The sequence below is a fragment of the Micromonospora sp. NPDC047730 genome, from assembly GCF_043204765.1.
GTDB lineage: Bacteria > Actinomycetota > Actinomycetes > Mycobacteriales > Micromonosporaceae > Micromonospora.
This window is the reverse complement of record NZ_JBIDCU010000002.1, coordinates 113,218-168,087: the sequence shown is the minus strand read 5'-3', so window position 1 is coordinate 168,087 and position 54,870 is coordinate 113,218. Positions and strand designations below refer to the sequence as shown.

The window sequence follows — 54,870 nt, the reverse complement described above, 5'->3', positions numbered from 1 at the left end:
TGCCTGGCCGTGTTCCGCCGCGAAGTTGCGGCTGCTCGCCGAGTACCGGACGGACCGGGCGGCCCTGCTGGTTCACCTGGCGACCCTCCAGGCGGAGGCGGGCGAACAGCTCGCGGCGTCGGACCGCGCCCCGGCACCGGGCGACCTGGCCGAGCGCTTCACCGGGTGGGCGCGGGCCCGCGGGTAGCCGGTACGCGGGTGGTCTCATGGACGGGGCAGCTCGACAGCGTTCCACCACCCACCCCAGACAGGGGCATCCGTCGAAGGATGTAGCGGACGTGCGTCCCGCGGGCCGACTCGACCGGTCCCGGGCCGCCCGACATCGCCGGCCTCCTGTTGGCTTGGGCCGCCGCCGCCCGGTGGGAACTGCTCGGCACATGGATCAGGCGGTGATCCGGCGGGGGTGGGCGTAGACGTTCATGGTCCGGTCGCGCAGGAAGCCCACCAGGGTCAGCCCGGCCTCCTCGGCCAGGTCCGCCGCCAGGCTGCTCGGCGCGGAGACCGCCGCGAGCAGCGGCACGCCGGCCATCCACGCCTTCTGGGTCAGCTCGAAGCTCGCCCGCCCGGAGACCAGCAGCACGTGCCCGGCCAGCGGCAGCCGCCGCTCGCGGACCGCCCAACCGATCACCTTGTCGACCGCGTTGTGCCGGCCGACGTCCTCGCGCAGCACGACCAGCTCGCCGTCCGCCGTGAACAGCGCCGCCGCGTGCAGCCCGCCGGTGCGGTCGAAACCGCGCTGCGCCGCCCGCAGCCGGTCCGGCAGCTCGGCCAGGACCGCCGCCGGCACGGTCAGCGGGTCGTCACCCACCGCGAAGACGGACCGGGTACGCACGGCGTCGATGCTCGCCTTGCCGCACACCCCGCAGGAGCTGGTGGTGTAGAAGTTCCGGGCCGGGTCGGTGGCCGGCTCGGGCACGCCGGGCGCGAGCACCACGTCCACCACGTTGTACGTGTTGGGCGTCTCCGCGCCGGCGCAGAGCTGCGCGGTGTGCACGTCGTCGGCGGCACGGATCAGCCCCTCGGTGAGCAGGAAGCCGATTGCCAGGTCCAGATCCTCGCCGGGCGTACGCATGGTCACCGCGAGCGGCCGTCGCCGGCCGGGGCCCGCCGCGCCGACCCGGATCTCCAGCGGCTCCTCCACGGCGAGAGCGTCCTGCTGGCGTAGCGAGGTGCGGCCGGTGTCCGCCGCGTCGAGGTCGATGCGGAGCACGCCGCGTCGGTGAGTCGCCCGTCCCATCCCGCCATCCTGCACCCCGTGCCCGGGCCGCCGTGCGGCTACCGTGGCCGGGTGGACGCGTACGCGGCGGTGGTGCTGGCCGGCGGGGCCGCCCGCCGGATGGGCGGCGTGGACAAGCCCGCCCGGGTGGTCGGCGGCCGGCCCATGCGGGACCGGGTGCTGGCCGCCGTCGCCGACGCCGCCCCGCGCATCGTGGTCGGCCCGCGCGGGCCGGTGCCCGCCGGGGTGCGGGTGACCCGGGAGGAGCCGCCGGGCGGGGGCCCCGTCGCCGCCGCCGCGGCCGGGCTGGCCCTGCTCGACCCCGGTACGCCGGTGGTCGCCCTGCTCGCCGCCGACCTGCCCCTGCTCACCCGTGCCGCCGTCGGCGGGCTGCTCGACCGGCTCGACGCCGATCACGACGGCGCGTGCTACGTCGACCAGGACGGGCGGCGGCAGACGCTCTGCGGGGTGTGGCGGGTGGCCCCGCTGCGCGCCGCCCTGGACCGCCTCGCCGCCGAGCGGGCCGCCACCGAGCCGGCCGCCGCCCCTGAGCCGGCCGCCGCCACCGGGCCGGCCGCCGCCACCGGGCCGGCCACCCGTGCCGGGCGGGGCGGCGCCGCGCCGCTCGCCGGGGCGCCGATCCGGGCGCTGCTGGCCGGGCTGCGGGTCCGCGACGTGCCGTGGACCGGTGCCGGCCCGCCGCCCTGGTTCGACTGCGACACTGACGAGGACGTACGCCGGGCGGAGGAGTGGGCGCGATGACGGTGATGGACGACTGGGTGACGGCGGCCTGTGCCGAGCTGGGTCTCGACCCCGCCCAGGTGCCGGTGCCGGCCGTGCTGGACCTGGCCAAGGACGTGGCGCACCAGGTGCTGCGGCCGGGCGCGCCCGTCACCGCGTACCTCCTCGGGCTGGCGGTCGGCCGGGGCGCGGACCCGGCGGGCGCCTCGGCCCGGCTCACCGCGCTGGCCGCCTCGTGGCCGGTCGAACTGGGCGCCGAACGCCCCGGCGAGGGCCCCGCCTGAGGTCGTTGTCCGATCACTGTCGGGCTGATTCGTCCCCCCGGTTGCGTGGGTAGGGTGACCTGGACGGACGGAGGCGATCATGACGGCAGACCACCCCTCGGCGCCGAACGGTGACCCGCCCGGCACCCTGCCGGCACACCACGAGCCGATCCTGCTCGACGAGCCCACCACGGCCGACCTGCGGGCGAAGGTGACCCAGGCGTGGCGGGAGTTCGCGCGGGCGTTGGCCGAGCGGCTGGCGGCGCTGCCGACGGGCACGCACGTCGAGCTGACGCTCGACCCCACCGCCTCCGGCACCGGCGACGCGGTCTACTCCGTCAGTGTCGACGTCGGCGAGGAGGGCAGGCTGGCGGCCCGCGCGGTCGGCAACGCCACCCTGCCGCAGGGCTACCGGCTGGACCGGGCCGCGGTGGCGGACATGATCGCCCTCGGCTGGTCGCCGCCCGGCGTGGTGGCGGGCTCCGGCGAGCACTTCGGGCTGGACGGCAACACCGCCGACGCCACCCGGCTGGCGGCCCTGATCACCCGGACGCTGCGCGACGTCTACGGCGCCCCGCACCCCGCCTTCCTCGTCTACCTGATCCACGACGCCGAGGGGGAGCCGCTGCCGGTGGAGCCGCTGGGCACCGCGCGCAGCGAGTTCGGCCCGGACCGCGACGTGGAGGCCGACCTGGACGAGGCGCTCGCCGCGGCGACCGCCGCCCAGGCCCCGGAGAGCGACGTGGCCGCGCTCGCCGAGCGGGTCCGCACGGTCGTCTCGACCATGCTCAAGTCGGACTCGGACCGGTTGCAGGTCGACTCCGACGGTGACATCAACATCCGCGCCGGCTCGGCGATGGTCTTCGTCCGGGTCCGCGACAACCCGCCGCTGGTGGACGTCTTCTCCCCGGTGCTCACCGAGGTCGAGCCCACCGAGCGGCTCTACGTGAAGCTCTCCGAGCTGACCAACCGGATGCCCATCGGCCGGCTCTACTGCGCCGACGACACCGTGTGGGCGTCCATCCCGGTCTTCGGCCGCAACTTCCAGGCCACCCACCTGATGCTCGCCGTGCAGGTGATGACAGGGCTCGCGGACGAGCTGGACGACCGGCTGCACGGCGAGTTCGGCGGCAAGCGCTTCTTCGGCGAGGGCGACAAGGCGGTCAGGCGCGACCAGGGTGAGCACCGCACCGGCATGTACCTCTGACAGTGAGCCTCCTCGGCTGAGACGGGTGGGGCCCGGAAACCCCGAGAAACCGGGCCCCACCCGCCGGGGAGGGAGAATCAGGTCACAGGGAGCCAGTCGAGGCTCCGGGCGGTGGTCGGATCGGTGGCCCGCAGGCCCGCGTCGAAGACGGTCCAGAGCACGTCACCCACCAGCAACGACCGGGTCACCGCGCCCGCCCCGCCGGGGTGGGACACCGTGCCGACCTCGCCGATGTCGCTCCCGGAGACCCGCAGCAGGCGTACGTCGTCGCCGACCGGGAGGGCGACCAGGCCGGTCTCCGGGCGGTGCAGGAAGGCGTGCGAGTCGTACTCCAGCGCGGAGTACTGCCCGGGCACGTGCCACTGGTCGAGCCGGGCGGGCCGGGCCGGGTCGCGGACGTCGAACAGGGAGACCTGGAGCCCCTGCGTCCGCCCCCGTCGGTCGGCCTCCTGGCCCACGCCGAGCAGCCGCCCGTCCGGCAGCGGATGCAGGTACGCCGAGTACCCGGTGATCTTCAGCTCGCCGGTGACCCGGGGCGCGGTCGGGTCGGTCAGGTCGACCGCGTAGAGCGGGTCGGTCCGCCGGAACGTGACCACGTACGCGGAGCCGCCGAGGTAGCGCACGGAGAAGATCCGCTCACCCGGGCCGAGGCCGGTGACCGCGCCGACCCGGGTCAGCGCGTCGCCGTCCCGGCGCAGCACGTGCACGCCGGACTCGGAGCCCGGGCGGGCGGCCCAGGGATCGCCGGTGGTGGTGGCGACCCGCAGGTGCCCCTGCCACTCTGAGAGGGCGTACTGGTTGACGAGCGACCCCGGCACGGTGCCGGCGGCGAGGTAGCGGGGACGCCCCGGCGCGCCGGTGTCGAACTGGTAGATCTCGGTGACCTGTGCGCCCGCCGGCCGGTCCCGGCGCGGCCCGGCGGGCCGACCCGTGACCGGGCGTTTGCCCGCGAGGTAGAGGTTCGGGCCGGTGCCGTAGACCGTGGTCGCGTCGGCGGCGACGCTGACCGGGTCGCCGTCGCCGAGCCGGTCGGCGGCCAGGTCGAAGCTCAGCACCGTCAACATCGACGTGCCGGACCAGGTGGGCGGGCTGCTCAGCCGGTCGCAGCCGACCCGCCCGGTGTGCCGCTGGGCGCCGGCCGTCCACTCGTACGCCGGCAGCCACGCCTCCACCCCGGCCTGGTCGATGACCGCCCGGTTCGCCGCCGTCCGCGCCGCGTCGGTGCCGCGCTTCGCGTACGGGAACTCCAGCCGGGGCCGGGTGCGGACGACGACCCGCGCGGTGGACCCGGTCTGCCGGGCGTCGACCAGGCTCCCGTCCATGCGGTAGGTGCCGAGCACCCGCGGCGGGCCCGCGAGGTCGACCAGGATCAGCCGCGGTACGCCGGCGATCCGCGACCCGGCGAACTCCCTGGCCCCGACCGCGCCCACCTGGGCCAGCACCAGCGCCCGGTCGCCGTGCAGCAGCAGGCTCTGCTGCCCCCACTTCAGCTCCGGCAGCGCCCCGGTGAGGTCGACCCGCCCGGTCTCCCGCCGGGCGGCCGGGTCGACCACCCGCAGCAGCCCCCGGCTGACCGTGACGATCCGCCGGCCGTCGGTCTTGACCAGGTCGGGCTCGTCCGCGCCGGCCTCGTGGTTGTTGGTGGTGGAGTGCTCGGGGGCGGCCGCCGCCTCCGCCCGCGCGGCGTCCGGGACCGCGCTGAGGGCGACCCCCGTGCGCCAGCCGCCGCCGAACCCCCACGGGCCGACGGACGCGCGGGCGGCGGCCCGCAGCCCGGCCAGCGCGTCGGCGCAGGAGTCGAAGGAGACCAGCACCGGCGCGGCCGGCAGGTGCCGTGGCGGCGGATCGCCGGGCAGCGGCGGAATCGCGCTCCCGCCGAGCAGGGTGAGGGCGGCCAGCGTGCCGGCCGCCAGGATGTGTGCTCCCCGTCTCATGGCCGGTTCGACGCGGCCGCGCGGCGCGTGGTTCCGACCCGCCCGGACCTTCCGCGCCGCTTTCCGCCGCGCCCCGGGCCCGTCGGTGCGGTCAGCCGCCGGAGGGCCCGACGCCGGGGGACTCGACCAGTCGGGAGAGCACGATCGTGCTGCGGGTGGAGGTCACGAAGGGCTCGGCCCGCAGCCGCTCCAGCGCCGCCTCCAGGTGCGCGATGTCGGCGGCCCGCAGGTGGACGAGCGCGTCGGCCTCGCCGGAGACCGTGTACGCGCCGACCACCTCCGGGTGCCGGCGGGTGGCGACCCCGATCTGGGCCGGCGTGGTCCGGCCCGCGCAGAACAGCTCGACGAAGGCCTCGGTGGTCCAGCCGACGGCGGCCGGGTCGACGACCGCCGTGAAGCCCCGGATCACCCCGGCCGCCCGCAGCCGGTCCACCCGTCTCTTGACCGCCGGGGCGGAGAGTGACACCCGTTGTCCGATGTCCGCGTACGAGGCGCGGGCGTCCGCGACGAGCAACGCAATGATCCGCTGGTCTACGGCATCTATCTGCAACGTTCCGCCTCTGGGAAGCAATGGTTGTGGCTGTTACCAAAGTTCAACGGTACCTACCCTTGGTCACCGTGAACCAGCAGCGAGTCCCGCGAAAGCGGACATATCTCATGTGCTCGCCGGAGCACTTCGCGGTCGAGTACGCGATCAACCCGTGGATGGACGTCAGCACCCCGGTCGACCCGGAGCTGGCGGTCAAGCAGTGGGACCGGCTGCGGGAGACCCTGGTCGGCCTCGGCCACGAGGTGCACCTGCTCACGCCCGAGCGGGGCCTGCCCGACATGGTCTTCGCGGCCAACGGCGCGTTCGTGGTCGACGGCATCGTCTACGGCGCGCAATTCAAGCACGAGCAGCGGGCCGCCGAGGCCGCCGCGCACCGGGCGTTCTACGAGTCGCAGGGCTGGCGGTTCATCGCGCCGAGCGAGACGAACGAGGGCGAGGGCGACTTCGCGTACCTGCCCGAGGCGCACGGCGGGCTGGTCCTCGCCGGGCACGGCTTCCGCACCGAGCTGCCGGCCCACGCCGAGGCGCAGGAGGCGCTCGGCCGCCCGGTGGTGTCGCTGCGCCTGGTCGACCCGCGGTTCTACCACCTGGACGTGGCGCTGGCGTCGATCGACGACGAGAACATCGTCTACTACCCGGGCGCCTTCTCGGCGGCCAGCCAGAAGGTGCTCGCCCAACTCTTCCCCGACGCGGTGGTCGCGGACGACGAGGACGCGCTGGCGTTCGGCCTGAACCTGGTCAGCGACGGGCTCAACGTGGTGCTCAACAGCGCGGCGACCCGGCTGGCCGGGAAGCTGAAGGCGGCCGGCTACCACCCGGTCCCCGTCGAACTGGCCGAGCTGAAGAAGGGCGGCGGCAGCGTGAAGTGCTGCATCGCCGAGCTGCGCCACTGAGCCGAGCCGCGCGAGGCGTACGACGAGGGGGCCGGCCTCCCGGGTGGGGAGGCCGGCCCCCTCGCGTGTGGTGCGGGGCGCTCAGCCGAGCGTGGCCAGCTCCGTGACCAGCACGTTCGACAGCACCTGGCCGTCGAGCTGCACCTCGCGCAGGTACCACTTCTGCTGCGGCGTGCGCGGCTGGTTGAACTGCCACACCCCGCGCGGGCTGTCGATCTGGCCGATCTTGCCGAGCGCCAGGTTGACCTGCTGCGGGTTGGGCGTCACGCCGGCGATCCGGATGGCCTGGTCGAGCACCTGTGCCGCGTCGTACGAGGCCATGGCGTAGGTGGTGGGCGAGGTGCCGTGCTTCTTGCGGTACGCGGAGGCGAACCGCCGGTTGGCGTTGTTGTTCAGGTCGGCCGAGTAGTTGAGGGCGGTCTGGATGCCCGTCGCATCCTCGGCCTTCACGCTCTCCAGGACCGTGCCCTCGGTGAGGAAGCCCGGGGCGTAGACCCTGCCGGTGAAGCCCTCGATGCGGAGCTGCTTGATGAACTCGACCGCCGACGGCCCGGCGTAGAAGCAGAACACGGCGTCGGGCTTGCGGCTCAGCGCCGTGCGGATGTCGGCCCGGTACGCGGACTTCGACGGGTTGGTGAAGACGCCCGTCCAGGTCACCGGGTCCTTGATGCGCGGGTCGGACTCGCCGAACTCCTGCTTGAAGCCCCGCACCACGTCCTGGCCGCCGGCGTTCTCCGGTGCGACGATCGCCAGCCGCGCCGAGGATCCCAACTGCTCCCGCAGGTAGCGCCCCAGTGCCCGGCCCGCCTCGTCCAGCACGTACGACGTCCGCCAGATGTAGACGACGCTCTGGAGGCTGGTCGGCGAGGCGTTGGAGCCGATCAGCGGCACCCGGGCCTGCTCGACGGTGTCCCGGATGCCGAACATGACGTTCGAGTCGACCACGCCGGTGAGGGCGAGCACGCCCTGCTTGAGCAGCCCCTCGACGGCGGCCTTGCCGGTCTTCACGCTCTCGCCCTCGTCGGCGGTGAGCAGGGTGACCGGGTGCCCGCCCAGGCCGTTTCCGTTGAGGTCGAGGAAGAGTTGGAAGCCGTTGGTGATCTCGTCGCCGATCGCCTTGAGACCTCCACTGGTGGGCGCGATGAGGCCGATCTTGATCGGGCTTCCGTCGTTGGCCGCTTCGCCCTCGGCCGTGTCGGTGCCGCAGCCGGCGGCGAGGCCCGCCGTTCCGAGCGCGGCCAGCAGTTGGAGTGCCCGCCTGCGGTTCATCTGCGACACCGGGTTCCTTCCAGGGAGCGTTGCAGGGCGGATCGCGCCCCCTCGGCGTTCTACCGGGTCAGCGACGCTCCGTCAATGCTTAGCGACCTTCCAACAGAGATCGAATAGCAGCCGTGACCTCCGGCCATGCCGTCGACTCCGGATCGATGAGCCCGAAATGTTCGCATTCTGGCAGCTCAACGAGGCCGATGTCGCCACCTGCCGCCCGGTCGGCCGCGACGAACTCGCGGCTCATCGCCACCGGCACCTGCTCGTCCAGCGCACCATGTACGACTACTGTACGTATCGGAATGGGCACCAGCGACCGTGGATCGGCGGCGGCGTACCGGTCGGGGAGGTCGGCCGGGCCGCCGCCCAGCAGGCCGGCCACCGCCCCGGAGTCCAGATCCAGCCGGTACGCCTCGGCGAGGTCCGACACCGGGGCCAGGGCCAGCACGCCCCCGACGGCGGCCGGGGCGGTCGCCGCCACGTACAACGCCAGGTGCCCGCCGGCGGAGTGGCCCACCAGGACCGGCGGCCCGGCGGCGACCCGCCCGGGCAACGCCTCGGCCGCCAGCCGGGGCAGCTCCGTCACGCCGGTCAGCACATCGGTCAGTGTCCCGGGCCAGCCGCCGCCCGGCTGCCCCGTCCTGCGGTACTCCACCTGGGCCACCGGGTGGCCGAGCGCGGCCAGCGCGGCGGCCAGCGGGTCGGTGTGCCGCCGGTCGTACTCGGCCCGCCAGAAGCCGCCGTGCACCACCACGACCAGCGGCCGGGCCGGACCGGACCCGGCGGGTCGGCGCAGGTCGGCGACCTGGTCCGGGTGGTCGCCGTAGGAGACGGCGGCGTCCGGGGCCGGGGCGGGGCGGCTGAGCACGGCGCGCGGGTCGGCGGGCATGGCGCGCGGGTCGGCGGGCATGGCGCGACCGTAGCGCGGATCACCCGCCGATCCGGCGTCGGGGATCGGTCCCCGGGCGCGGTGTGCCGTGCGGCTGGGTAAAGATGGACCCCATGACCGAAGCGCACTCCGCTGGACAGAACGACGAGCCGGGCCAGGACGGCACCGGTCACTCCGGAACGGTGGTGGTGGTCGGCCCGGACGGGCGGCCGGTCGGCACCGTGCAGACCGACGAGGCCGCCGGCGAGGACCCCACCCGACTGGTCGAGCAGCCGGCCAAGGTGATGCGGATCGGCAGCATGATCAAGCAGCTGCTGGAGGAGGTCAAGGCCGCCCCGCTCGACGACGCCAGCCGGCACCGGATGCGGGAGATCCACGAGCGGTCGATCGTCGAGCTCAAGGAGGGGCTCGCCCCCGAGCTGCGGGACGAGCTGGAGCGGATCTCCCTGCCCTTCACCGAGGAGAAGGCGCCCAGTGAGAGCGAGCTGCGCATCGCGCACGCCCAGCTCGTCGGCTGGCTGGAGGGCCTCTTCCACGGCATCCAGGCGGCCCTGGTCGCCCAGCAGATGGCCGCCCGGGTCCAGCTCGAACAGATGCGTTCGGGCCGGCAGGCGCTGCCCAGCGGCCCCGGCGGCGTGATGCCGGGCATGCCGGGCATGGGCCAGCCGCAGGGTGGCGAGGGGCACAGCACCGGCCAGTACCTCTGAGCGTGACGGCCGGCCGGGCCACGGCCGGCCGTCAGCCCACCCCGAAGACCTTCTCCAGGTACGCCGCCACGCCGTCCGCCGAGTTCGCCGAGGTCACCTCGTCGGCGACCGCCAGGACGGCGCGGTGCGCGTTCGCCACCGCCACCCCCCGCCCGGCCCAGGTCAGCATCGGCACGTCGTTGGGCATGTCGCCGAAGGCGAGCACGTCCCGGGCGTCGATCCCGAGCCGGGCGCAGTACCACGCCAGCCCGGCCGCCTTGGTCACGCCCGCGGCGGAGATCTCCACCAGCCCCGAGTACGACGAGTGGGTCGCCTCGGCCAGCCCCTCCAGCGCCCCGGCGACCAGCGCGACGAAGGCGTCCGGGTCCTGGTCGGCGGCCCGGGCCAGCAGCTTCACCGCCGGCGCCGACAGCAGCTCCTCCGGGGTCTCGACCGCCCGGATCGCCTCGTGGTCGGCGTCCCAGCGCAGCGGGTAGTGCGCCTCGTGCCGCATCTGCCGGCTGTCGACGATCTCCACGGCGAAGCTGATGTCGGGCACCTCGGCGCGTAGCCGCCGGGCCACCTCGGCGAGCAGTTCCGGCGCGAGCGGGTCGGCCCGGAGCACCTCGTCGGCGGCCGGGTCGTAGACCACCGCGCCGTTGGCGCAGATCGCCGGCAGCGGCTCGGCGAGCTGGTCGTACACGAGCTTCAGCCAGCGGATCGGACGGCCGGTGACCAGCACGACCGGCGTGCCCCGCGCGGAGATCCGCGCCAGCACGTCGGCGGTGTGCGGGCTGAGGGTGCGGTCGTCCCGTAGCAGGGTGCCGTCGATGTCGGTGGCGATCAGCCGAGGTGCTTCTCCCATCAGCGGGACAGTAGCCGATCGAGGTACACCGCCACCCCGTCGTCGTCGTTGCGCAGCGTCACCTCGTCGGCGGCGGCGCGGACCGTCGGGTGGGCGTTGGAGACCGCCACCCGGGCCCAGCCGGCCCACGCGAACATCGGCAGGTCGTTGGGCATGTCGCCGAAGACCAGCACCTCGGCCGGGTCGACGCCGAGCCGCTGCGCCACGACGGCCAGCCCGGTGGACTTGTCCACCCCCGGCGGGCAGATCTCCACGAAGCCCAGCCCCGCCTGGGTGAGCGTGGCGACCTCCGGCGGGACGACCTCCCGGGCGACGGCGAGCAGCTCGTCGACGTGGTGGTCGGCGGTCCGGACGAACGCCTTGATCACGTCGCAGGAGAGGCACTCGGCGCGGCTGCGCGCCTCGAACGCGTCCTGGTAGGGCCAGCTCGGGTGGTAGTCGCCCCAGAGCGGCGCGTCGTGCTCGTCCGACGCCTCGACCATCACCGTCAGCGGCCCCACCGCCACCTCCAGGTCGGCGAGCAGCGTGGCCAGCACCTCGGCGGGGAGGCGCTCGTCGCGCAGCACCACCGGCCCGGCCGGGTCGCTCTGGTCGACCACGCGACCGCCGCCCGCCATCACCAGGAAGTCGGCGGCGCGGATGTCGTTGCGGGTGAGCTCGGCCAGCCGGGGACCGCGGCCGGTCGCGCCGACCACCGGGATCCCGGCGGCACGCACCCGGTCCAGCACCCCGTGGGTGTACGCGGAGACGGTCTCGTCGCTGCGGACGAGCGTCCCGTCGAGATCGGTGGCGATCAGCTTGGGCAGGCCCGGGCGGGTCATCGTTCCTCCTTTGCCCGCCGCCGCCGCAACCAGCCGTTTCGGTCGTCGATGCCTCGACCCTGAGTGACGGCGGGCAGCAACCGTACCTCGCGCGGCAGGTACCGACCATTGCCTTTGGGCGAAGTCGGTGCCAACGGACGACGGCCCGCGGGTGTCCCCGTCCCGGTCCGGCGGGGCGGCCGTACGGTGGGCGGATGGGAGAGCGGGACTGGCCGGTGGCGGAGACCATCGGCACGGAGCGGCTGCTGCTGGAGCCCCTCCGTGTCGACCACGCCGAGGAACTCGCCCCGCTCCTCGACGACCCGACCCTGCACGAGTACACGGGCGGCAGCCCGGCGAACCCCGAGCAGCTGCGGGAGCGCTACCGCCGGCAGGCGGTCGGGCGGTCCCCGGACGGCGGGGAGGGCTGGCTCAACTGGGTCGTGCGGCACCGGGACACCGGCGACGCGGTCGGGACCGTGCAGGCCACCGTGCGGCTCGACGGCGACCGGCCGGTCGCCGAGCTGGCCTGGGTGGTCGTGGCACCGCGGCAGGGCCGCGGCTACGCCGGCGAGGCCGCGGCCGGCATGGTCGGCTGGCTGGCGGAGCAGGGCATCGCGGCCCTCGTCGCGCACGTGCACCCCGACCACCGGGCCTCCGCCCGGGTGGCCGAGCGGCTCGGCCTGCGCGCCACCGACGAACTGGTCGACGGCGAGGTCCGCTGGGCCGCCCCCTGAGCGGGCCCGGGTGCCGGAGCGCGCCGGGTGCTTGAGCGGGCCGGGTGCCGGAGCGCGCCGGGTGCCGGAGCGCGCCGGGTGCTTGAGCGCGCCGGGTGCGGCTGCGGGCCGGATTGGAGGGCGCGGCGGACGGCCGGGTCAGTCCCGGGGCTCGGGTCGGGCGAAGGGGACGGCCGGCCCGACCGTGAGGTCGGCCGGTGGGGGCAGCGCGTCGTCCGCCAGGTCGCGGGCCCTGAGACTCCGGCGGCGCCGGTCGACCGGCTCCCCCTCGTCGGTGGCCGCTGCCTCGTCGGCGGCCTCCTCGTCCGGCGTGGCCACCCCGACCGGGGCCAGCTTCAGTGCCGCCGCGAAGAGCACGCACGCGACGAACGCCGCCACCAGGCCCCGCCCGTACTCGACCCGGAACCCGTCGTCCGTCGAGTAGAAGAAGACGCGCTGGCCCGCCTCGTCCAGCGAGGCGGCGGTCGCGGCCAGCAGCGCCAGCAGTGCCCCGGCCAGGGTCAGGCCGGCGAGCCGGACATTGCGCCGCACCGCAGCGGTGCCGCGCAGCGCGAGCGTCACCGCGCAGGCCAGCGCCAGCAGCCCGACCAGGTAGCCGACCCCGAAGCCGCCGATGTCGGACACCCCGCCCGGCACCCGCACCGGCGTGTTGCCCTGCGGGCCGGCGTCGGGGATCGTCATCACCTGCCACTCGCCGAGCAGCGAGGCGACGGCGGCCACCGCGCCCAGCGCCGCCAGCAGCGGCGGCAGCCGGTGGTCCCGGCCCAGGCCGGAGAGCGTACGCCCGAGCCGGCCCGCGGGGGCCGCCTCCGCCCCGCCCCACTCCACGACGGCGGTGCCGTCGGACCGGTGGTCCTGGCGGGGAATGGGGAGATCCTGGGACATCGGCCACCCTTCCGCGTTCGCGGGCCTGAGCCGAATCATGACACAGTACGCACCCGGGGACGCGGAGCGTGAACGGTCGCCGGTCGGTGCCCTTTCCGATAGCGTCGGGGGCATGCCTATCCGTACCGCTTCCGCACGTTGGCAGGGCAACCTCACCGAGGGGTCCGGCACGGTCCGCACCGGCAAGGGCGGGCTGGAGGGTAACTACTCCTTCAAGTCGCGTTTCGAGGAGGGTGAGGGCACCAACCCGGAGGAGCTGGTCGGCGCGGCGCACGCCGGCTGCTTCTCCATGGCGTTCTCCAAGGCCCTCGCCGAGGCCGGCTCGCCGCCCTCCTCGGTGGAGACCACCGCCAAGGTCCACCTGGACAAGACCGACGCCGGGTTCACCGTCACCCGGATCGAGCTCGACACGGTCGGCGACGTGCCGGGCATCGACGAGGCGCAGTTCACCAAGCTCGCCGAGACCGCCAAGGAGAACTGCCCGATCTCGCGGCTGCTCTCCCCGGGCGCGCAGATCACCCTGACCGCCCGCCTCGCCTCCTGACCGCCTCCTCCGTCGGCGTACGCCTCCACGGGGAGCCACCCTTCCGGTGGAGGCGCGCCGATCTTGGCCGGGCCGCGCGGGCCGCGCCGTCGGGCAGAATGGGCGGGTGCCGGTGGAGATGAGCCGCGAGCGCTTCGAGGAGCTGGTCGGCGACGCGCTCGACGAGGTGCCCGAGGAACTGCTCGCCCTGATGAGCAACGTCGTGATCCTGGTGGAGGACGACCCGCCCCCCGGCGAGGACCTGCTCGGCCTCTACGAGGGCCACGCCCTCACCGAGCGGGGCTGGGACTACTCCGGCGTGCTGCCGGACCGCATCCTCATCTACCGCAACCCGATCCTGCGCCTCTGCGACGACGACGAGGACGTGGTGGACGAGGTCGCGGTGACGGTGGTGCACGAGATCGCCCACCACTTCGGCATCGACGACGAGCGGCTGCACGAGCTGGGCTGGGGCTAGCGGGCGCGCGACCGATGCCGCCACCGGCGGGCGGGCCGGGGGCCGCGCCGACCGGCGTCCGGGCCGGGCCGGTCGGCCGGTGGTCGGCGGTTGCGGCGTACGCCTACCGTCGGTCCAGGCATCGCGAAATCAGGAGGCACTTCCATGCGCAGCGAGCTCTTCTCCGCGGAGAACCTGGAGAAGGAGTCCGCGCAGCCCGGCATGCGGCTGCAGAACTCCAAGATGTTGAAGATCGAACTCAACGGCGAGGCGATGGCCCGCGTCGGGTCGATGGTCGCCTACCAGGGACAGGTGCAGTTCCAGGCGCTCGGCTCCGGGGGGCTCGGCAAGTTCCTCAAGCAGAAGCTGACCGGCGAGGGCGTCCCGCTGATGAAGGTCACCGGCCGGGGTGACGTCTTCCTCGCCGACTTCGCCAAGGACGTGCACGTCATCGACCTGGAGCCGGGCGACGCTCTCTCCATCAACGGCTCCAGCGTGCTGGCGTTCGACTCCACCCTCCAGTACGACATCCGGATGGTCGGCGGGGCCGGCATGGCCTCCTCGTCGGGCCTGTTCAACTGCGTCTTCACCGGCCACGGTCGGATCGCCATCACCACCAAGGGCACGCCGGTCGTGCTCAACGTCGACGCGCCCACCTACGTCGACCCGCAGGCGGCGGTCTGCTGGTCGGCCAACCTCCAGACCGGCTACCACCGGGCGGAGCAGCTCGGCCTCGGCACGCTGCTCGGCCGGCGCACCGGCGAGGCGTTCACGATGAGCTTCGCCGGCCAGGGCTTCGTCGTCGTGCAGCCCTCCGAGGAGCCGCCGATCATGGGCAGCGGCGCCCAGGAGCAGCAGGGCGGCCTGCTCGGCGGCCTGCTCAGCTGACCCGCGCCCCGCACGCGCACCGCCCCCGCCCGCGTCTCGCCCGGCCCCGCCGGGTCCGCCGCGATCGGGGGCGGTGCCGTCAGGTGAGGTCGCCGGCGCGCAGGCGGGCCAGCCAGGCGGCGGCGTCGGCGTAGTCGGCGTCCGAGAGGCCGGGCGGCGCGGGAACCGGCCGGTCGCCCGCCGCCGCGGTCCAGCGGTGCCGGGGGTACGAGCCCAGGAAACGCACGTCGGCGCAGACCCGGCGCAGCCCCTGCAACGCCTCCCCGAGCCGGACGTCCGCCACGTGCCCGGTGCAGTCGAGGAAGAAGACGTACCGGCCGAGCGCCTCGCCGGTCGGGCGGGACTCGATCCGGCTCATGTTGACGCCCCGGACCGCCAACTCCATCAGCACCGCCAGCAGCGCGCCCACCCGGTCGTGGGCGATGTAGACCGCCAGCGAGGTCACGTCGTCACCGGTCGGCGGCGGGGGCGGGCCGGGGCGGGACACCAGCGCGAAGCGGGTCACCGCGTCCGGGTGGTCGGCGATCTTGTCGGCGAGCACGTCGAGCCGGTGCCGGGCGGCCCCGATCGGGGCGCAGATCGCCGCGTCGTACTCGCCGGCGGCGGCACCGGCCGCGGCCGCGCCGTTGGAGAGCACGTCGACCACGACCGCGTCCGGCAGGTGGGCGCGCAGCCAGCCCCGGCACTGGGTGGACGCCTGCGGATGGGCGGCGACGTTGCGGACCCCCGCGAGCGCCGTGCCGGGCCGGGCGGCGAGCACGAACTCGACCGGCAGGATCACCTCACGGGTGATCACCAGAGGTTCCCCCTCGGCCAACTCGTCCAGGGTCACCCCGACCGCGCCGCCGATCGAGTTCTCCAGCGGCACCAGGGCGGCGTCCGCCTCCCCGGCCCGTACGCCGTCCAGCGCCTCCGGCACGCTGCGGGCCGGTGCGCGGCTGCCCCGTTCGGCGGCGGGGATGGTGTTCAGCGCCTGCTCGGCGAAGGTGCCCTCGGGCCCGAGGTAGACGAAGCGCGTCGGCGGTGTTCCCGGCATGGCGACAGCCTACGCACCCGGCACGCCGGCCGACCCGCCGTCGCAGACCAGGGTTCGGATGCCGGGCGGCCCGGCGGCCCGGACCTCGACCGTGCAGACGTCGGTGCCGGCGGTGACCAGCCGCGGAGCGCTCGCCCGGCCCTCGGTGACCACCTGGAGGTCCTCGTGCCCGGTCACGTCGAGCACCGTGTAGTGCCACCCGCCGGCGCAGAGCGGGCCGGTTCGTACCCGCACCCGGGCGCCGCCCGGGAGCACCCCGCCCCGGCCGCGCACCAGGTCGACGACCCGCTTCCCGGAGGGGCCGTCGGTGCACGGCACCGCGACCAGGCCGGAGTCGGCGGTCGGGGTGGCCGCCCCGGGCAGGCCGGTGGCGGGGGGCGAGGTCGGTGCGAAGGTGGGTGTGCCGGCCGGGCTCGGGGCGGCGCGGCTCGGGGCGGTGGTGGGGGCGGTGTTCCGCAGCTCGGGCGGCGTGCCGCAGCCGGCCAGCGGCACCGCGGCCAGCAGCACGGCGGCCAGGAGCCGGCCGCGCCGGGCGGGGTGGCCGGTCGGGTGGTCGGGGGCGGCGGGGCGCGAGGGGGTGGGCGGCACGGGCCGATCCTCGGGACATCGGGGAGCGTCGCTGCGGCCGGGAGGCCGAGCCCATCCTAGGAGGAACCGGCGGCCGGGTGAAGGTCAGGCGAGGAGGACCCGGTGGCCGGCCCGCTCCAGCGCGGCGGTCGCCTCGCCGAGGCGTACCGAGGGAACCAACAGGTAGTCGGTGTCGTACGTCGAGAAGGCGACCACGCTGACCCGGGCGGCGGCGAGCGGGTCCACCAGTGCGGCGAGGGTGCCGCTCACCGCCAGGTCGAGCGGCCCGGCGACCCACAGGCAGCGCCAGGCCGTCTCCGTGGCGGCCTGCTCCGGCACCCGGTCGGCGGGGCAGATCAGCGAGATCCCGTCGGCGGTCCAGCTCACCGTGACGACGTCGCCGCCGCTCAGCCCGCCCGTCAGCTCGGGCGGCAGGGCGGAGCCGGCGGCCATCCGGCACACGGCGTACTCCCCCGGCAGCAGAGCGATATCGAGCATGAGGGCACCTTACGGCCTCGGAGAGCGCCCGCCCCAGATTCGCCGCGTGCGGCGAACACCACATCCCGCCGCAGGTCAGACCTCGGAGAAGAACGTGAGGGAACCGGCGACCGAACCATCGGTGAGCACCGGGGTGGAGATCGCGTCCACGGTCGAGTCCGGCCGGTCGGCCGACGCGGCCTGGACCCGGAGCAGCCCTCGGGCCAGGCGCCCGGAGGACAGGGCCAGCAGCGGCGGGATCTTGTCGATCTCGGGCTCGGTCAGCTCGCCCCGGTTGGCGGTGAAGTCGAGCAGCCGGAGCCCGCCGTCGAGCAGCGGCAGCCCGATCACGTCCTCCGGGGTGCCCAGGCAGAGCAGCTCGCAGCCCGAGGCGGAGACGGCGATCACTCTCGTCTCGGCGTCGATCAGCAGGCACGGCTCGTCGGCGTGGGAGACGGTCGACGACCACTGCCCGAAGTTGTCGGACCCCAGCCCTGTCGATGTCCCCGCCGCCGGCACGAACACTTCAGAAAGCGAGAGTTCGACGTGGGCCACCGCGCCTCCTATGTACACCGACGGTCTGTCCACGCTAGCCGGTCGCCGCGGATGCCGCCGACCGCGCCGCGGCCACCGGGCGCCGGTGGTGACGGGGTGCCCCAACCGGGCGGCCGGCGACGGCGCGACCGGCGGGTGCCGACCGGCACCCGGGCCGCGTGGCGTCGCCGGTGACGTTACCGCCGGCCGGCCGGCTTGTCAGCGGCCGTTCGGCCGTCCTCGTACCACCGGTAGTCGGCGGCCGGCCGGTAGGAGCCGTTCATCCAGGTGCCTGGGTGCTGGGCGACCCGGGACAGCTTCTCGGCGGTGGCCGGGCTGATCCGGCTGCCCCCGGCGACGAGCAGGCGGTCCAGCTCGCGGTGGGTGGCCATGAGGCAGTCCTTCGGCAGGCCGTAGACGCTGATGACGCCGGAGCCGACGAACGTCAGCACCGGCGTCACCGGGATCGGCAGCCCCACCGCGTCGGAGAGCGCCTTGCTGGCGCGCTTGGCGTCGCGGCGGGCCTCCGCCACGTAGGGCGGTCGCTTGCCGTTGATCTGCACCACGTCGCCGGCGACGAGCACCCGGGCCCGGCCGTGGTCGGCGATGGTGACCGCGAAGAGCCCGCTCGGCCCGATGGCGAGGAAGCCGGCGCGTTCGTCGCGCTCGTGGTCGAGCAACAGGTCGGACACGTCCGTGCGGGGCCACTCGATGACGTGCCAGGCGGGCCCGAGGTGGTCGAGCTGGCCGAGCGCCCGCGCGCCGGCCGCCTCCAGCCGGCGGGCGCCCCGCTCCGCCCGACGGCGGCGGGCCCACTCCAACGGGGACGGACGGACCGGCGCGAGCACCCCCGGCGACTCCACGCGGGGATGTGGCACCGCCGCGGGCGGCAGTGCCCGGGCGGACGGTACGGCTCGACGAGCGGGAAAGACAGTCATCGCGACCTCCGGCAAAAGGTCCCTCGAAGTTATGTCCTCACTACCCTACGTTGCCAGTCCCCCGTGTCGGCAAGTTGGAACGCCGGAGTGAGTGCGGATGAATGCCATATTCATCCACCACTGTTTTATCGGATGCCGCCAAACCCTGCCCTACGCTGCGATGGTGACCCACTACGTGGACAGCGAAGTCGGCCGGCTCGGCACCGTGCTGCTGCACCGGCCCGGCCCGGAACTCGCCCGGCTCACGCCACGCAACAACGACTCGCTGCTTTTCGACGCCATCCCCTGGGTGGGGCGCGCACAGGAGGAACACGACGCCTTCGCCGCCGCCCTGCGCGAGCGCGGGGTCGAGGTGCTCTACCTCGCCACCCTGCTGGCCGAGACGCTCGCCGTGGCCGACGCGCGGGCCGAGCTGACCGAGGAGGCGCTGCGCTCTCCCCGGCTCGGCGACTCGCTGCGCGCCCGGGTCGCCGACCACCTCGCGTACCTCGACCCGGCCGCGCTCGCCGACGTGCTCATCGCCGGGCTGGCCCACGAGGAACTGCGGGTCAGCCGGGAACGGCCGGGCGGCCTGGTCTACACCCTGATGGACCGGCACGACTTCGTCATCGACCCGCTGCCCAACCTGCTCTTCACCCGCGACTCCTCGCTCTGGATCGGCGACCGGGTCGGGGTGACCAGCCTGGCGATGCCGGCCCGGCGGCGGGAGAGCACGCTGACCGATGCGATCTACCGGCACCACCCGCGCTTCGCCGGCACCGAGTTCGTCTACCACCCCGAGCTGGAGCACCTGGAGGGCGGCGACGTGCTGCTGCTCGCGCCCGGGGTGCTGGCCGTCGGCGTGGGCGAGCGGACCACCCCGGCCGGCGCGGAACGCCTCGCCCGGCAGGTCTTCGCCGCCGGGCTGGCGCACACCATCCTCGTCGTGCCGATCGCCCAGGAACGGGCGACCATGCACCTGGACACCGTCTGCACGATGGTGGACGTCGACGCCGTGCTGATGTATCCGAACGTCGCCCACACCCTGTCGGCGTACACGGTGATCGCCGGGGCGGACGGGGAGGACCCGCGGGTGGACGGTCCGGCGCCGTTCCTGCGGGCCGCCGCCGACGCGATGGACCTGGCCCAGCTCCGGGTGATCGACACCGGCCTGGATCCGGTCACCGCGGAACGCGAGCAGTGGGACGACGGCAACAACACCCTCGCCCTCGCGCCCCGGCTCTGCGTGGGCTACGAGCGCAACACGGAGACCAACGCGCAACTGGAGCGGGCCGGCATCGAGGTCATCCCGATCGCCGGCTCCGAACTCGGCTCCGGCCGGGGCGGGCCGCGCTGCATGTCCTGCCCCCTGGTCCGCGAGCCGCTCGCCGGGTAAGGAAGGGCACCTTCCTAACGCTTACGGTAGAGGAAGGGGCCCTTCCTAACACCTCGGGCGCCGCCGGGCCACGGCACTGCCGGGCGCCCCGCAGCGTCGGCGGGGGCGTGGCGGCTCAGCGCAGGGTGAGCTGGCGGCCGAGCAGGCCGTGCCGGGCGCGCCGGCCGGCGGCGTCCAGCGGGGCGGGGTCGGCGAGCGCCTCGGCGTACCGCTTGGCGAACTCGGCGACCGGCTGCTCCCAGTCGGCAGCCGGGACGTCCTCGGGCAGGTCCCAGACCGGCACCAGCCGACCGTGCGCCCGGAACATGCCGGCGAACCGGGTGTTCTCGCCGAGCGTCAGCGTGCCGGCCACGCTCAGCCGGGCCAGCGCGTCCAGCGCGGCGTCCTCGTCGTCGGGCAGCACCCAGCGCACGTGCGCCTTCTCCGGCACCTGGCACCAGTACGCGGCCGGGGCGGCGGTGAGCCGCACGGTCGGGTAGATCGCGGCATTCGCGCGTTCCAGGGACGCCTGCACGTTCGGGTCGTCGCCGGCCCCCGGGTCGAGCCAGAACTCGAACCCGTCGTGCATCGTGATCTCCAGCGGACCGTCGACCAGGACGTCCTGCAGGCGGGGGCCCGGTCCGGGCAGCGGCGGCACGGCCACCGGGCTGCCCGGCTCGGCCCGCAGCGCGCAGAGTAGCGCCTCGGCCAGGTCCCGGGAGACGTCGCCGGACTGCTGGTGGCGCTGGAGCCCGACGAGGACCCGGCCGTCCGGTTTCGTCACGGCCGGCGCGGCCATCGGCAGCACGGTGGCGAGGACGACCTCGCGGTCGCCGAACTCCTCGACCAGGGCGGGGGCGAGCCGCAGCGGCGCGGAGGCGGCCGGCACCAGCTCGCGCAGGGCGATCCACTCCGGCTCGTCGGTCAGCCCCTCGAACGGTCGGGGCACGAAGATGTCGCGCACCTTCTCCCGCTTGGGGGTGGCTTCGGCGGCCCGCTGGCTCTTTCGACGCTTGCTCACGGCGACACAGCCTAGAGGCCGCAGCCGGCCGGCGTGGGCAGGACCCGCCTGTCGGGGGCGGTCAGCCGGCGACGGCCAGGTCCGACCGGGTGACGTCGGCCGGGTCGAACTCGGCCCACACGCTCTGGCCCAGGCCGTCGCGCTCGACGCCCCAGCGGTCGGCCAGCCCCGCGACGATGTGCAGGCCGCGGCCGTCGACGGCGTCCGTGTCGGCCACCCGCATCCGCGGGCCCGCGGCGGCGCCGCCGTCGGTGACCCGGAGCTGCACCTGCTGGCCGGCGGCGGAGCTGCGCAGTCGCCAGGCCACCCGGACCACCCCGCCGGGCAGCGGGTCGGCGTGCCGGACCGCGTTGCCGACCAGCTCGGCCAGGACCGCGACCAGGTCGGCCAGGAGTGGCGGGGGTACGACGCCGGTCAGCTCGTCGGCGAGCCGGTGCCGCGCCTGCCGCGCCCCCGTGGCGTGGTGGGGCACCACCACGCACCATGCCCGTTCGGCAGCTCCCGTCGACACCCTCGCCCCTTCACGCCCCGCCGCCCGTCGCCGGTCCCCCGTGCGGCAGCCGCACCTCTGCGACCGTACCGCCACCGGCCCTCGGCCGGAGGAATACCCATCCATTCTGCTGTTCAACGATCCGGCGGACGAGATAGAGACCGAGACCGGCCCCGGGATAGCGGCGGCGGTCGCCCGACTCGCCCTGCCAGAACCGGTCGAACGCGCGCTCCACGTGCTCGGGCCGGATGCCGATGCCGCGGTCGCTGACCCGGAAGGAGACGGTCGCCCCGTCCGCGTCCGCGCTGATCTCGATGGGGGAGTCGGGCGGGGAGTACTTGCCGGCGTTCGTGCACAGCTCCGTCAGCACGGTGGCCAGGCTGGGCCGGTGGCCGAGCGCCTTCGGCAGGTTGGCCGGGATGCGGAGGACGAGCCGGTGCCGCAGCTCCGCCGGCAGGTCGGTCACCGTCGCGCGCAGCGCGTCGCCGAGGTCGTACGGGGCGGGCGGCTCGTCGCCCGGGCCCGGCTCGGCGGCGGCGGAGAGCAGCCGGTCGACCAGCCGGGCCAGCTCGTTGGCGCGCTGCCCGATGACCCGGGCGGCCTGCCGCCGGTCGGTCTCGGTCAGCGACTCCCAGTGGTCGGTGAGCGTGTCGGCGTAGCCCTTGATCACGGTCACCGGCGTACGCAGCTCGTGGCTGGTCACGGCGACGAAGAGGTCCCGGTCGTGGTCGCGCCGCTGCTGGTCGGTGACGTCGCGGAAGGTCACCACGTGCAGGGTGCCGGGGCCGGGCAGCTCCCCGGAGGTGATCTTGAGCCAGCGGCCGTCCGGTAACCGGTGGTCGAGCACCTGCCCGGACGGCGGCAGTGGGAAGGGCAGCGGCCGGTTGAGCGCCTCGGCCGCGGAACGGCCGGTGACCTGGGCGGCGGCCGGGTTCCAGAGCCGCACGTGCCCGTCCCGGTCGACCACGGCCAGCCCGTCCGCCAGCGCCGCCACCACCGGGCCGTCGCCGTGCACCGGCAGCCCGGTCTGGTCGCCGTACATGTGGGCGATGCAGGAGGCGATGTAGCCCATCGCGTCGTGTCGGCCGGCGTCCCGCGTCCCGTCCTCGCCCGGGTAGAGCGCGTGCAGGCTGCCGACGGTCAGCCCGCCGATCTCCGCGCGGGCGACCACCATCCGGAGCAGGCCGCGTGCGGCCAGCTCGCCGGCGAGCCTGCCGGTGAGCCGGTCCGTCCGGACCTGGCGTACCCGGGTGCCGGAGAGCAGGCAGGCGACGGCCGGGTCGTCGGGCGGGACGGGGCGGCCGATGATCCACTCGACGGCGCCGGTGGCGGCGATCACCCGGCCACCGGTCGGCGCGAACTCGACGAAGGCCATGCCCGCCGCGTCGAGCGCGGGCCGGACCACTCGGAGCAGTTGGGTGAGGACGGGGACGCCGGCGCCGCCGGAGTTGATCGAGTCGATCACCGCGGTGTGGCCGGCGATGAGAGCGGAGAGGTCGGTGCGCTCCGGCATGCCCCGAGTGTGCCCCGGCGGTCGGTTTCCGGACACCCCTGCCCGGCCGGATCCCGCCCATCGGTCCGGGCCGCCCGCGTCGGGCCGGGCGGGCCGGGGACGCGGTCCGGGCGCGCGGTCAGCGGCCCAGGTGGGCCAGCGCGCGCGCCGGCCGGTCGGTGATGATGCCGTCCACCCCGGCGGACAGGACGAGGTCCAGGTCGGCCGGCTCGTTGACGGTCCACACGTAGACCTGGTTGCCCGCCGCCCGCAACGCGGGCACGAGCTGCGGGCGGGCCCGCACCAGCGCCACGCCGGGCCCCGCGATCCGGGCGCCGAAGGGCAGCCGCCCCGCCCGCAGCCAGGGCGGCAGCACCTCCAGCAGCAGCACCGTGGGCAGCGCGGGGGCCAGCTCCCGCGTCCGGCGTACGGCCAGCGCGGAGAACGACATGACGGTGACGCGTACCGGATCGTCCGGTTTCGGCTCGGCCAGGCCGTACCGGCGCAGCAGCGCGACGAGCCGGCGCTCGACGTCGCCGCCGTAGCGGGAGGGGTGCTTGGTCTCCACGAGCAGCCGGACCGGCCGCCCGGCGGCGATCACCGCGTCCAGCAGCCGCTCCAGGGTGAGCAGCCGGGTGTGCGACTCGTCCAGCACCTCGTCCCCGTCGGCGGGCACGCAGCGGGGGTGCCAGGAGCCGAAGTCCAGCGCCTCCAGCTCGGCGAGGGTACGCGTGCTCACCAGGCCCTGGCCGTTGCTGGTGCGGTCGAGCCGGCGGTCGTGTACGCAGACCAGGTGCCCGTCCCGGGTCAGCCGGACGTCGCACTCCAGCCCGTCCGCACCCTCGTCGAGGGCGCGCAGGTAGGCGGCGAGGGTGTGCTCGGGCAGGTCGTACGAGGAGCCGCGGTGCGCGAAGACCAGGGGTTCGCCCATCCCGTCCGCCTAGAGGACGTGGCCCGGCTGCCCGTTCCCGCCGACGACGGGTCTCCCGGCGGCGGCCCACTCGTCCATCCCGCCCGCGACGTTGCGCACCTGGTCCCAGCCGTTGCGCATCAGGTAGGCGACGACCTGGGCGGAGCGCCCGCCGGAGCGGCAGATGACGGCGACGTCGCGGTCGGCGGGGACCTCCGCGATCCGGGCCGGCAGCTCCATCATCGGCAGGTGGTGCGCGCCGGGAGCGTGGCCGGCGGCCCACTCGTCGTCCTCCCGGACGTCGAGCAGGTAGGCGTCGTCGGCGATCTCGGGCACGGTCACGGTGGGAACCTGGGGTCCGAACACGCGCCAAGCCTAGAACCTCGCCCGGCCGACCGTCGGCGGGTGGTCGGTGCGGCCGGGTGCGGCGAGGTGGGGCATCCTGCGCGTCACAGCCGGGTGACCCACCGGGGGTTGGCCCGGGCCCACTCCGGCACCCGGGTGCCGCGGACCGCCTCGAACAGCCCGTTCCCGCCGTTGTCGAGGACCACGTACGACACCTGGTCGATGGTCTGCGGGTGGGAGGGGACCTGCACGCCGCGCAGCGCGTCGGCCGGCAGGTCGCGCAGCGCGCGGACCAGGTCCTCCAGCGGTACGCCGTTGGTGTCCACGGTCAGCGAGCTGCCCACCGCCCGGATCACCTGGTCGAGCTTGACGGGATTGGTCCGCAGCGACGTCTCGCTCGTGCGCTCCAGCAGGGCCCGGAGCAGTTGCTGCTGGTGCGTCTGTCGGTCGTAGTCACCGCCGGGCAGGTCGTAGCGTTGGCGGACGTAGTCCAGCGCCTCGCCGCCGTCCATCTGCTGGCAGCCGGGGTGGAAGACCCGGTCGGTGTGGATCGAGCGGACCTCGGTGTCCACGCACATGCGTACCCCGCCGAGGAGGTCGATGACCTTACGGAAGCCGGAGAAGTCGATCAGGGCCGCGCCGTCGAAGCGGATCCCGGTCAGCCGGGCCAGGGTGGCCGAGAGCAGTCGGGTGCCCGGCTCGCCGCCCCCGCCGTGCTCGTACGCCGCGTTGACCTTGTCCTGCCCGCCGCCGAAGCCGTTGCCGGGCGGGATGGCGACCAGCAGGTCCCGGGGGACGGAGACGAGGTACGCCTCGCGCCCGCCGGCCGGCACGTGCACGATGAGGATGCTGTCCGACCGGCGGTCCGCCGCGCTGCCGCTCTGCCACCGGTCGGTCCCCACGAGCAGGTAGTTCAGCGGCCCGTCGGGGTCGGTCCGCTCCCGGCGGGCGGTGGGGTCGAGCAACTGCTCCCGCACCACGGTGCGCTCGTACCGGTCGCCGAGCACCCGGAGGCCGACCACGGCGAGCCCGGCCAGCAGCACCACGGCCAGGCCGAGGCCGAGCAGGACGCGGGGCCAGCGGGCGCGGCGCGGCCGGGCGGCCCGGGTGTCGGCCCCGGTCCGTGCCCGACCGTCGCGCGCCGATCTGGACGTGACTCCTCCCCGCGGCCGTACGTGAATCTCCCTCACGTCAGGCTACGGGCGGCTCCGTGCTCCCGGGCCGCTTCACCGAATTTGCCCGGCCGCCGCGCGCTCGGGCGGGCCGGGCAGGGCCGGCGCTAGGTGCGGCTGGATATCACTTGAGGGTTGGCGAAGACGAACTCGGCCAGTTTGTCCTGCTTGACCGCGCCGAACATGTCCAGCGTCTCCTGGCTCAGCGTCTCCCGGCTGCCGTCGCCGTGGAAGGTGCCGCCGTTGGTCTTCAGCATGACCAGGTCGTTGCCGGTGACGCCGCGCATGGTGAAGACGAAGTCCGCGACGGGTACCCCGCCGGCGTCGAGGATGAACGCCTTGCCGGCCGCCTTGATCAGCTCGTTGAGCTTGAGCGGGTTGGTCAGCGTGCCGTTCTCCGTGGCCTTCTTCGCCATCGCCTTGATCAGCTGCTGCTGGTTCTGCTGGCGGTCGTAGTCGCCGTTCTTCAGGGTCTTGCGCTGCCGGGAGTAGTCCAGCGCCGCCCAGCCCTCCATCTCCCGGCAGCCCTTCTTGTGCACCACCGGGGTCATCCGCTTGCCGGTCTTCTTGGCGTCCGCGTTCCACATCGGCTTGCCGTCGACGTACGACATGTGGATCGACGTGACCTCCTGGCTCACGCAGATGCGCACCGAGCCGAGGGTGTCGATGATGTTCTTGAAGCCGCCGAAGTTGATGATCGCCATGCCGTCGAAGCTGACCCCGGTCAGCTTCTTGATGGTCTTGGCCATCAACTGCGCGCCGCCCTCCCAGCCGCCCCCGTTCCGGGCGCCGAACTGGAACGCGGCGTTGATCTTGTCGGTCCCGTGGCCCGGGATCTCCGCCTCGGTGTCGCGCGGGATCGAGATCATGTACGCCTGGTCGTGCGTCGCCGGAATGTGCAGCACGATGATGCTGTCCGCCCGGACGTCGTCGGCGGCCCACCGCTCCCGGGCGTCCACGCCGAGGAGCAGCATGTCGATCGGGCCGTCCAGGTTGGCACCGCCCTCGGCGTCCGACTTGCCCGCGTCGCCCAGCAGGTTGCGCTGGGCGATGCTGCCGGTGGCCTTGCTGATCAGGGCCTTGCTGCCGACGATCGCGACGCCGCTGGTCATCATCAGCACGGCGCCGAGGATCAGGGTGAGTCGGGCCCAGAGCGGGTCCTTGCGGCGCGACCGCTTCTTCGCGGGCCCGCCGCCTGTCTTACCGCCCTTCCCGGGCCGGGTCGGGGTGGTCGTGGCGGCCCGCGCCGGGCCGCCGGGGGACTCCACCGCCGGAGGGCGACGGCTGGTCTGAACCGGCATGCGTGCTCCAGCTCGCGTGATCAGGGGGCGGGATCACTGTACGGACGCTTTCCCGTCCTGGGTAGTTCGTCGGGACGTCAATTGGCGTTGTCCCCGCCGTCATCCAGGAAAACTGTCCAAACGTCCAGATCGATACGACCGGTCGGCCGTTGGCTCACAGGAAACGCGAAACCGGCCCCCGACCCGCGACGACGTCCGTCGATCACGGTGGGGGCCGGCGCCGATGCGGAGCGGGTCAGTTCCCGGTGCCGTCGGCCTTCTGGTTGGCCTGCACCCACGCGGTCATGGTGTCGGCGGACATCGCCTTGTACATGGCCAGCGCCTTCTCCTTGTCCGAGACCACCACGGACTCCCCGTTGATGGTCTGGCTGCCGACGTGCGGGCTGGTCACGAAGGTGAGGTTCTCGCCCCGCAGGTTGCGGAACTGCACCGCCATGTCGACCAGCGAGAAGCCCTCGTCGACGGTGACCGCGGCGGTCACCGACTTGAGGAAGTCGTTCAGCTTCTTCGGATTGGTCAGCGTGCCCGTGCTCGCCGCCTTGTCCATCAGCGCGCGGAGGAACTCCTGCTGGTGGCGCATCCGGGCGAAGTCGCCGTCCGGGAACTGCTTGCGCTGCCGGATCCAGTCCAGCGCCTCGGCGCCGTCCATGTGGTTGGTGCCCTTGGTGAAGGTCCGGTACGGCTTGTGGATCGAGGTGATGGTCCGTTCGACCTTCAGGTCGACGCCGCCCAGGGCGTCGGTGACCTGCTTGAAGCCGGCGAAGTCGATCGCCATCACGTGGTCGAGCCGCACGTCGGTGAAGCACTCCACCGTCCGGACGGCCAGCGGCAGCCCGCCGAACGCGAACGCCGCGTTGATCTTCCCGCGCTGGCCGGAGCCGCACTCCGCGTTGGCCCCCTCGGGGATCGGCACGTAGAGGTCGCGGGGGATGGAGACCAGATAGGCCTGCTGGTGGTTGGACGGGATGTGCATCACGATGATCGTGTCGGCCCGCCACTTGCTGGACTGGTCCACCGGGGCGTCCGGGTCCCGCGAGTCGCTGCCGACCAGCAGGATGTTCAGCGCGCCGTCCACCGCCTTGGCCGGCCGGCCGCCGGTGATCTCGGAGAACGGATCGGTGCGGGCCAGGTCGTCGTTCAGGCTCCGGGCGTAGAACCAGGCGCCGGCCCCGCCCAGGAGCGCGAGCACCAGCACGGCCACGCCGGCCACCAGGCCGATCCGGCCCCACCGGGGACGCGCGCCGCGCCGCCCCGGGCGGTCGGGGCCGCCGGGGCCGCCCGGTCCGCCGGGGCCACCCGGATCCGACGGGCCACCCGGGCCGCCGGCCCGCGCCTCGTCGGGCGACGGGTACCAGCGGGCCTCGGCCGGCCGGGCGCGGCCGGCGGTGTCCCGGCCGGAGCCGGGCACCGACGCGCGCCCGGCGCTGCGGTGCAGGTACGGGAGCGGGACACCGGCGGGCGTGGTCGCTGACATGTAACTCAGGGTACGTACGTCCGGCCACAGTCGCCTCCAGGCGGAGCCGGCGTTTGCCGGCGTCGCCCCGGCGGCCGGTTACCCTAGCCGCTCGCGGAAGTACTCGATCGTGCGCCGGAGGCCGTCTTCGGGCGCCACGGTCGGCTCGTAGCCGAGCAGTTCACGGGCGAGGGTCAGGTCGGGGCGGCGCATCTCCGGGTCGTCGGCGCTGCGCGTGATGTAGGTCACCTCGGAGCTGCTGCCGCAGAGTGACACGATCGTCTCGGCGAGTTGCCGCATGCTCATCTCGTGCTCGGTGCCGCAGTTGATCGGCCCCGTCTCGTGGGAGTCGAGCAGCAGCAGGATCCCGCGGACCAGGTCCGCCACGTAGCAGATCGAGCGGGTCTGGTTGCCGGTGCCGTGCACGGTGATCGGCTCCCCGCGCAGCGCCTGGGAGATGAACGTCGGGATGGCGCGGCCGTCGTCCGGCCGCATCCGGGGGCCGTACGTGTTGAAGATCCGGACGATCGCGGCGTCCAGCCCACGGCTGCGGTGGTAGGCCATGGTGGCCGCCTCGGAGAAGCGCTTCGCCTCGTCGTAGACGCTGCGGATGCCGATCGGGTTGACGTTGCCCCAGTACGTCTCGCGCTGCGGGTGCTCCTTCGGGTCCCCGTACGCCTCGGAGGTGGAGGCCATCAGGAACCGGGCGCCGTCGGCGACCGCGCGGTCCAGCAGGTGCAGGGTGCCCACCGAGCCGACCCGGAGGATCTCCACCGGCAGCTTCTCGAAGTCCGTCGGGCTCGCCGGGGAGGCCATGTGCAGGATGGCGTCGAACCGCTCGGCCATGGCCGGGTGGTGGGTCGGCAGCCCGTCGGAGATGTCGGCCTCGACCAGCGTGAACCTCGGCTCGTCCGCCAGGTGGGCGACGTTCTCCTTGGACCCGGTGACGAAGTTGTCCAGGGCGACCACCGTGCAGCCGCGGGCGATCAGCGCGTCGACCAGGTGTGACGGTACGAAACCGGCGCCGCCGGTGACGAGGACGCGGTGACCGGTTCCGAAGCGCGCAGCAACGTTCATGCCGGTCAGCCTACCCATCGCCCCGATCCCGCACCGGGCGTGGCGGGAGGGGCCCCCGGCGCCGGGGGCCCCTCCGTCGGGTGGGGTCAGTGGGCGCCGGCGCCGGTGAGTGCGCGCACCTCCAGCTCGGCGTACTTCTCCTCGTCGTGCTCCTTCGAGATCACGGCCCCGAACCAGCCGCACAGGAAGCCGAACGGGATGGAGAGGATGCCCGGGTTGGACAGCGGGAACCACTGCCAGTCATGGTTCGGGAACATCGAGGTGGGCGCCCCCGAGACCACCGGCGAGAAGAACACCAGCAGGACGGCGGAGAGCAGGCCGCCGTAGATGGCCCAGACCGCGCCCGAGGTGTTGAACCGCTTCCAGAACAGGCTGTAGAGGATCGCCGGCAGGTTGCCCGAGGCAGCCACCGCGAAGGCGAGCGCCACCAGGAAGGCCACGTTCAGGTTCTGCGCGTAGATCGACAGGACGATCGAGATCGCGCCGATCACCAGGGCGGAGACCCGGGCGACCCGCACCTCCTGCCGCTCCGACGCCGCCCCGTTCTTGATCACGTTGGCGTAGAAGTCGTGCGCCAGGCTCGACGAGGAGGCGAGGGTCAGGCCGGCCACCACGGCCAGGATCGTGGCGAAGGCGACCGCCGCGATGATCGCCAGGAGGGTCGCCCCGCCCAGGTCGCCGCCGAGGAAGTCGATGCCGAGCGCCTCGGCGAGCTGCGGCGCGGCCGTGTTGCCCGCCTTGTCCTGTGCCGTGATCGCCTCACCACCCACCAGCGCCGCGGCGCCGAAGCCGAGCGCCAGGGTCAGCAGGTAGAAGGTGCCGATGATGCCGATCGCCCAGAGCACGCTCTTGCGGGCCGCCTTGGCGGTCGGGACGGTGTAGAACCGGATCAGGATGTGCGGCAGGCCGGCCGTGCCGAGCACCAGCGCGATGCCGAGCGAGAGCAGGTCCATCTTGCTGTAGAAGGTCTTCAGCGCGTCGCCGGGCGTGTCGACGCCGTACCGCAGCCCGGGTTCCAGGAAGGCGCTCCCCTTGCCGGAGGCGGCGGCGGCATCGCCGAGCAGCGACGACAGGTTGAACTTGTAGTGCGCCAGCACCAGCACGGTCATCACCAGCGCGCCGCTCATGAGCAGGAACGCCTTGACGATCTGCACGTAGGTGGTGCCCTTCATGCCGCCCACCGTGACGTAGATGATCATCAGGGCGCCGACCATGATGATGGTGGCGACCTTGGCGGTGTCCGCGTCCATGCCGAGGAAGGTGGTGCCCGGCTTGATGCCGAGCAGCAACGCGACCAGCGCGCCCGCGCCCACCATCTGGGCCAGCAGGTAGAAGATCGACACGGTGATGGTGGAGACCGCCGCGGCGGTACGCACCGGGCGCTGGCGCATCCGGAAGGCCAGCACGTCGGCCATCGTGTAGCGGCCGGAGTTCCGCAGCAGCTCCGCGACCAGCAGCAGGGCCACCAGCCAGGCGACCAGGAAGCCGATCGAGTAGAGGAAGCCGTCGTAGCCGTAGAGGGCGATGATGCCGGCGATGCCGAGGAACGAGGCGGCCGACATGTAGTCGCCGCCGATCGCCATGCCGTTCTGGAAGCCGGAGAAGGACCGCCCGCCGGCGTAGAAGTCGGTGGCGGTCTTGGTCTGCCGGCTGGCCCAGATGGTGATGGCCAGGGTCACCGCCACGAAGACCAGGAAGAGCGTGATGGTGAGGTTGCGGGCCGTGGTGCTACCCGCCTCAGCCGCGAGGACCGTGTTCATGCGTCACCTCCCCGATCTCGGCGCGGATCCGGTCGGCGACCGGGTCGATCCTGCGGTCGGCGAACCGGGAGTAGAGCCAGGCGATCACGAAGGTGGAGACGAACTGGAGCAGGCCGAAGACGAGGGCGACGTTGATGTTGCTGCCGAAGAGCTTCGTACCCATGAAGTCCCGCGCGTACGCGGACAGGATCACGTAGAGCGCGTACCACAGGAAGAAGGCGACGGTCATCGGGAAGACGAAGCCGCGCAGCGCGCGACGCAACCCGGCGAACTCGTCCGACCGTTGTACGGCGAGGTACCGGTCCGCCGCTGACGCGGAGGGGGCGGACGCGGGTGTGTCCGTGGACATTTGTGGATCACCACCTTCACAGGCGTCGGGGTTTTCGCGCACGGTAGAAAGCGCGTTCCCCGCCGGGGAAGGCTGAGATCGACGCCGGTCGGCGGCTGCGCCGAACGGCACAATGGCTGCGCCGAGTGACGCAGCTCACTCCGCTGAACGGTCGTCGGTGTCGAACCACCGGCCCGACACCGGTCCCGTCTCCGGACCGGTGGCCGCTGGCCACGACGAGCCACGAACCGGCGGCTGCCGGTTACGACGAGCCCCGGATCGGTGGTCGCTGGCCACGACGAGCCCCGGACCGGTGGTCGCCGGCCACGACGAGCCCCGAACCGGTGGTCGCCGGCCACGACGAGCCCCGAACCGGTGGTCGCCGGCCACGACGAGCCCCGGACCGGTGGCTCGGGACCGGGTCGTCCGCAGCCAGTCGTCCGGGACGTGGCGGTCCTCGTCAGGTCAGCTCGCGGTACCGGCCCCGGTAGTGCAGCAGCGGATCCGTCTCCCCGGTCAGCTCGACGGCCTCGATGGTGGCCTCCACCAGCAGGCCCCAGCCGTACTCGCGGGCGGCGTCGAGCCGGCATCCCGCCCAGCCCCCGGCGTCGGTCGGCACCGGACCGTAGGGCGTGTCGGTCCACGCCCCGGTGGCGAAGAGACCGCCCGGCGACGGGAAGAGGCCGGCGAACCGGTCGGCGAGCTGCCGGTGCGACGGGTTCAGCGGGGCCACCGCGAAGCGGCCGGCGGACTCGACGGCCGCCCACAGGTCCGACTCCGGGTCGACGAGGCCGAGCAGCCGATCCGGCTCGCCCTCCGCCACCAGCGTCGACGACACCGTCAGGCCCGCCGGCCCGGGCGCCGTCCAGAGGGTCACCGGCGAGGCCAGCCGGCCCCGCAACCGGCGTACGGGGGAGCGCTGCCCGGCGGGCACGGCGAACGGGTCGGTGTGGTGGATCTCGGCGCCCGGCTCATGATTCACGTGAAACATTGTGCCGCCCCCTGCCCCCGCCGGTGCCGTTCCACCGCGCCCCCTACTCGCCCAACTCAGCCGGCTCAGCCGGCTTGGCCCGGTGATCAGTTGATGGAAAACCGCTGCCCAGGGCCGTCTACGCCTGGTTTTTCATCAACTGATCATCACCCACTCGGGCAGGTCGGTCGGGCATTCGGGTTGAGGCGTGCTGTTCAGTCGGTGAGGGTGCGGCGGGCGGCGGCCAGCACCTCGGGGTCGGTGCAGCCGGCTGCGTAACCGGCGATCCGGCGGCGGATGTCCCGGCGGAGCAGCCAGACCCCGACCCGGTCGGCGACCGGACTCAGGAATGCCGGACGACAGCGGAAGCTGTACCGCCAGGTGGCGACCGTCCACCCCGGCTCGGACGCGGGCGCGAAGCGCCAGCCGCCGGCGAACATCTCGAAGAACCACGGGCCGCTCACCATCTTCATGCCGACGTGGCTCGGTGGCGCCCAGGAGACGTACTCGCTGACCATGGTCAGCCCGTGTCGGGAGCGGGTGAAGGTGCGAACGCCCTTGCCGGGGCGGGTCGCCCCGTCGACGAGTCGCTGCTCCCGGACGAACGGATCCCAGCGGTAGCGCACCGGCGCGGTGGTCTGCGAGACCGCGAAGGCCAACTCGGGTGGCACCGGCACGGTCGCCACCGCCTCGACGACGGGCATCCGGCCATTGTGCCGCCGCCCGGCAACCCGTACGGCACGGGTTGCCGGGCGGTCCGGCCGAGTGCGGCTCAGTCGGTCACGATCAGGCTGCCGGTCACGAGGCTGTTCCTGTGGGTGCCGTTCGGCTCCGGATAGGTGGCCCCCTCACTCCCACTCCAGAACACCGTCGCCCGGTACTCACCGGCCTTGCCGGCACCCAGCCCGGGGCGTCGGACCGAGACGGACAGGTCGAGCGCCACGGTCTCCGTGACCGCCAGCGCCGCCAAGCGACAGGTGAGGGTGATCGTGTGGTCGCTGGAGACGAACCTGCTGCAACCCCTGGGAAGCGGGGTGACGTCGAACCCTGCCGGAAAATGCACCCTCACCTGCGGTTCCGTAGCCGGCTGCGGTCCTTGGTTGCCGATGATCAGGCTGAGGACGCCCTCCGCCTGATCATCGTCCACCCGGGCGAGTCGCAGCTGGCCGCCGCTGATCGACAGGTCGGTGATCCGCGGGTTGGCCGGGAAGACGGTGGGCCCGCCCGACTGGACGAAACTCGCGCCCGACCAGGAGTAGGCCCGCCATTGGTGCTGCGCGAGGCTGTCCGGGATGCCGTCGCTCGAGAAGTCGACCACCTCCGCCTCCACGGCGGAACCAGCCGGCCGGATCCGGTGGATGCCCGCGATGTCGCCGGTCTCGGCGACCACCAGGCCCGTCGTCACGATGGCGTCGGACTGGTTCCGGTCGAACGCCAGCACCCGTGACTCGCTCATCTCCAGCCCGCCGCAGTTGATCAGCGCGGCGGTCTCCGGTGCCCCGTCGCGATCCAGGTCGGCGTGGACGACCTGGAGAATCTTGACCTGGAGGTCCGCGTCGGGCGAGAGCTGGGCGCGGCCGTCCGAGAACCGTACCCGTCCCGCCGGGCAGTGCTCCCTCAGGTACGCCGGCCAGGCCGGCAGGTCGAGGGTGGCGTTGCCGAGCTCCTTCTCACCGATCCGCCCGTTCGGGGGCGGCGCGGCGGGGCTCGACGTCACCGACGGGCTCTCGCAGCGAATGGCGAACGCGCTGTTGCAGATCGACGGGGTGGGTGCCGTGGTGGCAGGCGAGGTGGGCGTGGGGGTCCCGGCCGGTGGCACCGGAGGTTCCCGGTCGAGCCAGGTGCCGGCGAACGCCGGGGTGGCCACCAGCACCGCCGCCAGCACGCCGGAGGCGACGATCCGGGCCGTACGGCGCCGGCGGGCGACCTGACGTGCGGCCGCGACGCCGGGCGGCACCACCAGCGGGCCGCCGGAGGTGTAGGCGGCGAAGAGGTCGTCCAGGTTCGGTGAAGTGTCGTGCTCAGACATGAGGCTCCTCCGTCCGCGATTCGGAGAGGGCGGCGGCGAGCGCGGTGCGGCCCCGGTGTAGCCAGGACTTCACCGTCCCGGGGGCGACCCCCTCCTGGTCGGCGATGTCGGCGATGCTGAGGTCGGCCACGTGGAAAAGCACGACGGCTCGCCGCTGGGTCTCGGGCAGGGTCGCGAGGGCGCGGGCGAGCGCGACCCGTTCCGGACCGGGGCCCTCGACCACTTCTTCGCGATGGAACCTCGCGTGGACGCGGGCGGCCCGCAGCCGGCGCCACCGGTTGCGCACCACGTTCATGGCGACCGTGCGCACCCAGGCCGCCGGGCGCTCGTACCGGACCAACCGGTCCCACCGGGCCCAGGCGCGGCTGAACGCCTCCTGCACGGCGTCCTGCGCCTGGCCGACGTCGGCCGTGTACGCGTACAGCTGAAGCATCAGCGGTTGGAAGTTCGCCGCGTAGAACTCCTCGAAGCTGTCGCCCACGGCCCCCGTGGCCGTGGGTGACAGCTTCTCCCGGACGTCGCCGGGGTCGTGCTCCCGCACCATCACGATGGCGCCTCCCCTGCTGCTTTCGCCGCGTGGTCGCGGCTCTGCCCAGCACACCCCGGGTGGGCGGTGCAGGTTGCAGCCGGTTGGGTGTCGCCTTCGCGTCAGCGGCGCGGGGTCACCGTGGCGAGCAGTTCGGGCATGCGGCGGTCCAGCACGTCGCCGGCCAGGTACGCGCCGAGCAGCGCGGCGCCCAGCCCGTACGCCGCGCCGACCGGCAGGGCCAGCCAGAGCCAGACGTCGCCGAGCAGCCCGGCGGCCACCACCATCGGCACCGCGGCGACCGCCGAGGCGAGCATGGACAGCAGGGTGAGGAAGCTCTTCGCCACCCCGGCGCCGCTGTTCAGTGCGAACGGGTTGCTCGTCTCCGGCAGCGAGTACGCCCCGAGCACCGAGACGAAGGAGTTGACGGCGAGCCCCACGCCGTAGGTGGCGATCAGGGTGCCCGCCATCAGCCCGATCCAGCCGGGCTCGCCGAGGACCACCGCCACGACCACGGAGATCACCGCCAGCATCGGCAGCAGGTAGATCGAGAACGCGGCCATCCGGGCGCGCAGTTCCACCTGCCCCGGCACGCCCGCCACCACGTTTGCGGCGTACGCGCTGCCGTCGAAGCCGAACTGGTTGGCCAGGGTGATCGCGGCGAGCAGGCCCACGAAGAGCATCGACAGGCTGACCAGCACCGGCGACGCCGTGTCGGGGACGGTGAACCCCTGCTCCGCCCCCACGCTGAAGCCCGAGCCGCCGAGGTTGACCATGACCGGCACGAAGAGACCGACGACCGCGACGGTGATCAGGTTGGCCCGCCGCCGGGCGTCCCGCCACCAGTAGCGGGCCTCCCGGGCGACCAGCGCGCCGAACCGGTCCCGGCGGGCCCAGCCGACCACGCGCGGGAAGAGTTGGGCGACCGCCCCGCCGGCCACGCCGCGTCGGTCCCGGGCCGGGCTGGCGCTGGCCGCGCCCACCATGGCCGACTCGAGCGAGCGGGACCACCAGGCCAGCAGCGCGACAATCGCCGCCGCCGTGATCAGCAGCTTCACCGGGGCGGCCCAGGCGCGGCCCTCGGCCACGTCGATGCCGGCCGTCCAGGGGGCGCCGAACGGCGTCCAGCCGATCACCTCGGCCACGCCGTCGAGCCGGTCCCAGTCCGCGTCCCCGAGGGCGGCGACGCCCGCGAGCTGCAACGGGCCGAGCAGCGCGGCGAGCACGGCGAGCAGCACGGCGGCCAGGTCACGGACCCGGCGGGACCGCAGCGCCGTGGCGAACGCGCTGGTGACCGCCCGGGCCCCGGCGACACAGAGCAGGAGCCCGGCGACCACCCCGACCGACATCACCGCGGCGGCGGACCAGCCGCCCAGCGCCCCGGCGGTGACCACCAGCCCGGAGAGGGCCAGCAGCACCGCGAGCGTGGGGACGCTGACGAAGGCGGCGGCGAAGAGCCCGGTGACCAGCGTGCGGCGGGGCAGCGGCAGCAACGCGAACCGGGCCGGGTCCAGCGTCTCGTCCACCCCGAAGAAGACCAGCGGCAGCAGCAGCCAGCCGAGCACGGCCAAGCCGCCGCCGAGGGAGGCGACCATCAGCGCGTAGCGGCCCCCGTCGGCCAGGCCGGGCGCGGCGAAGAGGAAGAAGCCGGTGCCGCCGAGCCAGAGGCCGGCCAGCACGCCGGCCACGAAGAGGCCGACCCGCCAGCCCTGGCCCCGGAAGTTGTTGCCCATCACCCGCAGCTTGAGGCGGACGAAGTGTCGGGCGGAGACCCGTCGGACCGCCGTCGTCGGGCTGGCCGGGTGCGTCACCGCGACAGCCACGCCAGCTCCTCACCGGTCGCCGTGCGGCCGCCGACCACCTCGACGAAGACCTGCTCCAGCGGCCGGCCACCGCGCACCTCGTCGATGGTGCCGACCCGCTTGATGGTGCCCGCCGCCAGGATCGCCACGTGCGAGCAGAGCCGCTCGACGACCTCCATGACGTGGCTGGAGAAGACGACCGTCCCGCCCCCGGTCACGTACCGGTGCAGGATGTCCCGGATCAGCGCGGCCGACACCGGGTCGACCGCCTCGAAGGGCTCGTCCAGCACGAGCAGCCGGGGCCCGTGCAGCAGCGCGCAGGCCAGGCCGATCTTCTTCTTCATGCCGGCGGAGTAGTCGACCACCAGGGTCCGCCCGGCGTCGCCGAGCGCGAGCACGTCCAGCAGCTCCGCCGCCCGCTGGTCGACCACCGCCGGGTCCATGCCCCGCAGCAGGCCGTGGTACGCGAGCAGCTCCGCGCCGCTGAGCCGGTCGAAGAGGCGTACGCCGTCCGGCATCACGCCGAGCAGCTGCTTCGCGGCCACCGGGTCGGCCCAGACGTCGTGCCCCAGCACCCACGCCCCACCGGCGTCGGGCCGGAGCAGGCCGACCGCCATGGACAGGGTGGTCGTCTTGCCGGCGCCGTTCGGGCCGAGCAGGCCGTAGAAGGAGCCGGCCGGGACATCCAGGTCGACACCGGCCACCGCGACCTTGCCGTCGAACTGTTTGGCCAGGCCACGGAGGGAGAGAGCTGGGTGCTCAGCAGTCATGCGTCCGACCGTATCCGGCATCGGCCGGCCACCGGTCCGGCCGCAGGATGATCCCCGATCATCCCCGAGACGTACCCGGGGCGTGGCGGCGGTCGCTCACAGCCGCAGCGCCTCCGGCGTGTGCAGCCGGAGCATGGTGGCCCCGACGTCGGCCGGAGCCCGGCGGCGGGTCGCCACGGAGACCGCCACCATCACGGTGAAGGCCAGCGGCACCGTCCACGCGGCCGGCTGCGCGGTGAGCGTGGCCGGCCAACCGGAGAGTGGCGGGCCGAGCACGGTGACCAGGACCGCCCCGACGGCGGCGCCGCCGCCGACCAGGATCCCGGCGGCGGCGCCGAGGTCGGTCAGCCCGCGCCACCAGATGCCCAGCACCAGCAGTGGGCAGAAGCTGGACGCGGCGACCGCGAACGCCAGCCCGACCACCTGGGACACGTCCAGCCCGGCGAGGTTGAGCGCGAGCACCGCCGGCACGCCGCCGGCGATCACCGTGGCCAGCCGGAACCCGCGGACCGAGCCCCGGCCGAGCACGTCGGTCGAGATCACCCCGGCGACGCTGGTGAGCAGCCCGGACGAGGTGGACAGGAAGGCCGCGAACGCGCCGGCCGCGACCAGCGCGGCGAGCAGCCGCCCGGTCGCCCCGTCGCCCAGCGCGGCGCCGGGCAGCAGCACCACCACCGCGTCCGTCTGGCCGGTGACGAGCAGTTGCGGGGTGTAGATCCGGCCGAGCACCCCGTAGATGGTGGGCAGCAGGTAGAACGCGCCGACCAGAGCCAGCACCACCAGCGTGGTGCGCCGGGCGGCCGCGCCGTCCGGGTTGGTGTAGAAACGCACCAGCACGTGCGGCAGCCCCATGGTGCCGAGGAAGGTGGCCAGGATCAGCGAGTAGGTCGCGAACAGGCCCCGGTCGTCGTCCCCGGCGGTGCTCGGCAGCAGCCAGTCGGCCGCGTCGGTGGCCACCCCGGAGACCTCCGGCACCGGGTCACCGGCGGCGAACGACAGCTCGTCGCCGGGGCGTACCTCCCGGATCTGGCCGTCGGGAAGGGTGAGGGTCGCGCGGTGCTCGACCACGACGGTGGTCGCGGTCCGGAACGTCGGCCCGTCGGGCGGGGTCACCGCCGGCCGGGCGTCGGCCTGCCACTGCAACGCCAGGAAGATCGCCGGTACGGCGAGCGCGGTCAGCTTCAGCCAGTACTGGAAGGCCTGGACGAAGGTGATCGCGCGCATGCCGCCGAGCGCCACGTTCGCGGTGACCACCACGGCCACCAGCAGGGCCCCCAGGGGGTACGGCGAGCCGGTCACCGTGGCCAGCGTCAGCCCCGCCCCCTGGAGCTGCGGCACCAGGTAGAGCCAGCCGATGAAGATCACGAAGGCGGTGGCGAGGGTGCGTAGCCGGCGCGAGCCGAGCCGCAGCTCGCAGAAGTCCGGCAGGGTGAACGCGCCGGAGCGGCGCAGCGGCGCGGCCACGAAGAGCAGCAGCGCGAGGTAGCCAGCGGCGAAGCCCACCGGGTACCAGAGCACGTCGACGCCGTACTTGAGGATCAGCCCGGCGACGCCGAGGAAGCTCGCCGCCGAGAGGTACTCCCCGCCGATCGCGGCGGCGTTCCAGGTCGGGCTGATCGCCCGCGAGGCGACCAGGAAGTCGGAGGTGGTGCGGGCCAGCCGCAGCCCGTAGAAGCCGATGCCGACGGTGACCAGGGTGACCGCCACGATCGCCGGGACGACGAGATCGTTGCCCACGTCAGCGCTCCGGCCGCTGGACCAGGTCGGTGAAGTCCTGCTCGTTCCGTTCGGCGAGCCGCACGTACGCCCAGCCGACCGCGATCAGGAACGGGAACGAGACCACGCCGAGCAACAGCCAGGGCAGATTGACGCCGAGCACGGTGATCCGGCCGACGTCGGGCGCGATGGCGAACAGCCACGGCAACCCGCCGAGCCCGATCGCCACCACCAGGGAGAGCCGCAGGGCCAGCGCGAGCTGGGCCCGGACCAGCCCCCGGACGAGCGCCTCGCCGACCCGGGTCTGCTGGGCCAGCTCGGCGCGGGTGCGCTGCGCCCGGTCCTCGCGGCGGGACACCTCGGCCAGCACGATCCGGGCCCGGGGCTGGGCGGCGGGAGTCTGCCGCGGCACCACGGGCCGGCCCGTCCGCCCCGGCGTTTCGGGCCGGCCCGACCGGGGCGCCGGGACGGGATCGTCGGCAGCGGCCACCCCGGCAGTCTGGCCCGCTCACCGCGATTGTCAAGGGCAGTCGTCGCACCGGCCACACCTGCCGCGAACGTCCCAAGCCGTGACGCGGTCGCGGCCGTCGCGCCCGCCGCAGCCGTCGCGGGGATGGTCCACACCGGGCTGTGCACAACCTGTGGAGAACGCGTCACCCCTGTGGATAACTCCCGTGGGCACCCTTTCGATCGGCCGGGGAACCTGCCGCCGTGCTCGTGGGTGGGATAGGTGGAGGAGGGAGGTGACGGTGTCCGACGGCGATCTGATCTCGGAGCTCTACGCCGGGTGTTTCCGCCGGCTCGTGGTGCAGCTCTACGCGGTGACCGGTGACCTGAACGAGGCGCAGGAGGCGGTCCAGGAGGCGTTCACCAGGGCGCTGGCCGCGCCCCGGCGCTTCGCCCGGCTGGAGAACCCGGAGTCGTGGCTGCGGCGGGTCGCGGTGAACGTGGCCCGCAGCCGGTACCGGCGACGGCGAGTGCTCGACGGGCTGCTGCGCCGGATCGGCCCGCCGCCCGCCGTCGCCGACCGTGCGCCGGAGCACCTCGCGTTGCTGGCCGCGCTGCGCGGGCTGCCCGACGGGCAGCGGCACGCACTCGCCCTGCACTACCTGGTCGACCTGCCGGTCGACGAGGTGGCGGCGACGCTCGGCGTCTCCGCCGGCACGGTCAAGTCCCGCCTGTCCCGCGGCCGGCAGGCGCTGGCGGCGCTGCTCACCGAAGACCGCGACCACGAGGTTAGGCGCGACCGCGACCAGGAGCCCGCCGACACCGCCGAGACCACGCAGACCGGGAGGGCCGATGTCCGATCGTGAGTTCACCGGGTTCGACGCCGAGACCGTCGCAGTCGCCGTCCGTCAGCCGCCGCTCGGCGACCTCCGGCGCGCGGCCCGGCTCCGGCGGCGCCGCCGGGCGGCCGGCGTCGGGTCGGCGGTCGCACTGGCGCTCGGCGGCACGGCGGTCGCCCCGTTCGCCGGGCACGGGAGCGGGGTGGACTGGGCCGGTCCGGACCCCACCGACCCGCCGGCCGACCCTCGCGTGAGCCATCTGGTCGTGCTCTCGGAGCGGTCGGCGGTGGCGGTGGAGGAGGCCGACAACGGTTGTCGGCTGAGCTTCACGGCCACCACCGACGCCGGGCGTACCTGGTCGGGCTGGCGCACCAACTACCTCGACGGCCCGTGCAGGTCGGACGCGGAGGGACGCCGCACCTCGGACGTCCGGTTCACCGTGCTCGACGAGCAGCGGTACCTGGTCAGCATCGACGGCAGCCAGGTCGTCTCGCTGGACGCCGGCCTCACCTGGCGGAGTCTCGCGTCGGTGGCGACCGAGGTTCGCGCCTTCCCCGAGAAAGCCCGTCCGGCTCGCTGCGCGGAATCCTGCGGGGCGATGCCGCGCCCGCTGGCGGTCGATTCGGGCACCTGGCGGGTGTACCGGCTCACGGACGCGCCCGGGGAGGTCGTGCCGCAGGCGGTGGACCAGGCCGATGACGGCGCCCTCTGGCTCATGTCGCCCGCGCCCGACCACGGTGCGCCCGCCTCGGTCGCCCTCAGCGTCGACCGGGGAGCGACCTGGCGCACGTCGACGGTGCCCGAGGGTGTGTGGGCGAGCTCGTTGGTTGCCGTGAGCGCGCAGGAGGCGTACGTGCTGGGCGGGACCATGTCCGCCGACCCGCACGGGGAGCGACCCGCCGGTCCGGCCCGGCTGCTGCACACCACGGACGGCGGCCGGTCCTGGGCGGATGTCGGCACCGACCTCCCCTCGACGGACCTGGTGCGGGGAATCACCCGGGGCGCGAACGGGGCCCTGCTCGTCTGCGACGTGACGCAGGACGGCGTCACGTCGTTCGTGTGGATCAGCCGGGACGGCGGGCGGCACTTCAGCCGGAGCACGCGGACCGGCAACGAGGGCACGTCGTTCGGCACGTCTCGGGGGCTGGTCTGGCTGGCCGATCGGGAGGACCCCACCGACGCCAACTCGGTCGTCGTCCACATCAGTGCTGATGGTGAGAACTGGAGCCGGCTGACGTTGCCCCGGTGAGTGGAGGCGGGACGGCCGGGATACCCACCCGGCCGTCCCCGCGACCGTCAGCCCAGCCCGATGCGCTCGGGGCGGGCGGTGGCGGAGCCGAGCCAGGTGTGCGGGTTGCCGTACCAGCACCAGCCGAGCTTCGGCGCGCCCTGGCTGATCCAGATCGCCGGCACCCGCCTGTCGCCGCAGCGGGAGCCGACCAGCGAGAAGCACTTGTTCTTCGCCAGTGCCTCCGGGTGCAGCGTGACGAAGGCGAGCCCCTCGTCGATGGAGAGCGGCAGCCGGCCCTGGCCGGTGATCACCTCCATCGCGGCGGCGGGGGCCAGGTTCAGCGTCTCCTCGCCCCGGTCGACGTCGAAGAGCAGGTACGCCGGCCCCGCCGGCACCTCCAGCTCCTTGATCGGGTCGAACTTCGGCAGGTCACCCTCGGCGTAGTGCCGGTCTACAACGCCCGGCTTCCGCTTGCCGGCCAGCGTGGTGAGTGCGACCCGCGCCTCCACCGGCACCAGCTCGCGGGTGATCACCAGGAGGAACGGCACCCGGCCCTCGGTCGGCGCCGGCAGGCCCGCCGCACCGGTGACGGCCGCCGCCCGCAGCGGGGCGACGAGGGCACGGAAGGCGTCCTCGGTCAGGTCGGCCAGGGCCGGGTAGCCCAGCTCCACCAGGCGGTCGAGCTGACGGTCGAATTCGGTCGCGGCATCGAACAAGGCGGCCTCCATTTTCGTACGGAGTACCGTACAGCGTACGACAATGCGAGCTTATTCCCGCCTCAGCGGTTCCAGTCCTGCTTCGCCGCGCGCACCAGCTTGTCCTTCAGCTCGCGGGTGTGCCGGCGGCTGACCGGCAGCTCGGCCGAGTCCACCACCACGACATAGCCGGAGTTGGCCAGCCGCAGCTCGGCGATCAGCTTGAGCTGCACCAGGTACGACCGGTGGATCCGGACGAACCCGGCATCCGCCCAGCGCTCGGCCAGGGTCGCCAGCGACACCCGGACCAGGTGCGAGCCGTCGGCGGTGTGCAGCCGCGCGTAGTCGCCCTGCGCCTCCACCCAGCGCACCGCCGAGCGGGGCAGCATCCGGGTGGTGCCGGCCAGCTCGATCGGGATGGTCGGGTCCTCCTCCGCCCGCGCGAGGGCCGCCGGGTGGGACGGCACCACCCGCGCGCCGATCACCCGGCGCAGCGACTCGGCGAGGCGCTCGGCGCGTACCGGCTTGCGGACGTAGTCGGTGGCGCCCAGGTCGAACGCGTCCACCGCCCCGTCGTCGTACGCCGTGACGAAGACGATCGCCGGTGGGCGGGCGAACCGGCGCAGCACCCGGGCCAGCTCCATGCCGTCCAGCCCGGGCATCCGGATGTCGAGGAAGACCACGTCCACGTCGCCGTCGCGGAGCACCCGCAGCGCCTCGGTGGCGTCCCCCGCCGTGTGCAGCCGGGCAACCCGGGGGTCGGCCCGCAGGTGGTACGCCAGCTCGTCCAGCGCCGGCGGCTCGTCGTCGACCGCCAGCACCCGGAGGAAACCGGACGCGTTCACCCCGCCGGTCCGGTCGGTCACGAGCCCGCCCGTACGCCGGGGTGGAACTTCGGCACCCGCATGCTCACCTTCGTACCGGAACCGAGACCCGTCTCGACGACGAGGCCGAAGCCGTCCCCGAAGACCGAGCGGAGCCGCTCGTCGACGTTGGAGAGGCCGACGTGCTGGCCCGGGTCGTCGCCCGGGTCCACGGTGGCGCCGGCCAGCTCGGCGATGCCGGCGGTCAGCGCGGTCGGATCCATCCCCACTCCGTCGTCCTCCACCGTTATGTGGCATTCCGTGCCCGCGTCCCGGGCCTCGATGCACACCATGCCCGTGCCCGGCTTGCGGGACAACCCGTGCCGGACGGCGTTCTCGACCAGCGGTTGCAGGCACAGGAACGGCAGGGTCACGGGCAGCACCTCGGGGGCGATCTGGAGGCGCACCTGGAGCCGGTCGCCGAACCGGGCCCGCTCGATGGTCAGGTAGCGGTCGATCGAGCGCAGCTCCTCCGCCAGCGTGGTGAACTCGCCGTGCGCCCGGAACGAGTACCGGGTGAACTCGGCGAACTCCAGGATCAGCTCCCGGGCCCGGTCCGGGTCGGTGCGCACGAAGGAACCGATCGCGGTCAGCGCGTTGTAGATGAAGTGCGGGCTGATCTGGGCGCGCAGGGCGCGCACCTCGGCGCGGGCCAGCCGCTCCCGGGAGGAGTCCAGCTCGGCCAGGGCGAGCTGGTTGCCGGCCCAGTGTGCCGTCTCCAGGGTGGCCTGCACCAGGCCGGGCTCCGGCTGACCGTCGGCGACCGCGACCAGCGCGCCGACCGTGCGCCCGTCGGCACCGGTCAGCGGGGCGACCACCGCGCCGCGCACCGGGCAGTCCACCCGGTCGCAGTGCAGCTCCGAGTCGCCGAGCACGGTCGAGCGGCCCGTCGCCACGGCCCGCCGGGCCGCCGCGACCAGTTGGTCGTCGTGGTGCCCGCCCCGCCCGTCCAGGGCGAGCAGCGTGTCCCGGTCCGTCAGCGCCAGCCCGGCCGCCCCCACCAGGGCCCGCAGGTGGCGTACGGCCTTCGCCGCGTTGGCCGCGCCCAGGCCGGCGCGCAGCGGCTCGGCGGCCAACCCGGCGGTGTGCAGCACCTCGTAGGTGGCCCGCTGGGTGGCCGTGGCGATGCCCCGCCGCCCGCGCAGCCGAAGCACGGCGAACAGCGCCGCGGCCAGCGCGGTGACCAGCGAGACGACGCCGAAGACGGCCGAGAGGTTGCCACCCACGCAGCGATCCTGGCCCCTGCCGGCCTGTTCGCCAAGGGGTCAGTACGCGCCCTTGCGGGCGAGCACCACCCCGACCGTGCGCCACAGGATGCTCAGGTCGTACGCCAGCGACCAGTTGTCGACGTAGTAGAGGTCGAGCCGGACCGCCTCGTCCCAGGACAGGTCGGAGCGGCCGGAGACCTGCCACAGCCCGGTCATGCCCGGCCGGACCAGCAGGCGCCGGCGCACGTCGCCGAGGAAGTCGCCGTCGTCGGCGGGCAGCGGGCGCGGCCCGACCAGCGACATCTCGCCCTTGAGCACGTTGATCAGCTGGGGCAGCTCGTCCAGCGACGAGGCCCGCAGGAAGCGGCCCACCGGGAAGACCCGCGGATCCTGCTTCATCTTGAACAGCATGCCGTCGGTCTCGTTCTGGTCGACCAGGCTGGCCAGCCGGTCCTCCGCGTCCACGTACATGGTGCGGAACTTCCAGACCCGGAAGGTGCGGCCCTCGTGGCCGACCCGGGGCTGGCGGAAGAACACCGGGCCGGGGTCGGAGAGGCGGATCGCGATCCCGATGGCCAGGAAGACCGGGACCAGCAGCAGCAGGCCCAGCCCGGCGGCCACCCGGTCCATCAGGTTCTTGGCGAGCAGCGCCGGCCCGGACAGGGTCGGCTCCTCGACGTGCAGCAGCGGCAGGCCCTCGATCGGCCGGATGTGCACCCGGGGGCCGGCGATGTCGGTGAGCTGCGGGGCGACGACCAGGTCGACGCCGGAGCCCTCCAGCTGCCAGGCCAGCCGGCGCAGCTCGCCCGGTTCGGCGCTGGCCGAGCCGCAGACCGCGATCGTGTCGCCGCCCACCTCGCGGACGAGGGCGAGGACGTCCCGGCCCGCGTACACCGGGACCGGGGTCTCGATGCCCTTGGCGGCCGCGTAGCCGTCGGTGACGTGGATGGCGACCGGCACCAGCCCGGCGGCCGGGTTGCGGGTGACCGCGGTGTAGACCTCCAGGCACTCCGGCAGGGTGCCGACCAGCACCATCCGGTGGCCGGCCTGGCCGATGTTGCGCCGGACCACGTGCAGCACGAAGCGGCAGAGCATCCGGTTCAGCAGGATCAGCAGCAGCGCGGCGAGCAGGGCGGTGCCGACCGTGTAACGGGACAGGTCGGTCTTGGTGGCGAAGGCGAGGAAGGACACCGTTGCCGTGACGGCCACGCCGGCCCGGATGACCCGCTTGTACTCGTCCGGCCCGAGGCCCAGGTAACGCCGGTCGTAGGCCCGGTTGGCCCAGAGGCTGACCACCCAGCCGAGCGGCAGCAGCACGAACGCCACCGTGTGGAACCACGTCGGGTCCTGCTCGGCGTTGTAGAAGCCCGCCGTGGACTGGTCGAACGTCTCGATGGCGATCAGGCTGGCGACCGCGGCGGCCGCGAAGTCGAGCAGCAGCAGGAGGGTGATGTAGGGGCGGTGCCAGCGCGACACCCGGCGGCGGGCCCGGGCCCACGCGGACCGGGGCACGCCGTTGGGGGACGGCGACGCCGGCGGCTGGATCTCGAAGCTGTCGACGTGCCGCACGAGTTTGCTCCGGCCTGTGTTGGTTACCGGGCGCTGGAGGCTTGTCGTCACCTCACCCATGTCCTCCCGCATGACACGTGCCGCTCACTCGCCGTGAGGGCCCGGGTCGCCCACCGTCCCAGTCTCCCACGCGGTGCCGACCCCGTACGCCGACCCGAGGGACATTGCGCGGGTGTGGTGCCGCCTGGCATCTGGCCGGCTTCGCGCCATTTCAGAAGCCGGGGACCGAGCCACTATACCGATGGATTGCGGCCCCGGTAGAGCTCCGACTCCGACCTTCGACGCAGGATGGCCGATTCCTCTGCGTAGTGGGGCAGTGTCGTTACTCACCGTACGAGCCGCGACAACCTACGGTCAGCGAGGGGCTTGCCGCCGGTCTGACAGGTGGCGCAGTACTGGAGGCTGGAGTCGGCGAACGAGACCTCGCGGACGGTGTCGCCGCAGACCGGACAGGGCTGCCCGGTCCGGGCGTGCACCTTCAGGCCCGAGCGCTTCTCGCCCTTCAGCTCGGCCGCCTTCTGCCCGACCGACCGGCGCACCGCGTCGCCGAGCACCTCCCGGGTGGCCGCGTGCAGGGCCGCGAGTTGGTCGTCGGTCAGCCGGTGGGTCAGCGCGAACGGCGACAGCTTCGCCGCGTGCAGGATCTCGTCGGAGTACGCGTTGCCGACACCGGCCAGCACCGTCTGGTCGGTGAGCACCCCCTTGACCTGGCCCTTGCGGCTGCGCATCCGCTCGGCGAAGGTCGCCGGGTCGGCGGCGAGGGCGTCGGGGCCGAGCCGGGCCACCCCGGGCACCGCCGCCGGGTCCGCCACCAGGTAGACGGCGAGGCTCTTCTGGGTGCCGGCCTCGGTCAGGTCGAAGCCGGAGCCGTCGTCGAGGCGTACCCGCAGGGCGACCGGGCCCTTGCCGGGGCGCAGCGGGGCGGCGGACGGGAACGCCTCCCGGTAGTGCAGCCAGCCCGCCCGCGCCAGGTGCACCACCACGTGCAGGTCGCCGTCGAGCACCACGTCGAGGAACTTGCCGTGCCGGCGGGCGTCCACCACGGCCCGCCCGGCGGCGGCGGTCGGTGCCGGGTCGTACGTCTTCAGGGCGCTGATCGCGGCGACCTCGACCCGGTCGACGCGCCGCCCCACCGCGCGCTCGCGCAGGTAACCCGCGAGCGCCTCAACCTCCGGTAGTTCGGGCACCAGCCAACGGTAGCCTTCTTTCCCGTGAGCGCGAGGAATGAGCTTGCGAGTCCCGCAGTCGCGAACGAAAGGCAAGCTCCGTGAGAATCGTGGTGGCGCACAACCGGTACCGGGAAGCCCAGCCGTCCGGTGAGAACACGATCGTCGACGCGGAGATCGCCCAACTGACGGCGGCCGGCGTCGAGGTGCTGCCGTTCATCCGCAGCTCGGACGAGATCCCGACGATGCCGAAGACGGCCAAGGCGCTGCTGCCGATCTCCCCCATCTGGGCGCCCCGCGCGCAGGAGGACCTGAGCCGGCTGATCACCGAGCACCGGCCGGACGTGCTGCACCTGCACAACCCGTACCCGTTGATCTCGCCCTGGGTGGTGCGGACCGCGCACCGGCACGGCGTGCCGGTGGTGCAGACGGTGCACAACTACCGGCAGGTCTGCTCCTCCGGGCTCTACTTCCGGGACGGCATGATCTGCCAGGACTGCCGGGGCCGGGCGCTGGGCGTGCCGGCGATCGTGCACCGCTGCTACCGGGGCTCGCGGGCGCAGAGCGCGCTGATGGCGACCACGCTGGCCGTGCACCGCGGCACGTGGCGCTCGGTGGACCGGTTCATCGCGCTCACCTCGGCGGTCGCCGACCACCTGCGCGACTACGGCATCCCGGCCGGGCGGATCGTGGTCAAGCCGAACGCGATCCCCGACCCGGGCCGCCCCGCCCCGCTGGGTGCGGGGTTCCTCTTCCTCGGCCGGCTCTCCCCGGAGAAGGGGCTGGACCTGCTCCTGGACGCCTGGCGGCGACACCCGGACGGGACGCTCGGCCCGCTGCGCATCGCGGGCGACGGCGAGTTGCGCCCGCTGGTGGAGGCAGCGGCCGCGGACCGGGCGGACGTGACCTTCCTCGGGCCGCTGGACCGGGCGGGGGTGCGCGCCGCACTGGAGGCGAGCGCGGTGGTGCTGGCCACCTCGACCTGGCACGACGTGCTGCCCACCGTGATCATCGAGGCGCTCGCCGCCGGCCGCCCGGTGCTCGGCACCGCGCTCGGCGGCATCCCCTACCTGGTCGGCGCGGACGCCCCCCGCGAGCCCGCCGGCACCGGGCCGGCCGCCGTCGCCTCAGCCGTCGCCGGGGACGGGCCGGCGGCCCTGCCGGTGGGTGCGCGGCGGGGCGAGGCCGGCTGGGTGGCACCTCCCGAGCCGGCGGCGTTGGCCGCCGCCCTGCCGGTGGCCGCCGCCGGGGCCGCGGCGCTGGCGCCGGCTGCCCGGCTGCGCTACGAGCGCACCTTCCATCCCGACGTGGTCACCAAGCAACTCCTCGACATCTACGCCGGTGTCCTGCGCACCGGCACGCCGGCCGGCCGCTGAGCCGGCCGGCGTTCCGGTCGGCCGCTGAGCCGGATGGCGTTCCGGTCGACCGCTGAGCCGGCGGCGCTAGGTCGGCTTCTGAGGGTGCCGGCCCTCGGTCGGCGCTGAGCCGCTGTCGCTCCGGTGGGACGCGGAGCGTGCCGGTGAGCCGGTCGGCCGTCACTCCACGTGACTGTCCGTCAGGGAGCGGCTTGCGTCACTGAGCGTGACTGCACTCGCTCTCGTGTGGTGTCCTATATGTCACCTTAGTTGTCACACAAGCCTGTTGAGCAGCGTCTTCGCCATGATCCGCGTTTCCGCCCCGGTGGCCACTCGCCGACGCTTTGCTCTGCACCCACCGGCGCACCAGCTACTGCACGTGTCCGGTGCGTGGATGGGTGCAGAGCAAAGCGTGCGGTGCGGGAAACCGGTGAGTGCCGCGACACGCGCATGACGATCACGGAGGGTGACTGGCCGGTGCCCGGTGCCCGGTGCCCGGTGCCTGGTGCCCGTTGCCCGGTGCCGGGCACCGGGCCGGGTGTTGGTGGCAGCCGGGCGGACCGGGAGGTGGTCGGATGTTCCCCTCAGCGCAGCGAGGCGCGGGCGGAGAAGGCGATGCTGGCGAGCAGGAAGCCGCCGTTGACGATCGTGAAGGCGACCATCACCCAGAGGGCGAGGGCGGGGGCGAACATCAGCACCAGGGCGGCGGCGAAGATCACCGCGCCGTAGTCGCGGACCAGCTTCACCAGGCGTACGGGCAGCGAGGTGGAGGTGACCATGCTGGCCGCGTTCGGGCCGGCATGCATCACCGAGGTGACCAGGTTGACCATCCAGGTGCCGGCGAAGATCGCGACGAGCCAGCTCGGCGTCGACGGCTCCTGCGCCACCGCCGTCGCCGCCAGCGCGGCGACCAGAGCGATCTGGGCGGCCACGTCGCAGAGCACGTCGACCCGGGCGCCGGCCGCGCTGCCCTGCCCGGTCACCCGGGCGAGCTGACCGTCGGCGCAGTCCAGGGAGTACGCGACCTGCCAGCCCACCAGGGCGAGCAGACCGACCGCCCAGGCCGGCACCTCGCCGGCGGCGACCCGACCGGCGAGCGCGACCACGGTGATCGAGGTGGCCAGGCCGAGCACCAGGTTGAGGATGGTCAGCGCGGTCGGGCGCAGCCCGAGGCGCTGGGCGACGAGCGCGAAGACCGCGCCCAGCCACTGGCTGACCGATTCGCTGAACAGGCCGCCGCCCCGGTTCACCCGGTGGAAGTCGGCGACGGTGGGGCGGGGCTCAGCCAAGGTGGTCGCGGATTGCACCGGCGTAGTCTGCCAGCCGCTCCCGGATCTCGGTAGACGACATCGCCAGGTGTTCGAGGATGGTGTAGCGGTCCGGCCGGGTGGCCGGCGCGAACTGTACCGCCTCGACAAACTGGTCGTCGGTCAGCTCGACCTCGGCCGGCAGGCGCGGCAGCCCGTGCCGCGCCAGGCAGGCGGACATCGCTACGAACCGGCGCTCGTCGCCGCGCAGGAACGTGCAGAACAGCGCGCCGATCCCGGCCAGTTCGCCGTGCGACGCGGTGCCGGGGAACAGCGCGTCGATCGCGTGCATGATCTCGTGGCAGCCGCCGCTGCACGGTCGGCTGGTGCCCTCGATGGCCATCGCCAGGCCGCTGGAGATCAGCGCGTCGGCCAGCACCGTGACGAACCCGTCGTCGCTCATGTCGCCCGGGTGGTTGAGCACGGCCTCCGCGCCGGCGCGCGACAGCGAGGCGGCCAGCCCGTCGACCGGCTCGCCGCGTACTCGCCGGGCCAACTCCCAGTCGGCCAAGGCACTGATGTTGCTGACCACGTCGCCGATGCCGGCGCGGTTGTGCCGCTCCGGCCCGGCCTCGACGAAGTCCAGGTCGACGATCACCGCGATCGGGATGTGCACCCCGTAGGAGCCCTTCAGGCCCTCGGTGATCAGGCTGGCCACCGGGGAGGCGATGCCGTCGTTGGCGAGACTGGTCGCCACTGAGACCATCGGCAAGCCGCGCCGGGTGGCAGCGTACTTGGCTACGTCAATCGTCTTGCCGCCGCCGATGCCGACGACCGCGTCGTAGGACCGGTGCCGTAGCTTCGCCCCCAGGTCGTCGGCGGCGTCCAGCGTCCCTCCGGCGACCGTGAACACGTCCGCAGAGCGCAGCGACGGCCGGATCAGCTCGGCGATCCGCTCGCCCTGCCCCGGCCCGACCACCACGGCGACGTCGCCACCTGCGGAGATCCGGCCGTCGGACAGGATCGACGCCAGGTCGGCCACCGCGCCCCGGCGCACGTCGATGTGCAGCGGGGTGAGGACGCTACGGGCTAGTAGCGGCACGCGATCTCCCGCGCGCGGGCCAGGTCGGCGTGGTTGTCGACCTCGACCCAGGAGACGTCCCCGATCGGTGCCGCCCGTACCTCGCCGCCCCGGTCGGCGAACTCCTGGTAGCCGTCCTCGTAGTAGAGGTTCGGGTCGCGCCGCCAGGTCGCCTCCAGCGCGTCGGCGAGGGCGTCGGCCACCTGCGGCTCGATCAGCGTCGCGCCGATGTACTCCCCGTACGCCTCGCCCGGGTCCATGATCTTGGTGATCCGGGTGAGCTGGCCGGCCGCGTCGAAGGTGGTCTTCATCTCCTCCTCGGCCAGCGCCTTGATCGTGTCGACGGCGAGCAGGATGCCCGGGCCGCGCTCGGCCAGCAGGGTCTTCTCCACGCTCACCGGGTGCACGGTGTCGCCGTTGACCAGCAGCACGCCCCGGGCGAAGTGCTCCCGGGCCAGCCAGAGCGAGTAGGCGTTGTTCCACTCCTCGGCCTTGTCGTTGTGCACCAGGGTCAGCGTGACGCCGTACCGCTTCTCCAGATCGGCCTGCCGCTCGCGTACCGCGTCGGCCGCGTAGCCGACCACGATCACGATCTCGGTGAGCCCCACCTCGGCCAGGTTCCCCAGCGCGATGTCCAGGATGGTGGTGTCACCGTCCACCGGCACCAGCGCCTTCGGCAGGGTGTCGGTGTACGGGCGCAGCCGGCGCCCCGCCCCGGCCGCGAGCACCATCCCGATCATTGAGGCGTCCTCCCTCGTACGACTCCCGGTCACCGCTGGAGGATAGCGCCGCGTGACGGCGCCGCTGTGACCAACCGGGTCAGCCGGGCAGCGCCGCCAGGTCCGCCAGCATCACCAGCCGCTCCTCGGCGGTCAGCACGGTGTACGGGCCGGCCGCCCGCCGGTCGGTCTCCAGCTCGATGGCGAGCTGCTCCGGCCCGGGCGGCAGGGCGGCGACGCTCGCCGCGGTGTGCCCGGCGGCGGTCCAGGCGGCGGCGTGCGCGTCGGCCCGGTGGTAACGCAGCGTGCCCAGCCGATTGAGCAGCAGCACACCGGGCGGGGTGCCGTCCGGCTCGTACGGCGGCGCCATCGCGGCGAACGCGGCGCCGTCGTCGGCGTCCTCCTCCTCGGCGAGCACCAGCGCGTACGCGAGCACCCGGCCGAGCGCCTCCACCAGCCGGAGCACGCGGTCGTCGTGCCCGGCCCAGAGTTCCCTGGTCACCTCGGCGTGCACCTGCCAGATCCCGGCGAGGAAGGCCAGCCCGCGTTCGGTGGCGGAGAGCCCGCCGTCGGGGCTGCGGTGGATCATCCCGTACGCCACCTGCTTGTCCAGGGCCCGCCGGCAGTCGGCCGGGTCCCGGTAGCGGGTGACCGCCGCGAACCCGGCCTCGTCGACCGTCCCGCCGGGCGCCGCGAGGCGGGTGCGGAACTCCAGCAGGAAGCCGGTGGCGGCCGGCCCGCCGTACTGCTGGCTCAGCTCCGCGCCGCCACCGTCGCGGCCGGCCAGCATGCCGGCGACGAAGGCCCGGTCGACCGCCGGGGCGACCAGGCCGGCGAACCGGTGCGGCGCCAGCTCGACGGTGTCGTTCACAGACCGATCGAACGCAGGGCGGCGAAGGCTTCCTCCGCGATCCGCCGGATCAGGCCGTCGTTGACGTCGCGGTGCTCGTCGAGCAGGTCGACCTCGTCGGCGGCGAGCCACCGGAACTCGGTGTGCTTGCCCGCCTCCAGCGTCGGCCGGGCGAGGTCGCCGTCGACCCGGACCAGCCAGTCGCTCTCGATCCGCTCCAGGCCGTCGTCGGCGACGTAGCGGTACTCCCCGACGTGGCCGAGCACGTGCGACACCGTCCAGCCGGTCTCCTCGGTCACCTCCCGGCGCAGCGCGTCGTCCACGTCCTCGCCCGGTTCCAGGTGGCCGCCGACGATGTCCCAGCAGTTGGGAAAGATGCGCCGGTCGGGAGACCGTCGCTGGACGAAGAGGCGGCCCTCGTCGTCGACGATCAGCGCGCCGGCGCAGCGTAGAGGCTCGGTGGACACGCCACGACAGTAGCGAGCGGTCGGGCGTCGCGGCGATGCCCGGTCTTGTCCCGGAAACCTCAGGAGCGGACCATGTCCCCTACCGGATGCCACCGTCCCACAGGGGTGATGCGTGATGCAGGTACGGGAAGCGATGTCCAGCGAGGTCCTCGTGGTCGGCCCGGAGCACACGCTCCGTCAGGCGGCCCGGATGATGTCGGCCCGCGGCGTCGGGTCGGCGGTCGTGATCGATCCCGACTCCGAGGGGGTCGGCATCATGACCGAACGCGACGTGCTCAAGGCCATCGGCGCCGGCCTGGACTGCGACGTCGAGCGGACGGGCGCCCACCTCACCTGGGACGTGGTCTACGCCGGGTCGGAGTGGACGGTGGAGGAGGCCGCCGCCGCGATGGCCCGGGGCGGCTTCCGGCACCTGGTGGTGCTCGACGGGCGCGAGGTGGCCGGGGTGATCTCCGTACGCGACATCATGCGGGTCTGGGCGGCCAGCCGGATGGTCGACGCGAGCTGAGCGGCCGGTCCGGCGCGGGTGTGGCCGGCCGATCGACGGGTAAGGATTCCCTGCGGGCGCGGACGGGCCGTGCCCCGCGGGGAGGCCCTCATGCGCGGCGCGGATCGGCTGGTCGAGCAGCAGTACGCGATGCTCCTGCGGCGGGACGTGGCCCGGCTGCCGGACCTCTACGCGACGGACGCCTTCTACTCGATGCCGGGCGTCACGGTGCGCCCGATCGAGCTGCCCGCACTACTGCGCACCTGGACCGGGGCCTTCCCGGACCTGTCCGTCGACCGGCTCGGGTCGGTGCAGACCGCCGGGGGCGCGGCCGTCGAGCAGCGGCTCACGGGCACCCACACCGGGGTGCTGCACACCCCGTTCGGCACCGTCGCGCCGACGGGCCGGGTGGTGAGCTGGGACGTGGTCGACGTCGTCCGGGTGCGGCACGGGAAGGTCTCGGCCTGGCGGTCCTACTTCGACTGGGGCCAGCTCATCGCGGCGCTCGGGCTGCACGTGGACGGGCTTTCCCGCGAGGCGCAGCACGACCCGCTCGGCCTTCCGGTCTGATCTGCCGCCGACCGGTTGACGCGGGTCACCCGTCCCGGTGGCTCAGGATGCGGACATCGCCGTGCCGTCGGCGCGCACCCCACCGCCTTCCGTACGCTGAACAGCCATGACCGCCGAGCAGCTGATCTCCTTCGCCCGTGGCGCTCCCTCGCTGGACATCGTCGATGTCGAGGGGCTCAAGGCCGCCGCCGTCCGCGCGTTCGACGCCGACCCCGCCGGGGTGACGGCGTACGGCACCTCCGTCGGCTACCTTCCGCTACGGAAGTGGATCGCCGAGAAGCACGGGGTGTCGGCCGACCAGGTGCTCATCACCAACGGGTCGTTGCAGGCCGACGCGTTCCTCTTCGACCACCTGGTCCGCCCCGGCGACGCGGTGGTGGTGGAGCGCCCGACGTACGACCGGACCCTGCTCAACCTCCAGCGGATGGGCGGCGAGCTGCACGGCGTCTCCATCCAGCCGGACGGCCTCGACACCGCCGAGCTGCGCAAGCTGCTGGAGTCCGGGGTGCGCCCCCGGCTCGCGCACGTCATCCCGAACTACCAGAACCCGGCCGGCGTGACGCTGAGCCTGGAGAAGCGCCGCGAGTTGCTCGATCTCGCCGCCGAGTACGAGTTCACGATCTTCGAGGACGACCCGTACGCCGACATCCGGTTCCGGGGCGAGGCGCTGCCGTCGATGCTCTCGCTCGACACCCGCAACGTCGTGGTGCACGCCTCCAGCTTCACCAAGACGGTCTGCCCGGGGGTGCGGGTCGGCTACCTGGTCGGCCCGGCGGACCTGATCGGCGACATCGCGAAGAAGGCGACCAGCCTCTACATCTCGCCCGGCATGGTCTCCGAGGCGATCGTGCACCAGTTCTGCGTCTCCGGTGACATCGAGCGCTCGATCGAGACGGTGCGCGCCGCACTCGGCGAGCGGGCCCGGGTGCTGGCCGAGTCGCTGCGCCGGCACATCCCCGAGGCCCGGTTCGTGGAGCCGGACGGCGGCTACTTCCTCTGGGTCGAGCTGCCCGAGGACGTCGAGGTCGACAGGCTCGCCCCGGCCGCCGCCGAGCGCGGGGTCGCCGTGGTCAAGGGCAGCGACTTCGTGGTCGACGGCGGGCGGCACGCCCTGCGGCTGGCGTACTCGGCGGTGACCGCCGACCGGATCGACGAGGGCGTCCGGCGGCTGGCGGAGGCCATGGCGGCCGTACGGGGCTGATTTCTGT

Annotated in this window: 59 protein-coding genes (1 of these 59 only partly in view); 17 read left to right on the top strand and 42 right to left on the bottom strand. The window is 73.7% G+C overall.

Going from position 1 to position 54,870, the window contains the following annotated elements:
* Positions 1 to 187: the 3' portion of a flavin reductase gene (locus ACGF5G_RS06250; protein WP_393259459.1), read on the top strand. Its footprint begins 65 nt before the window's first position; the window shows 187 of its 252 coding nt (coding positions 66–252); its start codon lies off the left edge, out of view; it ends in the stop codon at positions 185 to 187.
* A gap of 195 nt (positions 188 to 382) precedes the next feature.
* On the opposite strand, the gene fdhD is transcribed toward ACGF5G_RS06250, so the two are convergent.
* The gene (gene fdhD, locus ACGF5G_RS06245; RefSeq protein WP_393259457.1) at positions 383 to 1,237 is read right to left on the bottom strand and encodes a formate dehydrogenase accessory sulfurtransferase FdhD; all 855 of its coding nucleotides are present in this window, start codon (positions 1,235 to 1,237) and stop codon (positions 383 to 385) included.
* Between fdhD and ACGF5G_RS06240 the strand changes: the two genes are divergently transcribed.
* From ACGF5G_RS06240 to ACGF5G_RS06230, 3 genes are all read left to right on the top strand, one after another.
* Entirely contained in the window at positions 1,220 to 1,978 is a 759-nt protein-coding gene (locus ACGF5G_RS06240; RefSeq protein WP_393259455.1) for a molybdenum cofactor guanylyltransferase, read from the top strand. The two genes, fdhD and ACGF5G_RS06240, sit on opposite strands and share 18 nt — an antisense overlap.
* Positions 1,975 to 2,241 carry a DUF6457 domain-containing protein gene (locus tag ACGF5G_RS06235; protein WP_393259454.1) on the top strand — a complete coding sequence of 89 codons (267 nt, stop codon included), beginning with the start codon at positions 1,975 to 1,977 and terminating at the stop codon, positions 2,239 to 2,241. Before ACGF5G_RS06240 ends, ACGF5G_RS06235 begins: the two co-directional genes overlap by 4 nt.
* Positions 2,242 to 2,320: 79 nt before the next feature.
* Positions 2,321 to 3,427 carry a hypothetical protein gene (locus ACGF5G_RS06230; protein ID WP_393259452.1) on the top strand — a complete coding sequence of 369 codons (1,107 nt, stop codon included), beginning with the start codon at positions 2,321 to 2,323 and terminating at the stop codon, positions 3,425 to 3,427.
* 77 nt (positions 3,428 to 3,504) lie between these two features.
* Here ACGF5G_RS06230 and ACGF5G_RS06225 read toward each other — a convergent pair whose 3' ends face one another.
* Positions 3,505 to 5,361: a beta-propeller domain-containing protein gene (locus tag ACGF5G_RS06225; protein WP_393259451.1), complete on the bottom strand. Its 1,857-nt coding sequence runs from the start codon at positions 5,359 to 5,361 to the stop codon at positions 3,505 to 3,507.
* A gap of 91 nt (positions 5,362 to 5,452) precedes the next feature.
* Positions 5,453 to 5,911: an Lrp/AsnC family transcriptional regulator gene (locus tag ACGF5G_RS06220; RefSeq protein ID WP_350702553.1), complete on the bottom strand. Its 459-nt coding sequence runs from the start codon at positions 5,909 to 5,911 to the stop codon at positions 5,453 to 5,455.
* A 59-nt stretch (positions 5,912 to 5,970) separates the two neighbouring features.
* Between ACGF5G_RS06220 and ddaH the strand changes: the two genes are divergently transcribed.
* The gene (gene ddaH / locus ACGF5G_RS06215) at positions 5,971 to 6,804 is read left to right on the top strand and encodes a dimethylargininase (RefSeq protein ID WP_393259448.1); all 834 of its coding nucleotides are present in this window, start codon (positions 5,971 to 5,973) and stop codon (positions 6,802 to 6,804) included.
* Positions 6,805 to 6,885: 81 nt separating this feature from the next.
* Here the strand turns inward: ddaH and ACGF5G_RS06210 are convergent, their stop codons facing one another.
* Together ACGF5G_RS06210 and ACGF5G_RS06205 are read right to left on the bottom strand one after the other, a co-directional pair.
* Positions 6,886 to 8,082 carry an ABC transporter substrate-binding protein gene (locus tag ACGF5G_RS06210; protein WP_393259446.1) on the bottom strand — a complete coding sequence of 399 codons (1,197 nt, stop codon included), beginning with the start codon at positions 8,080 to 8,082 and terminating at the stop codon, positions 6,886 to 6,888.
* A gap of 79 nt (positions 8,083 to 8,161) precedes the next feature.
* Positions 8,162 to 8,959, bottom strand: coding sequence for an alpha/beta hydrolase family protein (locus tag ACGF5G_RS06205; RefSeq protein ID WP_393260629.1), 798 nt, complete (start codon positions 8,957 to 8,959; stop codon positions 8,162 to 8,164).
* A gap of 104 nt (positions 8,960 to 9,063) precedes the next feature.
* Here ACGF5G_RS06205 and ACGF5G_RS06200 point away from each other — a divergent pair, with 104 nt between their 5' ends.
* Complete coding sequence (locus tag ACGF5G_RS06200; RefSeq protein WP_357697925.1) at positions 9,064 to 9,666, top strand: bacterial proteasome activator family protein; 603 nt, start codon at positions 9,064 to 9,066, stop codon at positions 9,664 to 9,666.
* Between the two features lie 31 nt (positions 9,667 to 9,697).
* On the opposite strand, the gene ACGF5G_RS06195 is transcribed toward ACGF5G_RS06200, so the two are convergent.
* Both ACGF5G_RS06195 and ACGF5G_RS06190 read right to left on the bottom strand, forming a co-directional pair.
* On the bottom strand, positions 9,698 to 10,510 hold the full coding sequence (locus ACGF5G_RS06195) for an HAD family hydrolase (RefSeq protein ID WP_393259444.1): 813 nt from the start codon (positions 10,508 to 10,510) through the stop codon (positions 9,698 to 9,700).
* Positions 10,510 to 11,331 carry an HAD family hydrolase gene (locus tag ACGF5G_RS06190; protein WP_350678411.1) on the bottom strand — a complete coding sequence of 274 codons (822 nt, stop codon included), beginning with the start codon at positions 11,329 to 11,331 and terminating at the stop codon, positions 10,510 to 10,512. Before ACGF5G_RS06190 ends, ACGF5G_RS06195 begins: the two co-directional genes overlap by 1 nt.
* Positions 11,332 to 11,525: 194 nt before the next feature.
* On the opposite strand from ACGF5G_RS06190, the gene ACGF5G_RS06185 reads away from it, so the two are divergent.
* Complete coding sequence (locus tag ACGF5G_RS06185; protein WP_393259442.1) at positions 11,526 to 12,047, top strand: GNAT family N-acetyltransferase; 522 nt, start codon at positions 11,526 to 11,528, stop codon at positions 12,045 to 12,047.
* Between the two features lie 138 nt (positions 12,048 to 12,185).
* Here ACGF5G_RS06185 and ACGF5G_RS06180 read toward each other — a convergent pair whose 3' ends face one another.
* Entirely contained in the window at positions 12,186 to 12,932 is a 747-nt protein-coding gene (locus ACGF5G_RS06180) for a hypothetical protein (protein ID WP_393259440.1), read from the bottom strand.
* Positions 12,933 to 13,044: 112 nt separating this feature from the next.
* Between ACGF5G_RS06180 and ACGF5G_RS06175 the strand changes: the two genes are divergently transcribed.
* The 3 genes from ACGF5G_RS06175 to ACGF5G_RS06165 all read left to right on the top strand — a co-directional run bounded on the left by ACGF5G_RS06175 (position 13,045) and on the right by ACGF5G_RS06165 (position 14,800).
* Positions 13,045 to 13,476: an OsmC family protein gene (locus tag ACGF5G_RS06175; protein WP_350702569.1), complete on the top strand. Its 432-nt coding sequence runs from the start codon at positions 13,045 to 13,047 to the stop codon at positions 13,474 to 13,476.
* 112 nt (positions 13,477 to 13,588) lie between these two features.
* On the top strand, positions 13,589 to 13,933 hold the full coding sequence (locus ACGF5G_RS06170) for a metallopeptidase family protein (protein WP_350702725.1): 345 nt from the start codon (positions 13,589 to 13,591) through the stop codon (positions 13,931 to 13,933).
* Between the two features lie 144 nt (positions 13,934 to 14,077).
* Positions 14,078 to 14,800 (top strand): AIM24 family protein, encoded by a 723-nt coding sequence (locus ACGF5G_RS06165; RefSeq protein WP_350678421.1) that lies wholly within the window; start codon positions 14,078 to 14,080, stop codon positions 14,798 to 14,800.
* A gap of 79 nt (positions 14,801 to 14,879) precedes the next feature.
* On the opposite strand, the gene pheA is transcribed toward ACGF5G_RS06165, so the two are convergent.
* The 5 genes from pheA to ACGF5G_RS06140 form a co-directional block, all read right to left on the bottom strand.
* Positions 14,880 to 15,836 carry a prephenate dehydratase gene (gene pheA, locus ACGF5G_RS06160; protein WP_393259437.1) on the bottom strand — a complete coding sequence of 319 codons (957 nt, stop codon included), beginning with the start codon at positions 15,834 to 15,836 and terminating at the stop codon, positions 14,880 to 14,882.
* 9 nt (positions 15,837 to 15,845) lie between these two features.
* Positions 15,846 to 16,352, bottom strand: a complete 507-nt coding sequence (locus ACGF5G_RS06155; RefSeq protein WP_393260626.1) for a hypothetical protein — start codon at positions 16,350 to 16,352, stop codon at positions 15,846 to 15,848.
* A 156-nt stretch (positions 16,353 to 16,508) separates the two neighbouring features.
* The gene (locus tag ACGF5G_RS06150) at positions 16,509 to 16,901 is read right to left on the bottom strand and encodes an ACT domain-containing protein (RefSeq protein ID WP_393259436.1); all 393 of its coding nucleotides are present in this window, start codon (positions 16,899 to 16,901) and stop codon (positions 16,509 to 16,511) included.
* 75 nt (positions 16,902 to 16,976) lie between these two features.
* Positions 16,977 to 17,435 (bottom strand): hypothetical protein, encoded by a 459-nt coding sequence (locus tag ACGF5G_RS06145; RefSeq protein ID WP_393259435.1) that lies wholly within the window; start codon positions 17,433 to 17,435, stop codon positions 16,977 to 16,979.
* Positions 17,436 to 17,611: 176 nt separating this feature from the next.
* Positions 17,612 to 18,352 carry a hypothetical protein gene (locus ACGF5G_RS06140; RefSeq protein WP_393259433.1) on the bottom strand — a complete coding sequence of 247 codons (741 nt, stop codon included), beginning with the start codon at positions 18,350 to 18,352 and terminating at the stop codon, positions 17,612 to 17,614.
* Between the two features lie 160 nt (positions 18,353 to 18,512).
* Here ACGF5G_RS06140 and ACGF5G_RS06135 point away from each other — a divergent pair, with 160 nt between their 5' ends.
* Positions 18,513 to 19,727, top strand: a complete 1,215-nt coding sequence (locus tag ACGF5G_RS06135; RefSeq protein WP_393259431.1) for an arginine deiminase — start codon at positions 18,513 to 18,515, stop codon at positions 19,725 to 19,727.
* Between the two features lie 115 nt (positions 19,728 to 19,842).
* Here the strand turns inward: ACGF5G_RS06135 and ACGF5G_RS06130 are convergent, their stop codons facing one another.
* The 19 genes from ACGF5G_RS06130 to ACGF5G_RS06040 form a co-directional block, all read right to left on the bottom strand.
* A complete protein-coding gene (locus ACGF5G_RS06130; protein ID WP_393259430.1) occupies positions 19,843 to 20,727 on the bottom strand; it encodes a DUF5926 family protein in 885 nt (294 codons plus the stop codon).
* A gap of 61 nt (positions 20,728 to 20,788) precedes the next feature.
* A complete protein-coding gene (locus ACGF5G_RS06125) occupies positions 20,789 to 21,205 on the bottom strand; it encodes an ATP-binding protein (protein ID WP_357450640.1) in 417 nt (138 codons plus the stop codon).
* A gap of 43 nt (positions 21,206 to 21,248) precedes the next feature.
* Positions 21,249 to 22,730: an ATP-binding protein gene (locus ACGF5G_RS06120; RefSeq protein ID WP_393259428.1), complete on the bottom strand. Its 1,482-nt coding sequence runs from the start codon at positions 22,728 to 22,730 to the stop codon at positions 21,249 to 21,251.
* A 118-nt stretch (positions 22,731 to 22,848) separates the two neighbouring features.
* Positions 22,849 to 23,640 (bottom strand): glycerophosphodiester phosphodiesterase, encoded by a 792-nt coding sequence (locus ACGF5G_RS06115; protein ID WP_393259426.1) that lies wholly within the window; start codon positions 23,638 to 23,640, stop codon positions 22,849 to 22,851.
* Positions 23,641 to 23,649: 9 nt separating this feature from the next.
* Positions 23,650 to 23,985, bottom strand: a complete 336-nt coding sequence (locus tag ACGF5G_RS06110; protein WP_357698375.1) for a rhodanese-like domain-containing protein — start codon at positions 23,983 to 23,985, stop codon at positions 23,650 to 23,652.
* An 83-nt stretch (positions 23,986 to 24,068) separates the two neighbouring features.
* On the bottom strand, positions 24,069 to 25,007 hold the full coding sequence (locus ACGF5G_RS06105) for an LCP family protein (RefSeq protein WP_393260624.1): 939 nt from the start codon (positions 25,005 to 25,007) through the stop codon (positions 24,069 to 24,071).
* A gap of 236 nt (positions 25,008 to 25,243) precedes the next feature.
* On the bottom strand, positions 25,244 to 26,437 hold the full coding sequence (locus ACGF5G_RS06100; protein WP_393259424.1) for an LCP family protein: 1,194 nt from the start codon (positions 26,435 to 26,437) through the stop codon (positions 25,244 to 25,246).
* 235 nt (positions 26,438 to 26,672) lie between these two features.
* Positions 26,673 to 27,911: an LCP family protein gene (locus ACGF5G_RS06095; protein WP_393259423.1), complete on the bottom strand. Its 1,239-nt coding sequence runs from the start codon at positions 27,909 to 27,911 to the stop codon at positions 26,673 to 26,675.
* 78 nt (positions 27,912 to 27,989) lie between these two features.
* Positions 27,990 to 28,967, bottom strand: a complete 978-nt coding sequence (locus ACGF5G_RS06090) for a UDP-glucuronic acid decarboxylase family protein (RefSeq protein ID WP_393259421.1) — start codon at positions 28,965 to 28,967, stop codon at positions 27,990 to 27,992.
* 86 nt (positions 28,968 to 29,053) lie between these two features.
* Positions 29,054 to 30,727, bottom strand: coding sequence for a cation acetate symporter (locus ACGF5G_RS06085; RefSeq protein WP_393259419.1), 1,674 nt, complete (start codon positions 30,725 to 30,727; stop codon positions 29,054 to 29,056).
* Positions 30,705 to 31,076, bottom strand: coding sequence for a DUF485 domain-containing protein (locus ACGF5G_RS06080; RefSeq protein WP_350702596.1), 372 nt, complete (start codon positions 31,074 to 31,076; stop codon positions 30,705 to 30,707). Before ACGF5G_RS06080 ends, ACGF5G_RS06085 begins: the two co-directional genes overlap by 23 nt.
* A gap of 439 nt (positions 31,077 to 31,515) precedes the next feature.
* Positions 31,516 to 32,115 carry a flavin reductase family protein gene (locus ACGF5G_RS06075; protein ID WP_393260622.1) on the bottom strand — a complete coding sequence of 200 codons (600 nt, stop codon included), beginning with the start codon at positions 32,113 to 32,115 and terminating at the stop codon, positions 31,516 to 31,518.
* A gap of 125 nt (positions 32,116 to 32,240) precedes the next feature.
* A complete protein-coding gene (locus ACGF5G_RS06070) occupies positions 32,241 to 32,729 on the bottom strand; it encodes an SRPBCC family protein (protein ID WP_393259417.1) in 489 nt (162 codons plus the stop codon).
* A 68-nt stretch (positions 32,730 to 32,797) separates the two neighbouring features.
* Positions 32,798 to 34,054 (bottom strand): hypothetical protein, encoded by a 1,257-nt coding sequence (locus tag ACGF5G_RS06065; RefSeq protein WP_393259415.1) that lies wholly within the window; start codon positions 34,052 to 34,054, stop codon positions 32,798 to 32,800.
* A complete protein-coding gene (locus tag ACGF5G_RS06060) occupies positions 34,047 to 34,601 on the bottom strand; it encodes a SigE family RNA polymerase sigma factor (protein ID WP_393259413.1) in 555 nt (184 codons plus the stop codon). Before ACGF5G_RS06060 ends, ACGF5G_RS06065 begins: the two co-directional genes overlap by 8 nt.
* A gap of 101 nt (positions 34,602 to 34,702) precedes the next feature.
* Positions 34,703 to 36,403 carry an ABC transporter permease gene (locus tag ACGF5G_RS06055; RefSeq protein ID WP_393259411.1) on the bottom strand — a complete coding sequence of 567 codons (1,701 nt, stop codon included), beginning with the start codon at positions 36,401 to 36,403 and terminating at the stop codon, positions 34,703 to 34,705.
* Positions 36,388 to 37,152, bottom strand: coding sequence for an ABC transporter ATP-binding protein (locus tag ACGF5G_RS06050; RefSeq protein WP_350702602.1), 765 nt, complete (start codon positions 37,150 to 37,152; stop codon positions 36,388 to 36,390). Before ACGF5G_RS06050 ends, ACGF5G_RS06055 begins: the two co-directional genes overlap by 16 nt.
* A gap of 96 nt (positions 37,153 to 37,248) precedes the next feature.
* Positions 37,249 to 38,889, bottom strand: coding sequence for a cation acetate symporter (locus tag ACGF5G_RS06045; RefSeq protein ID WP_393259409.1), 1,641 nt, complete (start codon positions 38,887 to 38,889; stop codon positions 37,249 to 37,251).
* A 1-nt stretch (position 38,890) separates the two neighbouring features.
* Entirely contained in the window at positions 38,891 to 39,280 is a 390-nt protein-coding gene (locus ACGF5G_RS06040) for a hypothetical protein (protein ID WP_393260619.1), read from the bottom strand.
* Positions 39,281 to 39,617: 337 nt separating this feature from the next.
* Between ACGF5G_RS06040 and ACGF5G_RS06035 the strand changes: the two genes are divergently transcribed.
* A complete protein-coding gene (locus tag ACGF5G_RS06035) occupies positions 39,618 to 40,181 on the top strand; it encodes an RNA polymerase sigma factor (RefSeq protein WP_393259407.1) in 564 nt (187 codons plus the stop codon).
* On the top strand, positions 40,168 to 41,403 hold the full coding sequence (locus ACGF5G_RS06030; protein ID WP_393259405.1) for a WD40/YVTN/BNR-like repeat-containing protein: 1,236 nt from the start codon (positions 40,168 to 40,170) through the stop codon (positions 41,401 to 41,403). The genes ACGF5G_RS06035 and ACGF5G_RS06030 overlap by 14 nt, the downstream gene beginning before the upstream one ends.
* A gap of 47 nt (positions 41,404 to 41,450) precedes the next feature.
* Here ACGF5G_RS06030 and ACGF5G_RS06025 read toward each other — a convergent pair whose 3' ends face one another.
* The 5 genes from ACGF5G_RS06025 to ACGF5G_RS06005 form a co-directional block, all read right to left on the bottom strand.
* Entirely contained in the window at positions 41,451 to 42,113 is a 663-nt protein-coding gene (locus tag ACGF5G_RS06025) for a DUF5701 family protein (RefSeq protein ID WP_393259403.1), read from the bottom strand.
* A gap of 50 nt (positions 42,114 to 42,163) precedes the next feature.
* A complete protein-coding gene (locus tag ACGF5G_RS06020; RefSeq protein ID WP_393260617.1) occupies positions 42,164 to 42,925 on the bottom strand; it encodes a LytR/AlgR family response regulator transcription factor in 762 nt (253 codons plus the stop codon).
* Positions 42,926 to 42,942: 17 nt separating this feature from the next.
* Positions 42,943 to 44,169, bottom strand: a complete 1,227-nt coding sequence (locus ACGF5G_RS06015) for a sensor histidine kinase (protein WP_393259401.1) — start codon at positions 44,167 to 44,169, stop codon at positions 42,943 to 42,945.
* Positions 44,170 to 44,208: 39 nt separating this feature from the next.
* Positions 44,209 to 45,780, bottom strand: a complete 1,572-nt coding sequence (locus ACGF5G_RS06010) for a sugar transferase (RefSeq protein WP_393260615.1) — start codon at positions 45,778 to 45,780, stop codon at positions 44,209 to 44,211.
* A gap of 266 nt (positions 45,781 to 46,046) precedes the next feature.
* Positions 46,047 to 46,907, bottom strand: a complete 861-nt coding sequence (locus tag ACGF5G_RS06005) for an Fpg/Nei family DNA glycosylase (protein WP_393259400.1) — start codon at positions 46,905 to 46,907, stop codon at positions 46,047 to 46,049.
* Between the two features lie 80 nt (positions 46,908 to 46,987).
* Between ACGF5G_RS06005 and ACGF5G_RS06000 the strand changes: the two genes are divergently transcribed.
* Complete coding sequence (locus tag ACGF5G_RS06000) at positions 46,988 to 48,262, top strand: glycosyltransferase (RefSeq protein ID WP_393259398.1); 1,275 nt, start codon at positions 46,988 to 46,990, stop codon at positions 48,260 to 48,262.
* 563 nt (positions 48,263 to 48,825) lie between these two features.
* Here the strand turns inward: ACGF5G_RS06000 and ACGF5G_RS05995 are convergent.
* The 5 genes from ACGF5G_RS05995 to ACGF5G_RS05975 form a co-directional block, all read right to left on the bottom strand.
* Positions 48,826 to 49,548 (bottom strand): CDP-alcohol phosphatidyltransferase family protein, encoded by a 723-nt coding sequence (locus ACGF5G_RS05995; RefSeq protein WP_393259396.1) that lies wholly within the window; start codon positions 49,546 to 49,548, stop codon positions 48,826 to 48,828.
* Positions 49,523 to 50,590, bottom strand: a complete 1,068-nt coding sequence (locus ACGF5G_RS05990) for an iron-containing alcohol dehydrogenase family protein (protein ID WP_393259394.1) — start codon at positions 50,588 to 50,590, stop codon at positions 49,523 to 49,525. Before ACGF5G_RS05990 ends, ACGF5G_RS05995 begins: the two co-directional genes overlap by 26 nt.
* Positions 50,578 to 51,309 carry a sugar phosphate nucleotidyltransferase gene (locus tag ACGF5G_RS05985; protein ID WP_393260612.1) on the bottom strand — a complete coding sequence of 244 codons (732 nt, stop codon included), beginning with the start codon at positions 51,307 to 51,309 and terminating at the stop codon, positions 50,578 to 50,580. Before ACGF5G_RS05985 ends, ACGF5G_RS05990 begins: the two co-directional genes overlap by 13 nt.
* A 79-nt stretch (positions 51,310 to 51,388) precedes the next feature.
* Positions 51,389 to 52,159 (bottom strand): hypothetical protein, encoded by a 771-nt coding sequence (locus ACGF5G_RS05980; RefSeq protein WP_393259392.1) that lies wholly within the window; start codon positions 52,157 to 52,159, stop codon positions 51,389 to 51,391.
* Positions 52,156 to 52,605, bottom strand: a complete 450-nt coding sequence (locus ACGF5G_RS05975; RefSeq protein WP_350682518.1) for an NUDIX domain-containing protein — start codon at positions 52,603 to 52,605, stop codon at positions 52,156 to 52,158. The genes ACGF5G_RS05980 and ACGF5G_RS05975 overlap by 4 nt, the downstream gene beginning before the upstream one ends.
* A gap of 115 nt (positions 52,606 to 52,720) precedes the next feature.
* Here ACGF5G_RS05975 and ACGF5G_RS05970 point away from each other — a divergent pair, with 115 nt between their 5' ends.
* From ACGF5G_RS05970 to ACGF5G_RS05960, 3 genes are all read left to right on the top strand, one after another.
* On the top strand, positions 52,721 to 53,113 hold the full coding sequence (locus ACGF5G_RS05970) for a cyclic nucleotide-binding/CBS domain-containing protein (RefSeq protein ID WP_393259390.1): 393 nt from the start codon (positions 52,721 to 52,723) through the stop codon (positions 53,111 to 53,113).
* A 90-nt stretch (positions 53,114 to 53,203) separates the two neighbouring features.
* Positions 53,204 to 53,662: an ester cyclase gene (locus ACGF5G_RS05965; RefSeq protein WP_393259389.1), complete on the top strand. Its 459-nt coding sequence runs from the start codon at positions 53,204 to 53,206 to the stop codon at positions 53,660 to 53,662.
* Between the two features lie 106 nt (positions 53,663 to 53,768).
* A complete protein-coding gene (locus ACGF5G_RS05960) occupies positions 53,769 to 54,863 on the top strand; it encodes a PLP-dependent aminotransferase family protein (protein WP_393259387.1) in 1,095 nt (364 codons plus the stop codon).
* The last annotated feature ends 7 nt before the right edge of the window (positions 54,864 to 54,870 follow it).

Coding starts and splice junctions, on each gene's coding strand:
- fdhD (WP_393259457.1), bottom strand. CDS start 1,237: ATGGGACGGGCGACTCACCGACGCGGCGTGCTCCGCATCGACCTCGAC.
- ACGF5G_RS06235 (WP_393259454.1), top strand. CDS start 1,975: ATGACGGTGATGGACGACTGGGTGACGGCGGCCTGTGCCGAGCTGGGT.
- ACGF5G_RS06230 (WP_393259452.1), top strand. CDS start 2,321: ATGACGGCAGACCACCCCTCGGCGCCGAACGGTGACCCGCCCGGCACC.
- ACGF5G_RS06225 (WP_393259451.1), bottom strand. CDS start 5,361: ATGAGACGGGGAGCACACATCCTGGCGGCCGGCACGCTGGCCGCCCTC.
- ACGF5G_RS06205 (WP_393260629.1), bottom strand. CDS start 8,959: ATGCCCGCCGACCCGCGCGCCGTGCTCAGCCGCCCCGCCCCGGCCCCG.
- ACGF5G_RS06200 (WP_357697925.1), top strand. CDS start 9,064: ATGGACCCCATGACCGAAGCGCACTCCGCTGGACAGAACGACGAGCCG.
- ACGF5G_RS06195 (WP_393259444.1), bottom strand. CDS start 10,510: ATGGGAGAAGCACCTCGGCTGATCGCCACCGACATCGACGGCACCCTG.
- ACGF5G_RS06190 (WP_350678411.1), bottom strand. CDS start 11,331: ATGACCCGCCCGGGCCTGCCCAAGCTGATCGCCACCGATCTCGACGGG.
- ACGF5G_RS06185 (WP_393259442.1), top strand. CDS start 11,526: ATGGGAGAGCGGGACTGGCCGGTGGCGGAGACCATCGGCACGGAGCGG.
- ACGF5G_RS06180 (WP_393259440.1), bottom strand. CDS start 12,932: ATGTCCCAGGATCTCCCCATTCCCCGCCAGGACCACCGGTCCGACGGC.
- ACGF5G_RS06175 (WP_350702569.1), top strand. CDS start 13,045: ATGCCTATCCGTACCGCTTCCGCACGTTGGCAGGGCAACCTCACCGAG.
- ACGF5G_RS06165 (WP_350678421.1), top strand. CDS start 14,078: ATGCGCAGCGAGCTCTTCTCCGCGGAGAACCTGGAGAAGGAGTCCGCG.
- pheA (WP_393259437.1), bottom strand. CDS start 15,836: ATGCCGGGAACACCGCCGACGCGCTTCGTCTACCTCGGGCCCGAGGGC.
- ACGF5G_RS06150 (WP_393259436.1), bottom strand. CDS start 16,901: ATGCTCGATATCGCTCTGCTGCCGGGGGAGTACGCCGTGTGCCGGATG.
- ACGF5G_RS06140 (WP_393259433.1), bottom strand. CDS start 18,352: ATGACTGTCTTTCCCGCTCGTCGAGCCGTACCGTCCGCCCGGGCACTG.
- ACGF5G_RS06135 (WP_393259431.1), top strand. CDS start 18,513: ATGGTGACCCACTACGTGGACAGCGAAGTCGGCCGGCTCGGCACCGTG.
- ACGF5G_RS06120 (WP_393259428.1), bottom strand. CDS start 22,730: ATGCCGGAGCGCACCGACCTCTCCGCTCTCATCGCCGGCCACACCGCG.
- ACGF5G_RS06115 (WP_393259426.1), bottom strand. CDS start 23,640: ATGGGCGAACCCCTGGTCTTCGCGCACCGCGGCTCCTCGTACGACCTG.
- ACGF5G_RS06100 (WP_393259424.1), bottom strand. CDS start 26,437: ATGCCGGTTCAGACCAGCCGTCGCCCTCCGGCGGTGGAGTCCCCCGGC.
- ACGF5G_RS06095 (WP_393259423.1), bottom strand. CDS start 27,911: ATGTCAGCGACCACGCCCGCCGGTGTCCCGCTCCCGTACCTGCACCGC.
- ACGF5G_RS06090 (WP_393259421.1), bottom strand. CDS start 28,967: ATGAACGTTGCTGCGCGCTTCGGAACCGGTCACCGCGTCCTCGTCACC.
- ACGF5G_RS06085 (WP_393259419.1), bottom strand. CDS start 30,727: ATGAACACGGTCCTCGCGGCTGAGGCGGGTAGCACCACGGCCCGCAAC.
- ACGF5G_RS06080 (WP_350702596.1), bottom strand. CDS start 31,076: ATGTCCACGGACACACCCGCGTCCGCCCCCTCCGCGTCAGCGGCGGAC.
- ACGF5G_RS06070 (WP_393259417.1), bottom strand. CDS start 32,729: ATGCCCGTCGTCGAGGCGGTGGCGACCGTGCCGGTGCCACCCGAGTTG.
- ACGF5G_RS06065 (WP_393259415.1), bottom strand. CDS start 34,054: ATGTCTGAGCACGACACTTCACCGAACCTGGACGACCTCTTCGCCGCC.
- ACGF5G_RS06050 (WP_350702602.1), bottom strand. CDS start 37,152: ATGACTGCTGAGCACCCAGCTCTCTCCCTCCGTGGCCTGGCCAAACAG.
- ACGF5G_RS06030 (WP_393259405.1), top strand. CDS start 40,168: ATGTCCGATCGTGAGTTCACCGGGTTCGACGCCGAGACCGTCGCAGTC.
- ACGF5G_RS06025 (WP_393259403.1), bottom strand. CDS start 42,113: ATGGAGGCCGCCTTGTTCGATGCCGCGACCGAATTCGACCGTCAGCTC.
- ACGF5G_RS06010 (WP_393260615.1), bottom strand. CDS start 45,780: ATGGGTGAGGTGACGACAAGCCTCCAGCGCCCGGTAACCAACACAGGC.
- ACGF5G_RS05985 (WP_393260612.1), bottom strand. CDS start 51,309: ATGATCGGGATGGTGCTCGCGGCCGGGGCGGGGCGCCGGCTGCGCCCG.
- ACGF5G_RS05970 (WP_393259390.1), top strand. CDS start 52,721: ATGCAGGTACGGGAAGCGATGTCCAGCGAGGTCCTCGTGGTCGGCCCG.
- ACGF5G_RS05965 (WP_393259389.1), top strand. CDS start 53,204: ATGCGCGGCGCGGATCGGCTGGTCGAGCAGCAGTACGCGATGCTCCTG.
- ACGF5G_RS05960 (WP_393259387.1), top strand. CDS start 53,769: ATGACCGCCGAGCAGCTGATCTCCTTCGCCCGTGGCGCTCCCTCGCTG.